This window comes from Caproiciproducens galactitolivorans (assembly GCF_026672255.1).
Classification (GTDB): domain Bacteria; phylum Bacillota; class Clostridia; order Oscillospirales; family Acutalibacteraceae; genus Caproiciproducens; species Caproiciproducens galactitolivorans_A.
Window position 1 is genome coordinate 1 of the sequence record NZ_JAPOHA010000002.1, and the last position, 57,671, is coordinate 57,671.

Consider the following 57,671-nt stretch of genomic DNA (forward strand, 5'->3'; position numbering starts at 1 on the left):
CTCAATTGTACCCTTCATAAATCCGTCGCTGAATCCATCAATAAATTCTCCGCCGTTCCGGATGCTTTCGATCCCTTCCGTTATACCATAGATTCCACCCCCTACTACGGTACCAACTGCAATAAACATCAATTCCGGCCCAACGACGACAACAACCGCTATTGCTATCCCGGTAACCACGGTTCCCACCGCTATTTTGAACCAATTTTCTTGATACCATTCTTTTTTTAGTCCGGCTATGTCTTCCATTCGATCGATAAAACTGTTTGATTCTTTTTCAAGGTGCGTTTCCGTCTTATCATAGATATCTTTTGAAGATGATACAAACAGGCTGATATTTTCTATTTCAGTATACAACGCTTTCATACTTTTTTGAATATCTGCGATGGACCCGTCAATATTTCTTCTCCGCTTTATCTTGGAATCCACGCTGCCAAATACATGATCCATAGAAGATTTTAAATCTTCAAATGTGATGGCTATCGTATGAAACTGCATTGCACAGCCGTCCAGCCCATCCAAATTTACTTTTATTGCACTCAACTAAAATCCTCCTTTCGTTTTGAACTATATTTTTCTTATTTTATCTGGCGCACTTCATTGTTATAATCAATCAAAAGAATATCATAAGTATCGTCTTTTACTTCATATACATTATTTTAATTCTTCTCTACACTCTTTTTTTTAAGAAATACACTGTAGCCATCATAATGTGACAGTCTACAGTGCATTTCAAAAAATTTATTAACTAGCGCCAAAGCATGTAGCACAAGCTTTTTGCCAGACCTCATTCTGATAACTTTTTTATTTATTTCACTTTTTTCTCTATATTAAGGCCTTTTAAAATACTTTATTACAATTATAATCATAAAACAATATTTGTCAAGGAGAAATATAACTTTTGCTGAGGAATGTCATTCTCAAGCTTTCTCCTTTATTGGAGGTTGAAAAAGACCCATTTTTAAAAATATTGGCATAATCAAAAGTGATATAATAGCAAAAACAGGTAAATTTTCAGAAAGGAATGATACTATGAAAAGAATATTGATTGTAGTGGATTACCAAAATGACTTTGTTACGGGCAGCCTGGGCTTTGAAGAAGCGGTTTTGCTGGAGGATCGGATTGCGAAAAAAATAGATTCCTACAGAAAGAATGGCTGGGAAGTTGCCTTTACGTACGATACACATGAAACGAATTACCTGGAGACACAGGAAGGGAAAAAACTTCCCGTACCGCATTGCCTGAAAAATACGGAGGGCTGGAAATTATACGGGAAAATAGCCGCGCTTTGCAGCGAAGGGGATCAATGTTTTGAAAAGCCGACGTTTGGTTCCATGCGGCTTGCGGAATACCTGGCGAAGAATCAATATGACTGCGTTGAGCTTGCCGGCGTCGTTTCCAACATCTGTGTCCTCTCGAACGCCGTGCTGGCAAAAGCGGCTCTGCCGGAAGCAAAAATCGTAGTGGACGCCGCCTGCACAGCCGGCAACGACGCGCATCTGAATCAAGCGGCGCTCGACGTGATGAAAGGATTGCAAATGGAGGTTGTGAACGCATAAGCCCACTTTACAATGAAAAAAACACCCCGTGTAATTACGGGGTGTTTGCAATTTAGCTGCGAAGTTTTAATTTTTCGGCTTCGGCTCTCAGGCTGTTCGCCTGCGCGGAAAGTTCCTCGCTTGCAGCCGCACTCTCTTCCGCTGTTGCAGAGTTTGTCTGAACGACCGCGGAAACCTGTTCGATTCCCTTCGTTATTTCCTCGACTGCGGTTGCCTGAGCGGTGGAAGCCTGCTCTATTTTCCGGATGGTATCCTGAACGCTTGCCATTTGCTCGGCTGCTTTACTCAGCGCCTGTGCCGTGCTGTCGGCGATCTGGGTTCCGTCCGAAACCTTTTGAATGGAATTTTCAATTAACTGGGTTGTCTGCTTTGCCGCATCGGCGGATTTGCTGGCAAGATTGCGGACTTCATCAGCGACAACAGAGAATCCCTTTCCCGCCGCTCCGGCCCTGGCGGCTTCAACAGCGGCGTTCAATGCCAGAATGTTGGTTTGGAATGCGATATTATCGATTACCTTAATGATTTTGCTGATTTCATTGGAAGAGATATTAATGTTGTCCATGGCCTCAAGCATTTGCTGCATCTGCTGATTGCTGTGCTGCACCTGCTTTGTGGTTTCTTCTATGTAAGACGTTGCTTCCGTAACATGTTCGGTATTCTCATTTATCCTTTGAGAAACGTCGGCAATCGTTGCGGACAGCTCCTGAATGGCACTGGCCTGTTCGGTCGCGCCCTGCGCCAGGCTTTGCGCGCCGCCGGAAACCTGATTGGAACCGTTGCTGATTTGTTCTGAGGAAACCAAAACATTTTTATATGCACTATTCAAGGAATCCAGAATGGTATTCACCGCGGCTGCGATGGGAGCATAATCGCCCGCGTAGCCCTTTAAAGCATCGAAGGAAACGTCTCCTTCGGAAATTTTTACAAGCCTTTTCGTTATTTCATTAATCGCGTAACGAAGGCTTTGCAGGGCAAAGCGGAGGGAGTCGGCGAGTTCGCCCAACTCGTTTTTGGACTGAAAGGTAATTTCCGCGTCCAGTTTCCCTTCGGCGAACTGATTGGTCGCTGCAATAAGCTCATCAATTGGTTTGTCGAATTCTTTTACAATGGAATGATAGATTATAATTAAGTTCAGAATTCCCACAATCGATAACAAAATCAAAATCACCGATAATAAGACCCACGCATCGGTGCTGCCTAACATTCCCCAAACGCCCAGGCAGCCGCTTACGGCAATGTATATTCCTACAATTGAAAATCCAAACTGAAGTCTCTTTTTAATTTTCATGTTGGAAAATTTTAATTTGGGCAGTTTTAACCCCTTTAATTTAGTCATTTACTATAACTCCTCCTAGAATAATTACCGAATAGAAATAATTAGAATGAAATAAGAGGTATAACCATGTACCGCCCCTTTCACCTTAATGCACAACAGGAAAATTGGTTAGTTTTTATCCCTATCAGTATATTTTAACAGAGTTCGACAATTTATTCTAATTATAATGAATTATAATCAATTTTTTACAAAAAATCCCAAAATAATTATCCATATTTATACTTTCCCTATAAATTACATTCATACAGATCTGGTGGATAAATATTCAAATCGTTTTCGTAAGGTGAAATTTTACGGCCACCCTGCTGCTTCGTTTTGGTAATATAATGAAAAAAGGTACATAAATGAAAATAATTTTGAAAAAATAATGATTGAAAAGGAAAAGATATTATGCTATTATATCTATCAAATTAGTATATTGTTGCACGAATTTGAATATTTAAAAGTGAAAAGGAGAGCAAAAGATGGAGAATCCCCTCGTTGATATTCTGTATACGCAAAACTGGGACAGCAGCACGAAATTTTCGATTAAGGTAACAAAACCGCTTCATTCGGAGGTAACGCCTTACCAGAGAATCGATTTTTTTGATTCTGAAACGTATGGCCGTTTCTTTACGCTGGACGGTTTGATGATGGTAACGCAGAAGGACGAGTTTGCTTATCATGATATGATTACGCATGTGCCGATGGCGACAAACCCGGACATTAAGCGGGTTCTGATTATCGGCGGCGGCGACGGGGGAACCTCCCGTGAAATATGCCGTTATAAGCATATTGAAAGCGTTGACCTGGTTGAAATTGACGAGCGGGTTATGCAGCTTTGCCAGGAGTATCTGCCGCAGACGGCGGGGCATATTGCGAAGGAACCGCGCCTCCATTTACACTTTGAAGACGGTCTCAATTATGTGAAAAACAAGCCGGATGCTTCCTTCGACTTGATTCTTGTGGATTCCACGGATCCGATCGGTTCCGGCGAGGGACTGTTTACCACGGAATTTTACCGCCAGTGCTTCCGAGTCCTTTCCGACGACGGGATTCTGATTAACCAGCACGAATCTCCGTATTACCAGTTCCATGTAAAGGAAATGCGCAAGGCGCACCGGAAGATCAAGGACGTGTTCCCGATCGTAAGGGTGTACCAGTACAATATTGCTACGTATCCATCCGGGCATTGGCTGTTCGGTTTTGCTTCCAAAAAATACGACCCGGTGCGTGACCATCAGGTGGAGCGCTGGGAGGCGTTTGGCCTGAAAACCATGTATTATAATTCACAAATCCATGAGGGCGCGTTCGCCCTTCCGACCTTTGTAAATGAAATGCTGGCGGGTACGGACCCAAACACGCTTCCGATTTTCCCGCATAAAGACTATGTTGAATAAATAAGAATAATGGGCCGGCGCGAAAACCGGCCCATTCATTTTATCGGAAAAGGAGAGATTCCGTTGCGCCGGGAAGAATTGGATTCGGAGGAAATGCTCCGTTTATTATTGGATTTTTGCGGGGTGAATACCGTAAACGGGGAAGAGGGCTGCGAAAACAACGGAACGCAGTTCCTGTATGAAAGCCTTAAAACAATACCGTATTTTCAGGAAAATCCGGATTGCCTGTTTTTACAGCCTGTCGAGGGCGATCCTTTAAAAAGGAAAAATCTTGTAGCCTTTCTGAAAGCAAATCCCCCTACAAAAAACACAATCATCCTCAGCGGCCACATTGATACGGTCGATACCGAGGTCTGCGGGCCGCTGAAGGATTTGGCGTTTCAGCCTGTGAAATATACGGAGGCGCTTTTAAAAGCAGATATTGATGACGAAATCTGGAAGGAGCTCCAAAGCGGAGAGTATCTCGCAGGCCGGGGCGTGGCGGATATGAAATCCGGGCTGGCGGCGCAGTGGGCGATTCTAAAATACTATGCTATGCACTTGGAAAAGCTGAAGGTGAACCTGCTCTGGATACCGGTCATTGATGAGGAAAACAACGCGAACGGAATTCATCAGGCGGTGGAATACTTCTGCTCGCTCCGCAATGAAAAATATGAATTGCTTTGCTGTATTGACAGTGAACCGACCATTACGCCGGAAAGCAAGGACTGCGGCCGGATCTATCTTGGCACAATCGGCATGGTTACCCCTTTTGCGCTGGCTGTGGGGAAGGAAAGCCATGTAGGCGAATATTTTGAAGGAATCAGCGCGGCGCTGATGGCCTTTCATCTGGGAATCGCAATGGAAAACAATCCGGAATTCACGGAAATTTATAAAGGGAAAAAATATCCCCCTATCTGCTGCCTGAGGACGATGGACTTCCGAAAAAGCTATTCTGTAACGGTTCCGAACCGTTTCGCCATGTATTTCAATTATCTGTTTGTAAGGAAAAGACCGGGGGATATCCTTAACCTGGTCAGCCTTTTCGCATCCTCCTCCGCGGAAAAAGCGCTGGAGCAAGCCGGAAAAGGAAAAAGAAAGGTTAAAATCCTGACTTTTGAAGAGCTTTGCACGGAATACGAACAAAAAACAGGCCGCAGCCACGAGGAATCCTTACAGGAATATATCCGCCGATGCCTGCGGGACATGGATATTCAGGACTGCTGTATGAGCTTCGTAAATGAACTCTGCGATGAAATTCAACTGGAAGGACCGGCGTTCGTCATCGGTTTCCTGCCGCCCTACTGCCCTTCCCGTGTCAATTTGCGAATCAGCGAGAAGGAACGAAAAGTGGAAAGCATTGCGGAAAAACTGATTGATACCCGTAAAAATAAAGGGTTGGATATTCGGCTGTCCGAGGTATACGAAGGAATATCGGATTTAAGCGAACTTGGATTCCAGGGCGACGGCAGGGATATTCACCTTTTGCAAAAGAATCTGGTCGGGCTGAATGTCGGTACGCCGTATCCTCTTGAAAAAATGCAGCAGCTTGATATTCCGGTTATTAATATCGGCCCCGTCGGCAAGGATGCGCACAAAATGGGGGAAAGGCTGTATCTTCCATATTTCAAGGATGTGCTGCCGGGTCTGTTGCTGGATTTTATTGAAGAAATGCAGAGATAAAAAAGCCTGTAAGATAGCAATACGTTATCTTACAGGCTTTCTGTTATTATACAGAAGGATTGGATCTTTCACAAACAACCCGCACCAGTTGGGAGCGGTTGGAAACATTCAGTTTTTCAAAGATATGCGCAACATGTTTTTTCGTCGTATTTTCCGAAATGAAAAGTCTTGCACTGATTTCGCTGTTGTGCATTCCGGCATTCAGCAGCTGGAGAATTTCATATTCCCGCTGTGTCAGCCGGTATTTTGACATCATGTCGTTTTCCGGGGAATTCGATGCTTTATAGCTGATTCCGTTCGGGAAAATCTGGCGGAACCGCCTGCAAAGATGATCGTTTAAAATGCGGAAAATTTCCAGGTCATGGTCTGTAAAGTCGCCGGTTTTTTTGTTCCGCATAAAAGTAACCGAGCCGAAGAGCGTTCCGCTTTCAATAATACTGGAGCCTCCGCAGTAGAAGACATCCATGGGTTTCAGCCATTCGTTGCAGAAAAGTGACCGCTCCCGAAGCTTGTCCGGGAGCAAATCCGTATCACGGTAGACAATCGGCTCATTCTGGGAAAGCGCCCAGACCGCGTAATCCAGCGATTCAAAATGATGATAATAATCGTCCAGATTCGAGTCGGACATACCGATGGCTATGGGATCAAAAAAGATGTGGTTATCCCCCTTGTTATCCCCCAGGTCAAAGAAAGCTTTCTGATAGGTGACAAGATTCCGGATCCTTTCCAGAAAGTCACCCCGCAGAGCGACCAAATTATCGCAGCTGTAAATATTAGCGACAATTGTGTTGATCTGACACCATTCCTCATGGTTCAATTCCACCATGATTTTCGACACTTCCTTTCTTCACCGTGTACATATTTTCCGTATATATAGTATTCTGAATCGAAAACACTGTCAAGTCAAATAGGAAATTAATAACACTTTTTGTTTATTTTGTTTAAAATTAATCCACCATATGGGATATTGCACAATAATAAAAGCATACACTGTCCGTTTTCACGATTCATATCACCCAAACGGGTGATATTGGCAGGAAACGGGTGATTTTTCAGAGGTTATACCGGAGTGTAATTGTGCATTCTGATCAAAAAGCCTTATAATAATGTCACGAAATGAAGGTTATATGACCTAAATATTTTTATGGAGGATATGAAACATGGCGAGAATTAAGGATTTTGTAGACACCACTGATTTTACCAAGCAAGAACTGTTGGACATTATTGAACTGGGGCTTAAATTAAAGAAATGCATTAAGTCCGGTTATTATCCGCCGCTCTTGAAGAATAAAACTCTTGGCATGATTTTTGAACAGTCTTCAACCAGAACAAGAGTTTCCTTTGAAACAGCGATGGAGCAGCTTGGCGGTCACGCACAGTATCTTGCGCCGGGCCAAATCCAGTTGGGCGGTCATGAGACCATTGAAGATACCGCAAGAGTCCTTTCAAGGCTGGTTGACATTTTAATGGCCAGAGTCGAAAGACATAAGACGATTGTGAATCTTGCAAACAATGCAACCGTTCCGGTGATCAACGGCATGTCCGATTACAACCATCCGACACAGGAAATGGGCGACGCGATCACGATGGTCGAGCACCTTCCGGAAGGCAAAAAGCTGGAAGACTGCAAGGTTGTATTTGTCGGCGACGCGACGCAGGTCTGCGCTTCCCTCTGCTTCCTCTGCACGAAGCTTGGCATGAAGTTTGTCCACTTCGGGCCGAAGGGTTTCCAGCTGAGAGAGAACCACATTAAAATTGCAGAAGAGAACTGCAAAGTTTCCGGCGGCAGCTTCGCAATTACCGAAAACGCAAAGGAAGCTTTGAAGGACGCCGACTTTGTTTATACGGATGTCTGGTACGGCCTTTATGAAGCAGAACTTTCCGAGGAAGAGAGACTCAAGGTTTTCATGCCGAAATATCAGGTTAACAAAGAATTGATGTCGCTTGCAAGTCCGCATGCGAAATTCATGCACTGCCTGCCGGCCACAAGAGGAGAAGAGGTTACGGACGAAGTGATCGATTCCGACTGTTCCATCGTATTTGACGAAGCGGAAAACAGACTGACCGCGATGAGAGCGCTGCTTGTCTATTTCCTGAATCCGCAGACGGTCAGCGAGTATAAAGCGCAGGCGGCAAAAGCAGAACTGGAAGAATTCCTTGCAAACAGAATTCTGTAATTTCAGAAGCTTCCCCCTTCCATTGAACTGAAGAAGTTTATTTATTAATTTTATATAGGGGTGAATATCATGGCAAAGAAAAAGTTCAAATTATTTGATGCGATTCTGTCCGTTATCTGCGTCGTTTTCGTCGCGGAAGCAGCGGCACCGGCGGCGGCCATCGGGAATTCACAGTTCTTCTGGTGGATTTTCCTGATAATCACATTCCTGCTCCCTTACGGCATGATTGCTGCGGAACTTGGAACAGCCTATGATGACGAGGGTGGACTTTACGACTGGGTACGCAGGGCGTACGGCAAAAAATGGGGATCAAGGGTCGCCTGGTACTATTGGATTAACTTCCCGCTGTGGATGGCGTCTCTGGCGGTTATGTTCCCCTCTACCATCAATTTGCTTACCGGCTCCGAAATGGGGACGCTGCCAAGCATTCTGATTGAACTGGCATTTATCTGGATCGTCGTTCTGCTCAGCTTTTCCCGCATCAGCGACAGCAAATGGATTTTGAACCTGTCCGCTTTTATTAAGGTCTTTATTGCACTCGTACTGGGAGGCCTCGGGATTTATACCGCGGTGACCCGCGGCGCGGCAAACGAGTACACGGTGCAGTCCATGCTTCCTTCGCTGAATTTGGACAGCCTGTCCTATATTTCCGTTATTCTCTTTAACTTCATGGGATTTGAAGTCATTACCTCCTATGCGTCCGACATGGAAAATCCAAGAAAGCAGATTCCGCAGGCGATCATTGCAGGCGGCATAGCCATTGCGGTTATCTACATTTTCTCCTCGTTCGGTATCGGCGTCGCCATTCCAACAGACCAAATCAGCACTTCCAGCGGTCTGATGGACAGCCTTCAGCTTTTAATCGGCAAAAACGGCGTTTTCATTACCATTATGGGTATCCTTTTTCTGGTAACTTTGTTTGGCAATATGGTTTCCTGGTCCTACGGTGTAAACTATGTGGCCGACTATGCTGCAAAGAACGGCAGTCTGCCCAAGGTGTTTGCGCATGAAAATAAGAAGACGGAGATGCCGACCGGCAGCGCGGTTATGAACGGCGTTGTAGCAAGTGCACTGGTTATTGTCGCTCCGTTCCTTCCCAATCAGGACCTGTTCTGGAGCTTCTTCGGCCTGAACGTAGTGACCCTGTTGCTGTCCTATGTACCGCTCTTCCCGACGTTCCTGAAACTTCGCAAAATTGACCCCGACAGGGAAAGACCGTTTAAAGTTTCCGGCGGCCCCGTTAAGCTTCGCTTAATGGTCATTCTGCCAATGATCTTACTTCTTGTTTCCATCATCTTATCCTGCGTGCCGCTGAACAGTTCAGCCGACGAACTTTCTTCCAAAGGGCCTCTGGCCATCGGTACCCTGATTGCGATTATCATCGGCGAAATTATTTGCCATATGCCTTCCAAAGATCAGAAATCGGAGGAAGCAAAAGAATAAAAAGTAAAACGAATACAGAAAGGGAAAGTAGCTATGAAAGTAATTTATCAAGACAATTCGACACCGAAAAAAGACGGTTACAGAATGCCCGGCGAATTTGAAAACCATACAGGCACATGGATGCTGTGGCCGCAGAGAACAGACAACTGGCGCAACGGCGGTAAGCCGGCGCAGGAGGTTTTCTGCAACGTTGCGAGAGCAATCGCACAGTTTGAGCCTGTTACCATGTGCGTAAACCCGGATCAATATGAAAACGCAAAGGCCATGCTGAATGACGATGAGCAAATCCGTGTAGTGGAAATGACCAGCAATGACGCCTGGATCCGTGACTGCGGCCCGACCTTTGTCGTCAGTGACAAGGGCGACGTCAGAGCGGTCGACTGGGACTTCAACGCATGGGGCGGCCTTTATGACGGTCTGTACTTCCCATGGGATCAGGACGCTCTTGTTGCGTCCAAGGTCTGTGAAATTGAAAGGGTTACCCGCTATAAGCCCGATCATTTTGTCTTAGAGGGCGGTTCCATTCATGTTGACGGCGAAGGCACAGTCATCGTTACGGAATCCTGCCTGCTCAGCCCCGGCAGAAATCCGGAACTGAAGAAAGAGCAGATTGAGGAAAATCTGCGCCAGTACCTGAACGTTGAAAAGGTGGTATGGGTAAAAGAGGGCATCGACCCAGACGAAACCAACGGACATATTGACGATGTTGCCTGCTATGTGCGTCCGGGCGTTGTTGCCTGTATCTGGACGGAAGACAAAGACGATCCGTTCTATCAGATTGCGCACGACGCTTACGATCTGCTGTCCAACACCGTTGACGCGAAGGGCCGCAAGCTGAAAGTCTGCAAGCTCTCCCTTCCGAAGAAACCGGTCCGCATTACCCTTGAAGAGTCCAAGGGCGTTGACGTTGTAGAAGGAACCCTTCCGAGAGAAGAAGGAGACCTTTGCCCGGGTTCTTACATGAATTTCCTGATTGTCAACGGCGGCGTAATCGTACCGCAGTACGGCGATGAAAACGACGCGCTTGCGCTCCAGCAGATTCAGGAGATGTTCCCGGAGCGGAAAGTGGTAGGCGTTTTGACCCGCGAAGTTGTTTTGGGCGGCGGAAATATTCACTGCATCACCCAGCAGCAGCCCAGCGGCAAATAATACACAGAATAAGCCCCCTATATGGCGGCGGGGATGCACAGGACTGCATCCCCGCTTAAATATTTCGCCGCTTTAAGTGTGTGCCCGGGAATAAGAAGGGGGGAAAACCCTGTGGACGGGAAACCTGTAAAAAAGAAGTTCAAAATGTTTGATGCGGTTCTTGCCTCGGTCTGTATTGTCATGACGATTGAAGCTTCCGCTCCGGCTGCGAAAATGGGAAATTCGCAGTTCTTTTGGTGGGGATTTCTCATCCTGACTTTCTTCCTGCCCTACGGATTGATCTCCGCCGAACTGGGTACCGCGTATCAGGGGCAGGGCGGTATTTATGAATGGGTAAGAAAGGCGTACGGCATACGCTGGGGTTCACGAACGGCCTGTTATTACTGGCTGAATTTCCCTGTTTGGGTAAGTTCCATCGTTCTCCTGTTTACGGACGTGCTCATCTCCACTTTTCATCTTCCTATCGGCACGTTTGGAGGACTTGCCATCCAGCTTCTGCTCATATGGCTTGTCGCGTTCCTAAGCTGTTTTCGTATCAGCGACAGCAAGTGGATACTGAACCTGGCGGCGGTCTTCAAAGCAATTATCATGCTGGCGCTGGGATGCCTTGGGTTTTACATGGCGCTTACCAAAGGGGCGGCCAATTCTTTCAGCCCGCAGTCTTTTCTGCCTTCGTTCGATTCGCAGGGGCTTTCCTATGTAATCGTTATTTTATTTGACTTAATGGGGTTTGAAGTCATTACAACTTATACGGAAGATATGCCGAACCCGGAAAAACAACTCCCGCTCGCCATTAAACTCGGCGGGGTGTTGATTGTGTTTTTCTACATATTGGCGGCGTTTGGAATCAGCGTGGCAATCCCGACGGACCAGTTGAGCGCTTCGACCGGTGTGATGGAAAGTTTTCGTATCCTGCTTCATCAAACCGACAGTGTGCTTATCAGTCTGGTCGCGGTCATGTTTCTGTATGCATTGTTTGCAAACTTAATTTCCTGGTCGCTGGGAGTCAACAGCGTAATCAAATCCGCGGCGCAGGATCATTGCCTTCCGGAATTTCTGGCGGTGGAAAGTAAAAAGACCGGGATGCCGCTGGGTGCTTCCGTTATCAACGCCGTTATTTCCAGCGCAATTGTTATTTTGGGTGCCATCGTGCCGAACACGGATGTATTCTGGCAATTTTTCGCAATGAATATGATTATCCTGCTTTTGTCCTATATTATGATCTTCCCTTCGTTCTTAAAATTGCGGAAAATAGATGCCGATCGTCCCCGCCCGTACAGGATCAAGGGCGGAACAATAAAATTGAAGTTCATAGCCTATATGCCGATGAGTCTGATTCTTTTATCCCTGGTTTTCACGGTAATGCCCTTTCACTTGAGCGAGGCGGAATTATCGTCGAAGCTCCCCCTTCTGATCGGCAGCGGCTTGGTAATACTTATCAGCGAATACATATCCTACAGGAGCTTAAAATCTGAAAAAATTCGTACCGGCGGAAAAGGTCGTTCAGCCGATGAGAAAATCATTAGCCTTTCCCCGAAATACGGAGAAAAGTTAGGGAGGAAACACAATGTCACGAATTGTAATTGCCCTGGGCGGCAATGCATTGGGAAATAACGCGGAAGAGCAACAGCGCAAAATTGATGAAGCGGCGCCGTCTTTGATCGGTTTGATCAAGCAGGGGCATGAAATTATCGTGAGTCATGGAAACGGCCCGCAGGTCGGCATGATCAATCTGGCTTTCGACGCGGCTTCGCAGCAGTCGGACAAAATAGCGAAAATGGAATTGCCGGAATGCACGGCAATGAGCCAGGGGTATATCGGGTACCATTTGCAGAAGGGAATCTTAAAGGAACTGAAACGGGTAGGGATGCCCTGGCATGTTGCGACTGTGGTTACGCAGGTGGAAGTGGGCGAACACGATCCCGCTTTTTCAAACCCCACCAAACCGATCGGCGCATTCTACGATGAAGAGACGGTACAGAGCCTGAAAAAAGAGAAACCGGACGCCGTATTTGCGGAGGACGCCGGAAGAGGCTGGAGAAGAATGGTTGCCTCCCCAAAACCGATGGAAATTGTCGAACGGGATTCCATTCTGAACCTGCTGGACCATGAATTTATCGTTATCGCCTGCGGCGGCGGCGGAATCCCCGTTGTTAAGGATGCAAAAGGAAACTATAACGGCGTACCCGCTGTGATTGACAAGGATTTTGCATCCGCAAAACTGGCGGAGACGGTTGGCGCGCAGTATCTGTTTATCCTGACGGCGGTTGATAAAGTTGCCATTAACTTTGGAAAGGCAAATCAGCAGAATCTCGATGAAATGACGGTTGAGCAGGCCGAAAAATACTGTGAAGAAGGCCAGTTCGCGAAAGGAAGCATGCTTCCGAAAGTACAGGCCGCCATTCAGTTTGTAAAATCCGGTGAAAACCGGAGGGCCGTTATCGCTTCGCTCGAGAAAGCACCGATGGCGATGAAAGGCGAAAGCGGAACCCTAATACACGCATAATAACTCAAAAATAAATCCGTTTTAACAGACGGATTTATTTTGCTATTTAATAATTGACGGAGAAAAGCTGAAAAATCATTCTATCCTTAAGAAATCTTTCAATTTAATAGAAATGAAGCATCGATTTTCTAAGAATTCAGCAGATTCTTTATGCGTACAATAAATTGTTAAATGTGTAACAATAAGAAAGTATAAAGAGAAAAGTATAAAGAAGGAAGAAAAGTGGAAAAGGTATCTTTTAAAAACAGACTCGCATTTCGAATCCCACTTCAGGTTGTTGCCTTGGCTGTTTCGATTATTGTCATGATCTGTATCATCCTTGGCGTGTTTTTATCGAATTCAAAACAGCAGTCCGTCCAGAACGAGATCAATTATTTGGCACAGAATAACGCATACCGTGTTACCGCTTATCTGGACAACATGCTGACAACATCCAATTCGCTTTCCTATGCAATCAATAAATACAGGAATTCCGATCCGAAAATAACGGATAAACTGATTCGGGATACGCTGGGGCATTCCGTTGACGACAGCCGCATCTTCGGCACATTTGTCGCTTTTGAACCGAACGCGCTGATTCCGAATACGCCGCAGGGCCTTTCCTATTATTCGTATATTGAAGACGGGAAAAAGAAGCTCGAAGTAATGAATGATTATGATACCTATAACAATGAGGATTATTATACCGCCACCAAGAAAACATTAAAGCCCCATTTAACGGAACCGTACAGTTTTAAATTGGAATCGGGGGAAACCGTATGGCTTGTCACCATAAGCTGTCCGATTCTTGATGACAGCGGCAAATTTATAGGAGTAACCAACACCGATATCTTGTCGAATACCATTAACAGCCTGCATTATAATATGGGGGAATATAAAACCTCCGCAAATTATATTTTAACCGATGACCGGAATTACGTGTCCAATACGGCAGACCGAAAATTAGCGGGCACAAAATATAAGGAGCAGAAGGATGATAATCTGCTTAAGGTTACGCAGGCATTAAATCTGGAAGGAATCGAAAACCACTGGATCAGTACGTTTACCGTTAAAAAATCGGAAGCTTTAGGGGAAGTCACTACCATATTGATTCTGATTATTATTACAGGCATCATCGGCATCATCATCCTCTCGCTGCTGATTACCCTGCTGATTAAAAAATCGCTGCGTCCGGTAGACAGCATCGTAGAGCTTTCCGCCAATATGGGAAACGGAAACCTTCATTCGGATATTACGGTTTCTTCACAGGACGAACTGGGGAAACTCGCGGAGATATCGAAAAAGACTTCCCGGAATTTAAGCGGTTATATTCAGGAAATATCGGATGTATTAAATAAGCTTTCCAACGGGAATCTGAAGATCGACGTAACGCGCGATTATGTCGGCGACTTTGCACCGATCAAACAGGCGATGCTGAAAATAATTGATTTTCTGAATCATACTTTTTCAGAAATTGAGACTGCGGCGTCGCAGGTTTCCGTCGGTGCGGGTGAAATCGCCAACGGTTCCCAGACGCTTGCGGAGGGAGCCACAGAACAGGCAAGCTCTGTCGAAAAATTGTCCGAATCGATGAATTCCATTTCGGAACAGGTGAAGAAAAATGCGGAGCACGCAAATAACGCGAAAACCCTTTCGAATGATACCCAAGAGGAACTGGATGATGGCCAGCAAACCATTGAAAAGATGACGGGCGCAATGGAAGATATCCGGAATTACTCGAACAAGATTACGCAGATCATCAAGACGATTGACGATATCGCGTTCCAAACCAATATCCTTGCGCTGAATGCGGCTGTTGAAGCGGCAAGGGCCGGTGCCGCCGGAAAAGGCTTTGCCGTGGTTGCGGACGAGGTACGGAATCTGGCGGGAAAAAGTGCGGAAGCCGCAAAACAAACCACGCTTTTAATTGAGGGCTCGGTGAAAGCCGTTGAAAACGGAACGGTTACCGCCCTTAAAACCGCGGAGCTGCTGAACAGAATTATTGAGAAATCCCAAAACGTCAATGATGTTGTCACACAGATCGCCTTTGCAACAAATCAGCAGGCCGACGCCATTTCCAATATTGAGTCCAGTATTTCTCAAATCACCTCTGTCGTTCAAATGAATTCGGCCACCGCGGAAGAAAGCTCCGCCGCCGCGGAGGAACTTTCCGCTCAGGCAAAAACGCTTCATGAAAAAGTATCCATGTTTCAATTGAAAAATTAGCAGAAATGAAATCGAAAAACAGCCTTTTCCCGCCCTGTTTCCGGCACAGCGGGATGAGGCTGTTTTTTTACAGAAAGCAGAATTCTGCGAAAAGGAATCAGGAGGAGTTTTTCTAATTGTAGGAATTATGTTGTTTTACCTTACATAATGATATATAATTAATAAAATAATTAATAAAAAATATGAATTTTTATGTTTTATTTTACTATATCCTGATAGCAAATCGCATTTTCCAACGATATAATCCTTTCTAAGTATTTTGAAAATTTAGGAAATTGGAAATATCGGGAATATCGTTATAGTGTATTATAAATTTAAACAAAGATCCTTATTTGTATGATATTCTATGGATTCAATTTGAAAGGAATAGAGAAAATGACAGCAGATCTGAATCTGGCAGGTTGTGAAAAATGGATTAAAACCATTGGCAAAAGAAAAATTCAGTCTTTCCAGGATTCCTTTGCAGATTTATACAATATCAGTTTGGGGATCGTTGATTTAGAAGGAAAATCCGTAACGGTATGGTCGAATTCTTCTTTATTTTGCCATCTCATCATGCAGAAGAACCGGGAAAGATGCAAGTCCGAGCAGCAATGCGTATTGGACAATGTTTTAAATAGTAAAAAAATCTGTATCTTTACCTGTTATCTTGGCATTACCTATTTTGCGTGTCCGATCTTTTTTAACGAAGAGCTGGCAGCCATCTGTTTGGGAGGGGGCGTTTATTTAGGAAAAGAAAAAATATTAATTGATTATAAAATAGCAAAGGACGTGCCGGTATTCAGCGAATCCAAATTAAATGACTGTGTCGGATTATTGGAAAATATCTTCAATCTGCTGAATGTTCACGAAAATATAAATGAGACAAATAAGAATAAAGAAAATGAATTAAGCCAGGAAGTATTGTTCCTGGAAAAGAAACTAAGCCGCAGGGAAATTGAAGTCATAAAATTTATTCGGGACGGACTGACCAATAAAGAAATATCCGCGGAATTGAACATAAGCGATAAAACGGTAAAAACACATATTACCAATATTTTAAGAAAATTAAACATGAAGGATCGAATGCAGATTATTATGTTCTGCAAAAATAATTTAATGAAATAATATGGTGAATGGCATGTCTATACGTAAAAAAATGATGATTTTTGTTTTAATAATTGAAATCGTGCCGATGCTGTTTATTCTGCTGCTTTCCGATCACGTTTTAAATGATCAGGTACAAAAGGCTTCTCAGGGCTATCTGCAGAATGCCTTGAAGATCGGTTACAACCAAATGGTCAACCGGCTGGATGAAATGGAAAAAGCGTCCGTAAAAATGACGGACGCGGAAGAGTTTCAGCAGGCGCTTCAAAAGAGGAAGATTGCTTCCGTAAATGAAATGCTGAATGATGTGAATAAAGTATATGATTACATCGATTTTTATCTGGTTTTCGGCGCGGATAAAGGTTTTATTACAGACAAGCCGCCGATAAAGAATACGAAAATACCGCAATTGGATAAACTGCTTGAAGCAGTTAAAAAGAAGCATTCCGCCGTTACGTCTACGGAATTGATCGACCTGAAGGATTTGTTTTATTCTGATTCAAAAGAGTACGATCAATACAAAGTACTGATCAGCAATGATAGGGATAAAAACGAGTATCTGACAAAATGCCTGGTGTTTTTAAGTGTCTCACCGGTTTACGATAAACAGGACGGCCGATTACTGGGCTATTTAGTATTTGGCGATATCGTAAATAATGACGCGTATTTCCCGAAAACGTATTCTCAAAGCGTTGAAAATTCCTATTTGGCAATCTCTGTGAACGATATTCGTATCACATCGAATATACGAAGCCCGAAAAAACAAAATTTTATCGGAAGCTCCACGCCGCTTGCGATCAGCACTTTAAAAGGTACGACGAATGTATTTTACGGAAAGGTGGTTTATGACGGCGAGGTTCACATTTTTTTAGACAAGCCCATCATAAATTATAACGGAGAAGATATAGGCATGCTGGGCGTGGGGATTCCCGAAGATAAATTTTCCATTATTATGGATACGCAAAGAAATATTATTGTTTTCGTAACATGCCTGTGTTTGATCATCATGATCTTTATCACGAAATATGTATCCGGTCGTATCACGGCGCCGATTCTGAAAGCGACGGAATTAGCAAACCAAATTTCGCGCGGCGACAGCGAAATTGTTATCGACAGCCAATATTTAGAAGATTCAAACAGCGAAACGGCTGTTTTATTGAATGCTTTTCATAAAATGGTCTGTGACCTGAAAAAAAGCGAAGAAGAAAGAAATAACTATTTGGAGAAACTGCAAAGCGAACACTCTGAACTGCTGAAATTATCCGAACAGCTCGCGGAATTAAATCAAAACCTGGAAGGAAAGGTAAGATTAAGAACGCAGAATTTAAGGGAAGCCGTAAATGATTTAAAAAAGACGGGCAAGATAAAATCTCTTTTCATCGCCAATATGAGCCATGAATTAAGAACCCCGCTGTGTGCGATTATCAACAGTGCGGAAGTCATGCAGGAAGAGATGACGGGGCCTTTAAATGACAAACAGCATAAATACATAAACAATATTATAACCAGCGGAAAGCATCTGCTGCAATTAATTAACTCTGTTCTGGACCTTTCAAAAATTGAAGCGGGAAAGATGACGCTGGTTATGGGGGATTACTCCATGTCCGATATCGTAACCGAAAGCTTTAATATGGTTAAAAGCCTTGCTTACCGGAAAAATCAGAATGTAACGATTCAAATGAATCCGTCCGATTTTATCGTTCGGGTGGATGCAAATAAGATCAAGCAAATATTGTGCAATATTCTCTCCAACGCGATCAAATTTACGCCGCAGGGCGGAGATGTTCTGGTTGATGTTCAGAAAAAGGAGGACTCTGTTCAGCTGAGAGTGAAGGATAACGGAATCGGCATTAAGGAAGAAGATCAGAAAAGGATTTTCAACGAGTTTGAGCAGGTGGATAATTCTTATGAAAAGCAGTACGAAGGTACCGGGCTGGGGCTTCCCCTTACAAAGAAATTAGCGGAGCTTCATAACGGGAAGATCCTTTTATTAAGCAAATACGGGGAAGGAACAGAGGTTATCGTTACCATACCGATTACTTAGGCCTTTCCTGGTAAAAACAAAAGTCTTGTTTCGGATAAATTGCGTGTGCGCGTCAAAAATACCTCGGAATACGGCAAGTATTTTATCTTGAAAATCCGTCGATCCAAACAAGGCCAAATACGGATGAAAATGAGGCGGCAGAATGAAGAAAGTATTAATTGCGGATGATAATGAACAAAATCGTGAAATTGCAAAAGACGTCCTGTCAACCTGGGGCTATACCTGTTATACCGCCGTGAACGGACCGGAAGTGTTAAGTTCGGCTTGCCAGTATGATCCGGATGTCATTCTACTGGACGTTATGATGCCGGGAATGAACGGGTTTGAAGTTTGCAGAAAATTAAAAAATAATATCGCCACGCAGAATATCCCCATTATTATGCTGACGGTGCTGACGAAAGTGCAGGACCGGATTCGCGGGTACAGCGCCGGTACCGATATATTTTTATCGAAACCGATCATTTATGAGGAATTAAAAAACCGGGTGGAGTGGGCTGTAAATTCGAAACGAACCTACAGCAAAATGGAAAGGGAAAGTCAGGTAGTCAAAAGCTATCTGAATCTTATGGAATTAAAAGACCGGAAACTATTTGACCACGCCTGCAACGTAAAAAATTATTGTGAAAAAGTCGGGAAAATTTTATTTGTGAAAGACGAAGAAATGATTCGATTGCAGATCGGCGCCTATCTGCATGATATCGGCAAGATTCTGTGCGGCGATCAGGAGGAGCATGTCACGCTCGGTACGGAAATCCTGTCTTCGCTGAATATGCACCAATGGTTAAGCGGATTTATCCGGAATCATCATGAGAAAATGAACGGGGAAGGCTTTCCCGACCATTTAACGGGCAATCAAATGAGCTTGGAACTGCGGATATTAATAACAGTCAACCGGTTTATTGAGCTGTATGAACAAACCGGCAGCAAGGAAACCGGAATTGTACGTTTGAGCGAAGAATGTGAGAAAGGCGATTGGGATGCAGAAATACTGGAAAAAATAAAACAAGTACAAAAAGATGAGGAATTTATTGAAAGAATGAATTTTAATCAATAAATTCCGATCCAAAACACCCTGTAAAGCGGTTCGATCGCTTTACAGGGTGTTTTTTGCTGTTCAATTTGATTCAGAAATAAACCGCTGCGTTTTTTCGAAAATAAATACCTTTGGTCGTAAAAAGGTTGTAGTTTGCGCCTGTTTTTCAGGAAGGTAAGACCATGGTCTGATTGCGCCGGAAAGATCGGTACGAATTACAACTTGGGACTGATGTTAAATCGTCTTGGATTCAATTATATTATAAGTGGTTAAAAAAATAAATAAAAAGAAGGTGATTTTGTTGATAACCAACAAAAATCGATGGAGGGGGTTAAATAGAAATACGTTAGGATCCTTCTAAAGACCAAGTTTCGATTTTTATGAAAAGCATGTCCAAGTGATTGACATCGCTTTAAGATATGGGGAGGCAGATTAATGAATGAAAAAAAACAGAGTCAATTAGGCCATATGGCGGTGCTGGCATCTTTTCTTGCGGTTTTTGTATTGTTCGGTTACCGGTCTTCGTTTTCGATGTTGCTGGGACCGATGAATAAGGACATGGGCTGGAGCGTTTCCTCCTTATCCATGGGTTATTCATTAATGATGATTATTTACGCAATTACAGCTTATTTCAGCGGAATGATTCTTGATAAATGGGGAACCAGACCGTGTTTTGCGGCCGGGGCAGTTTTCACCGCGCTGGGCTTCTGGGTTACCAGCATGGCGACAACGTATCTGTCCTATCTGATTCCATACGCCTTGTTCGCAGGCATCGGTACAGGAATGCTTTGGGTTTCTTCGACCGTCTCCGTAAGAAAATGGTATGTCGGTAAAAACTACGGAACCATGTGGGGAATTGCTTTTGCCGGAGCCCCGTTGGCACAGGTTATTCTAAGCCTTGGCCTGAAGAGCATTCTCACCACCATGGACTGGAGAATTGCCATGAAGGTTCTTGCGGCGGTCGTATTTGTCGCATTGATCATAGCGTCTCTGGTAGCCAAAAAATCGCCCGACCATTACGGCTTGGCTCCGATCGGCAAGGCCGCGGAGAATAAAAATGCCCAACCAGCTGCCGAATACATATGGAGCGTTAAAGAAGCGTTTTCCAAATATCCGATTTGGGGCACGATTATCTGCTTCTGCACCTGTGTTCTTTCCGAATTCCTGGTATGGACGCAGGTCGTTAATTTCTGGGTAAAGGATGTAAAGCTTTCCTTAAGCACCGCAACGTATCTATATATCGTGATCGGAATCTGCGGTATCTTTACCATGCCTTTGCTGGGAATTGCAGCAGATAAGGTTGTAGCCAAGGTCGGCAATGAAACAAAGGGAAGAAAAATTATGCTGATGGTGGCGCCTTCCCTTGGAATTATTGCGATTCTGTTCTTGCTTTTGTCTAAAGTATCCTTAGTTTTCGCTGCAATCGCAGCCGTTATTTTCGCAGGCTACTGGGCGATTGAGCCGGGCGGCTGCGCGGGGTATGCCGGATCGGTCTTCGGGAATAAATCTCTGGGAAAGATCTGGGGGCTTGCAACGCTCATTATCATGGGGATCGGGCCGGCAACCGGCAGCTTTATAGGCGGCTATTTCTTTGACCTTTTCGGCAGTTATACAAATTCCCTGTTGTTCGCACTCGGTTCCTTTATTGTTTCTCTGGTTGCAGCAATGACATTGCCTTTGTCCTGTGCGCATGCAGAAAGCAAAAACGATCAGGCGAGTGCTTGAAAAAAGCTGCTTTAACTTTAAAATAATTTTTTCATGGAAGGAAAGAGGTATGCTAAATGAATTCAAATGGAAGCAAATTTGAAGATGTCTTAAAAAGCCGTGGCATAGACATGGCAAATGCTGTCGACGCTGAGGATTATAAAATCCCCGAAGCAAAACAGAGTTCCCGCAATCTGATGGATATCTATTACACCTTAAAAGTTTCCGCCGATATGGAGGCTCCCTACTGGTACAACCGGATATGGTGGGAAAACGACGGCGATGTTACGGTTGTCAGAAGAGCAAAAGCGATGGCTTCCTGCCTGGCGCACATTACGCCAACCATTCTGCCGGACGAAAAACTTGTTATGAACAAGACCAAAAATGTCCGGGGCGCGTTTCCGTTCCCCTGGGTTTGCGCAAGCTTCTTCAACGCACAGGCAGAGGCTCTGATGAACGAAGTAGACGCTCCGGCGGAAAGTGAAGCGGACTCCGTCAGTGTCGTTGGTTCCGGCGGCGGCAACGTTACGGAAAGTTATGGCAATATCGTATGCCTTGCAAAGAAATTCGGCATGCGGAAAGAAGAAATTCCGGTTCTGGTTAAAACCTCTAAGCCATGGGACGAGATTTCAGTAGAGGAATTAAGTGAAAAATATTCCAAGATGACTCCGAATTACGAACAGGAACAGCGCATCATGGATGCCGTTATCTGCATGTTTGATTCGTTTGCCATTCCGCAGGGCCGTGAGGTAATGAACTATTATATGCCTCTGGAATACGGCTTTGACCGAATCATCGAATTGTGCGACGAGAAAATCGCGGAAGTGATGGGCGAAGCAGGCGACGACGGCGAATTCGGTATGTACAGAGGTTACTACTATGCCGCCATGAAAGAAATTACCAAGGGCTTAAGCGCCTGGTGCGAGAACTATTCCAAGCAGGCGAAATATTTGGCCTCCATTGAAGAAGGCGCAGAGCAGAAAGCAATCTACGGGAAAATTGCGGAAGTGATGGGCAACATTGCGCATAAGAAACCGGCAACCTTCTGGGAAGCGCTTCAGCTGACGCTTTGCTGCCATTTAGGGGTAGTCAATGAGGACCCGCAGTCCGGTCAGTCCATCGGAAGACTCGGTCAGGTATTGCAGCCGTTCTATGAGAAGGATATTGAAGACGGGATTATGGACGACGAGGGCGTCATCGAACTTCTGGAATTGTACAGAATTAAGATTACCTGTATTGAATGCTTCGCGTCTGCGGGCGTATCCGGCGGTGTTCTCTCGGGAAATACATTCAATAACCTTTCCCTCGGCGGACAGAATTACGAAGGCCTTACCGCCGTTACCCCTCTGGAGTATCTGATCATCGAAGCAGGGATGAGAAATAAAACGCCTCAGCCTACATTGAGTGTTCTGTATGATGAAAAGACGCCGGAAGATTTCCTGATGAAGGCGGCTTTCTGCACGAAGCTGGGCCTTGGCTATCCCGCATGGATGAACAACCAGACCGGTATGAACTATATGCTCCGGAATTACGGTCCGGAAGGAATGAACCTTGAAGATTCGAGGGCATGGTGCCTCGGCGGCTGCCTTGAATCCGCACCGGGCTGCTTCCTGCCGCTCCACTACAACGGCAAAGTAACCATGATCCCCGGCGGCGCTTCGCCGACATGCGGCACCGGCGTTCATTTTATCGCCATGCCGAAGATTCTGGAACTTGTTCTTACAAACGGCCTGGATAAGAGAACAGGCAAACAGATTTATCCGGCTCATAACAGGAAGCTGGATTCCTATGAGACAATGGTAGACCAGTGGAAGAAATACATGGAGCTTACCACCGATGTTGTCAATAAGGTCAACAATATCCAGATGGATATTTGGAGAAGGCACAATATGCCGGTTGTGAACTCCCTGCTGAAGCCGGACTGCTTCACAAAGGGCAGAGATCTTGGCATGATGGGCGGAAGATACAACGCAACCATTAACTTTGAGTCCTGCGGCACGATCACATTGATCAATGATCTGGCTTCGATTAAGAAGAATGTCTACGACGACAGGAAGTTCACCATTGAAGAAATGACCGATGCAATGATTCACAACTTCGGATTCAAGACGGCGTATGAAACCGGTATCTTCTCACCGGATTCGAAAATCAGCACGGAAAACAGCCCGAAATACGAAACGATCTTTACGGCCTGCGTCAATGCTCCCAAATACGGCAACGCGGACAAATACGTGGACTCCATTCTTAAGGATTACGAGAATTACATGTATGGCATGGTTCGCGGATTCCGGTCTTATTACGGCAAACCTCTGTATATGTGCCAGATTTCCGTATCCACGCATGGCCCGCAGGGCTTCATAACTCTGGCAACAGCCGACGGAAGACTTGCCGGCACAACCTATTCGGACGGTTCCTTGTCGGCGGCGCCCGGAACCGATAAGAACGGCATTTATGCTATTTTTGAATCCGCAACCGTTTATGATCACTCGATGGAGCAGAATTCCCAGATGAACCTGAAGCTGCATCCGACAGCGGTAAAGGGACTCAACGGCACCAGAAAGCTGCTTGATATTGTCCGTGCGTATATGAGAAAAGGCGGCTTCCATGTTCAGTTTAACGTTGTGGATTCCAATACGCTGAGAGACGCGCAGAAGACCCCGGATAAATACAGAGACCTGATGGTCCGCGTCGCCGGATTCACACAGTACTGGTGCGAAATTGGCAAGCCGATTCAGGATGAAGTTATTTACAGAACCGAATATGAAGACTAATGAAAGTATTGAAGGAGGTATCCGTTATGCGCCATTATGATTGTAAGAATTATATTAATTTAGACTGCGAAAAAGGAATGTGTGCAAGGTGCAAGGCAGTTGTGCCCATCGATGGAAAAGGCAGCGAGGCCTGCCCCGCATTCAAGCCGGTGGAAAGATGCGAAAACTGCAAAAACTTTTCCGAGCCGGATAAATACGGGATTGGAAAATGCACGGGTTTGGAAAAAGAGAACTGGGCGTATTCCACCATGTGTGCCTGTACTTGTACGGGGTATAAAGCAAGATAGGATTTTTTGATATGAGTAAAAAAGGGTTCATTTTCGATATCCAGAGCTTTTCTGTTCATGACGGGCCGGGCTGCAGGACGAGTGTGTTTTTCACAGGCTGTCCCCTGCAGTGTAAATGGTGCGCCAATCCCGAAAGCTGGGAGAATAGAAAACACTTCCTGTTTGCGGAGAAATCGTGCAAATGGGAATCGGGCTGCCGGGCATGCAGAGATGCATGCCCCAACGGCTCGATCAAGTTCGATGAAAACGGCAGGATAAGCATTGCCTACGATATCTGCAATCGCTGCGAAACCTTCGAATGTGTCGGTGTCTGCCCCAATAATGTTTTTAAACAATGCGTGAAAGAATATACGGTTGAGGATATTATAAAAATTCTGAGACGCGACTTCAGCAATTGGGGGCCGGACGGCGGGGTAACCTTTACAGGCGGGGATCCTTTGATACAGCATGAGTTTTTAACCGAAGTCCTGAAACAATGCCGTCACTGGCAGATTCATACCGCCATTGAAACCAGTGCTTATGCCAAACAGGAAGTATTTTTGGAAGTACTAAAGTACATCAATTTTGCTTTCATTGATGTGAAGCACATGGACAGGGAAAAGCATTACGAAGGAACCGGCGTATATAACGATCTGATCCTTTCCAATATTGAAGCGCTTGTGAAGTCCGGTTGGAAAGGAAGGCTGATTTTAAGGCAGCCGACGATTGCCGGTTACAACGACAGCGATGAAAATGCATTGCAGCTCATTGATTTTATGAACCGAAACGGACTATATGAAATCAATCTTTTGAAATTCCATCGGTTGGGCGAAACAAAATGGAATCAGCTTGGAAAAGAGTACGAGTATCATGACCATGGCGATATGACGAAAGAAAAAATGGAGCATCTCCAGGAAATTTATTTGGATCACAACATCGCCTGTTATATCGGCGACAATACTCCTTTCTGAACAACTTGAATCAAGCTGGAGACACATTCTCTCCAGCTTGATTGTATGTAAGAGGATAAAGGGATTTATGAATTGAGAAGGTTTAACAGCAAATTTGATTCTTCGGCAATAAGGGGGAAAGCTTATGGGACAATTGACGGAAGATCTGATGAGACAGCTCAATTGTGAGACGGTATTTATGATTCCGATCCTGGGCGGCATTAAAGTAACGGAATCGGTTGTGGTTACCTGGATTATCATGGCAATTCTGGTTGTCATGTCAATCCTCCTTACCAGAAATTTGAAAATTGAAAACATTGGGGAAAGGCAGCTGATCATCGAAACAGTTGTCGGCGGGCTGCAAAATATGCTGGAAGGAATTATAGGCGAGAAAGGGAAAAAATACGTGCCCTACCTTGCCACGGTCATTCTCTATATTGGATTTGCAAACATCATCGGCCTTTTTGGCTTCAAACCGCCGACAAAGGATTTAAATGTAACCGTGGGTTTGGCGATTATGAGCATCCTTTTAATCGAGTGGGCCGGCATCCGGAAAAAGGGGACGAAAAACTGGCTGAAAAGCTTTGCCGAACCGGTCGCGATTATCGCCCCGATTAATATTCTGGAAGTCTTTATCCGCCCGCTGTCGCTTTGCATGCGCCTTTTCGGCAACGTACTCGGTGCTTTTGTTGTGATGGAGTTATTGAAAATTATTATGCCGCCTGTTTTGCCGGTTCCGTTCAGCTTATATTTTGATATTTTTGACGGACTGATACAGGCCTATGTGTTTGTCTTTTTAACATCGCTTTTTATTAAGGAAGCCATGGATTGAAACAAATGTATTGAAAAGGAGAAATGAAAATGACAAGTTTAATTGCAATCGGAGCCGGATTGGCGGCAATAACCGGAATTGGGGCCGGGATAGGAATCGGCATTGCGACGGGCAAAGCGACGGAAGCGGTTGCCAGACAGCCGGAAGCCGAAGGGAAAATCAGCAAACTGCTGCTGCTGGGCTGCGCGCTGGCGGAAGCGACCGCTATCTACGGCTTTGTAGTGGCGATTCTGGTTATTCTGTTTCTGAAATAAAAGTAATATAAAAGGTTGGTGAGAGCATTGCTGAGACTTGATATCAACTTCTTGTTTACCATTCTCAATTTGCTTATCCTTTATTTTTTAATGAAAAAATTCCTGTTTAATCCAGTGAACAATATTATGAAAAAAAGAAAAGAATTGCTGGAGCAGCAGTTTGCGGAAGCGAATTCAACAAGGGAAAGCGCGATGGAGCTGAAAGGAAAATATGAAGAAGCCGTCTATTCCGCAAAAACTTTGTCCGAGCAAATTGTTCTCGACGCAAAAGCTCGCGCAAAGGATGAATATGACCGCATTATTAAGCAGTCGGATGAAGACGCCCAAAAGATTTTTCAAAAGGCAAAGAAAGACATTGCTATGGAACGCAGCAAAGTACTTTGTAAGATGGAAGGTGAAATTACCGATCTGGCCATTGCTGCTGCGACAAAAATAATCAGCGAAAAAAGTACGGCGGAAAACGATCAAAAGCTATACGATCATTTTTTAGCAGAAGCGGGTGAACGATATGAATCAAACAATAACTGAATATGCGCAGATGCTTGTAAATCTCCTTGTCCCGAAAGAGGTTGTCAGGCAAACCGCAGACATTTTTACCGCCTTGCCGCAAATCGAGGCGGATCTTTCCAACCCCGTGGTACCTGTGGAAAAAAAGCATACGGTTATTGAAAAGGTGTTTCCAAAGGAAATCCGTGATTTCTTAAAGCTCTTATGTGACAACCAGACATTCAGCCATTTTGGAGAAATCTTTGATACATACAAAGATTTGACGAGGGAAAATCGGGATGTTTTCTCGGTCGTTATTACCTATGTAACGGCTCCGGACGACGGACAGTTACAGAAAATCAAAGAATTTCTGGCAAAAAAATATGACACGGACCCCGATCAGATGGAGATTGCGCTGAAAGAAGACCCGGAGCTTCTGGGAGGATTTATTATCCGGGCCGGCAATCAGGAATTTGATTGGAGCATGCGCGGCCGGCTGCGGCAGATGAAGGAGCAGATGGCAAAGGGTACATCCGCTTTAACCAGCTCCGATGAAATTATCAACATCCTGAAAACGGAAATCGAGCAGTCGGAGTTCGAAAAGTCGGACAGAGAAATCGGAATCGTGAAACGGTATGCGGACGGAATCGCCGCGATTGACGGAATCGACCATGCAATGTATGGGGAAATCGTCATTTTTGATACCGGCGTGAAAGGAATGGTACAGGATATCCGGTTCAATGAAATCGGCTGTATCCTGTTTGGCCGCGACGCAGGGATAAAAGAAGGGACGCGGGTTATCCGTACCGGCAGGAATGCGGGCGTTCCCGTAGGTGAAAATTTTCTGGGAAGGGTGATCGACGCTTTGGGCGCCCCCATTGACGGAAAGGGCGCGATTCAGGCGGACGGTTACCGTCCGATTGAAAACAGCGCGCCCGGTATTGTGGACAGGAAATCGGTTCATCAGCCGATGGAAACCGGCATTCTTGCCATTGATTCCATGTTCCCGATCGGGCGCGGACAAAGAGAACTGATTATCGGCGATAGGCAGACGGGCAAAACCACGATCGCGACGGATACGATCCTTAACCAGAAGGGCAAGGATGTCGTTTGCATTTACGTGGCGATCGGGCAAAAAGCATCCACCGTTGCAAAGGTGGAAAATACCCTTCGGAAATATGGCGCAATGGACTATTCCATGATTGTAAGCGCAACAGCCAGCGACCCGGCGTCGCTGCAATATATCGCCCCTTATTCCGGAACGGCGATGGCCGAATACTTCATGTACAAGGGAAAGGACGTGCTGATCGTTTATGACGATTTGTCAAAGCATGCCGTAGCCTACCGGTCGCTGTCCCTTCTCTTAGAACGTTCCCCGGGCCGTGAAGCGTATCCGGGCGACGTTTTCTATCTGCATTCAAGGCTCCTTGAAAGATCGAGCAAACTTACGCCCGAACGGGGCGGAGGTTCCATAACGGCGCTCCCGATTATCGAAACACAGGCGGGCGACGTTTCCGCCTACATCCCGACAAATGTCATTTCCATTACCGACGGCCAGATTTTTCTGGAAAGCGATTTGTTTTTTGCCGGGCAGCGTCCCGCGGTGAACGTCGGCCTGTCCGTTTCGCGTGTCGGCGGCGCGGCGCAGACGAAAGCAATGAAGAAAGCTTCGGGAAGCATCCGAATCGACCTTGCGCAATACCGCGAAATGGAAGTCTTTACCCAGTTCAGCTCCGATCTGGAGGATGAAACGCAGGATCAGCTGCATTACGGAAAAGGGCTGATGGAACTCCTGAAACAGCCGTCGTGCAAACCTTTAAGCATGGCGGAACAGGTGATTCTGCTTTATGTGGCAACCCATAAGGGAATGGTTCACGTCGGCATAAAACAATTTAAGGAGTACCGAAAAGGTTTATTTGAATTCTTTACGGAGAAGCATCCCGAGATCATTCAGGAGCTGGAGGATACAAAGAAGCTTTCCGACGAACTTGCTGCGAAGATTTTGGAAGCGGCAGACGAGTACAAGAGCGGCAGGTGATGATATGTCAAATTTAAGGGAAATACAAAGCAGGATAAACAGTGTTCGGGACACCATGAAGATTACGAACGCCATGTACATGATTGCCTCCTCGAAGCTGCGGAAAGCAAAAAAATCCCTGAAAAATACGGAACCGTATTTTTATACTTTGCAGGATGCGATTGCGAAGGTCATCAAACAAATCCCCGAGGATATCAGCCTGATTTATTTTAACGGCAAACCGAAAGCAGCGGATGAAAAGAAGAAAGGCTATATCGTTATTACCGGGGATAAGGGGCTGGCCGGCGCTTATAATCATAACGTAATGAAAATCGCGGAAGGAGAACTGAAAAAAGAGGGAGACCCGGTTTTCTTTTTGATCGGCCAGGTAGGAAGAAATTATTTTGAAACAAAAGGCATTCCTTATGATACCGCGTTTCAATACACCGTCCAGAATCCGACGATCCGCCGCGCCAGAGTGATATCCGGAAGGATTCTTCAGATGTACAGGGAGCAGAAGCTGGACGAGGTATACATAATTTACACCCGGATGATTCATTCCATGGAATGCAGGGCGGAAATGAAGAAGCTTCTTCCCCTCGAAAAGGCGGACTTTCAGGAGAAAGAGGAAAGCGGCGGCCTTAATCGGCAAACGAATTATCTGCCGACGCCGTATGATGTTTTCAAGAATATCATCCCCAACTATATTACCGGCTTTCTTTACGGAACGTTGGTTCAGGCGTATTCCAGCGAGCAGAACTCCAGAATGCTGGCGATGGAATCCGCAACCAGAAATGCGCGCGATATGCTGAAAAGCCTGTCGGTTACTTATAATAGGGTACGTCAGGCGGCCATTACCCAGGAAATTACCGAAGTAATCAGCGGCGCAAAATTATTGAAAAGGAGGAAATCATGAAGAAAGGCAAAATTGTTCAAATTCTGGGGCCGATCGTCGACGTTGAATTCGCAGACGGCAAACTTCCCGATATAAAAGAAGCATTGGGTGTGAGCCGTGACGGGAAAGACTACGTTTTGGAAGTGGCACAGCATATCGGTGGAAATACCGTGCGCTGTATTACGCTTTCGTCTACGGACGGCCTTTGCAGGGACATGGAAGTAACGGCGACCGGTTCCGGCATCAAGGTCCCGGTCGGACAGCAGACCCTCGGCAGGCTCTTTAATGTAACGGGAGATACGATTGATAAAGAAGCGCCTCTGGAAAATACCGCCCGCTGGGTCATCCATCGGGAACCGCCGCCTTTTGAAAAGCAAAAACCGGTTGTTGAAATACTGGAAACAGGGATTAAGGTAATCGACTTGCTCGCGCCCTATGCCAAGGGCGGAAAAATCGGCCTTTTTGGCGGAGCGGGCGTAGGAAAGACCGTTTTAATACAGGAACTCATCCACAATATTGCTACGGAACACGGCGGATTTTCCATTTTTACCGGCGTGGGGGAGCGCTCGCGGGAAGGCAACGACTTGTGGTCGGAGATGAAAGAATCGGGTGTTCTGGAAAAAACCGCCCTTGTATTCGGCCAGATGAACGAACCCCCCGGGGCGCGCATGCGGGTAGCGGAATCCGGGCTGACCATGGCGGAATATTTCCGGGATGTGGAGCACCGGGACGTTCTGCTGTTTATCGATAATATTTTCCGCTTTGTGCAGGCCGGTTCCGAAGTTTCGGCGCTCCTGGGGCGGATGCCCTCCGCTGTGGGCTATCAGCCGACGCTGGCAACGGAAATGGGGGAACTGCAGGAACGAATCGCATCCACAAAGGACGGCTCGATTACTTCCGTGCAGGCGGTCTATGTGCCTGCGGATGACCTGACGGATCCGGCCCCGGCAACCACGTTTGCCCATCTGGACGCGACGACCGTACTGTCCAGAAAAATTGCCGAGCAGGGGATTTACCCCGCTGTTGACCCTCTGGAGTCTTCCTCGAGAATACTGGAGGCCGACGTAGTAGGAGAAGAACATTACCGGACGGCAATGAAGGTACAGCAGATTTTGCAGAAGTACAAAGAGTTACAGGATATCATCGCCATTCTCGGCATGGAAGAGCTTTCCGATGAAGATAAGCAAATGGTTTTTAGGGCAAGAAAAATACAAAAGTACCTGTCACAGCCGTTCCATGTGGCCGAAGTGTTTACCGGTACGCCCGGCCAGTACGTTCCTTTGGAAAAGACCATTCGGGGTTTTCAGGCAATCATCAACGGCGATATGGACGATTATCCGGAATGGGCGTTTTTCAATGTGGGCTCCATTGAAGAAGTGGCTGAAAAAGCAAAACAGGGCGGGAACTGGAAATGAATGAGGTGAGCGATTGGATACCTTTGCCTTGAAAATCATTGCAATCAACAAAGTATTTTATGAAGGCAATGCCAAACAGTTAATCTTTTCCGCCGTGGATGGATTGGTCGGCATTATGGCCCATCATGAAGATGCAGTTATCGCCGTCAATGTCGGCGAAGTAAAAATTCAAACTGCCGAAGACCGGTGGGTTATCGCCATATCCGGCGCGGGGCATATCCAGATCGATCGGAATCACGTCGTCATGATGGTCGATACCGTGGAATATCCGGAAGAAATTGACGAACAGAGAGCGCTGGAAGCAAAGGAGCGCGCGGAAGAACAGCTGCGCCGGGAGCAAAGTCTTTATGAGTACGCCATATCAAAAGCCTGTTTAATAAGAGCAATTGAACGACTGAAAATCAAAAAGAAATATTCTGCCCGATAGCAAATCCTTTGGGCCTCCAATCGTAAATACGGTTGGAGGTTTTTCCTTTAATAAAAGGGATACTGCGGAATCGGATTGATAATCTTTGTTATTTGAATTATACTAATAGAAGTATTGAAAATTTTACCGGGTTTCAATGGATAGAATAAAGATAAAGTGAGGTCTTGGTATGCCCAAGGACAATCGGATTGCGGTATTAATTGATGCGGATAATGTTTCGGAGAAGTTTATAAAGTTTATTTTGGATGAAGTATCGAACGACGGCGTAGCAACATACAAACGAATATACGGCGATTGGACGAAGCCTGCGCTTAATACATGGAAAAACGTACTGCTGGAATTTTCCATTACGCCGATTCAGCAATATGGTTATACAACCGGAAAAAATGCGACGGATTCCGCTATGATTATCGATGCCATGGATATCTTATATTCCGGAAATGTGGAAGGGTTCTGCATCGTCTCAAGCGACAGCGATTTTACCCGTCTTGCTGTCCGCCTGCGGGAATCCGGTATGAATGTGGTCGGAATGGGGGAAAAGAAGACCCCGCAGCCTTTTATCTCCGCCTGTAATAAATTCCGTTATTTAGAGGTTCTTGCGCAGACTACCGCGCAGGGAGAAGAGACGGAGGCCGGGGAGGAAGAAACCGTAACGGTGGAAACGACTCCGCTGGAGGTCATTAAAAATGCGGTTCAGACTATTGTGCAGGAAATATCCGATGATGACGGAAGAGCCTTTGTAGGAGAAATCGGGAACATGCTTTTGCGCCGCTATCCGGATTTCGACGTCCGCAATTATGGATTTAAGAAGCTCACGCCGCTCCTTCAGTCCTTTAAAATATTTGATATTTATTCAGAAAAAAACAGCGACGGCTATAACCGCCTTGTTTATATAAAGGAGAAAAACGCCCCGCTGCCGCAGAGCAGCAGCAAAAAATTTCATAGATAAAATACATTCCAAAAAGAGGGCAGCGGCCAAGCCGCTGCCCTCTTTTTGGAAAGATTGCCGTGAGGTACGTGTCCCGAAAGAGATAAAAATGGGAAAAACGATAAAAATAGTAAAAAATTAACAAAATATGAAAAAAAGACTGGAAAAATCTATTAATATAGGTTATTATAAATAAATAATGAAAATCTCAATCCGGTTGTAATATTTTTTTTGTAATATTTTATTATGGAGGCATGATGATGGAGGCAATTGGAAAAGAAAAAAATACTTGGTTTATGAATATCCTAAAGAGGATTTGGGATGGCCCCGATTACGCGAACCCGGGCCGTGTTTCCAGCATGCAATTTGCGGGCGGCAAAATGATTGAGTTTAATCAGAATGAGCAGGTTTCCGATTTTAAAATAGAGGTTAAAGCGGATGAACCGGAACCGAAGCCGGAGCCGGAATACTCCGCTCCAAGGCTGGCGGAACCGCCAAAACCCGATTTCCAGCCTATCAAGCCCGATTTCCACAGCCAAAAGGCATTTGATATTCCTGCCGAAAACGACTTCGGTTCCCAAAAACAAATGACGATCATTTCAAAAGGAACGATTATTACCGGCGACTTGAAGTCGGAAGGCGATATCGAGGTCTACGGCACCCTGACAGGCTCTGTCAGTACCGTAGGGAATATCCGAATCAGCGGCAGGCAGGTCGGTGATGTTCAGGGCGCCAATATTACCCTTTCTTCCTGTACCGTAAGAGGCAATATCACTGCTGCGGAGGATGTAAAAATTGACAGTGACTCGGTTGTAATCGGGGATGTAAAAGCGAAGAATTTAGACGTGAACGGAAAATTGCAGGGAAATGTCCACGGAAAGAGCAGCATAACCTGCCAGAACAACGCGGTTATCGTCGGTGATCTGACCGCTGCGTCTATTGTAGTGAATAACGGAGCCAGGCTTCAGGGAAAAATGCAGGTCTTTAACGGCCAGCTTGGTGAAATTAAAATACCGGAAGAAGAGAAGGGCACGCATCTTTCGGAGTAATACTAGAATAAAAAAAGCAGCGATGGGGGTTTCCATCGCTGCTTTAGAATGTAAAGATTTATCAGGATTTGAAAGAAGACAGGGGCGCAGCACCTACTTAGGACACCGCCGCCGGCGGCTCTGGCAGGCAGAAATAAAAAAAAGCGAACGCAATTGCGTTCGCTCTCGTGTTAAGTTGCAGAAAATAGGGATATCAGTCGCTGCTGAAGGGGAGCAGTGCGAGGTGACGCGCACGCTTAATTGCGATGGTCAATTCGCGCTGATGATGTGCACATGTTCCGGTTACTCTGCGGGGAAGAATCTTCGCCCTTTCAGAAATAAAACGGCGGAGCTTTGCGACATCCTTGTAATCAATGGTATCTACCCTGTCAACACAAAAACCGCAAACCTTTTTGCGGGTCTTACGTCCGCCGGGACGGCGGTCCTGTCTGTCATTTCTATCAGCCATGGCAAAAGCCTCCTTTTCTCATCATAATTTGGAGAGGAAATCAGAACGGCAAATCGTCGTCCGATGGAATTTCCTCAAAATCGCCTGTGTCTCCGCTTGCATAAGCGGGAGCAGGCTGCTCAGGGGCGGTGTCTGTCTTCGAATGATAATTGCTGCCCTGCGTTCCAGCACTGTCGCGTTTTGATTCCGCAAAATGGACGTTATCGGCTACAACTTCAAAAGCTTTGCGCTTGTTTCCATCTTTGTCGGTGTAAGTTCGCGTTTGAATGGAACCCTGCACCGCAACCAACTGTCCTTTGTGGAAATATTTACACACAAAATCAGCAGTGCCGCGCCACGCAACAATGTCAATAAAGTCCGCCTGACGATCCGCTCCGGATTTTACATAGGAACGGTCTACCGCTATTGTAAAGCTTGTTACCGAAACATCGTTCGGCGTATGCCGAAGTTCCGGGTCGGCAACAAGTCTGCCCATTAAAACAGCGACATTGAGCATTCAAATCACTCTTCCTTCTTAGCTATCTTTCCTGATGATGAGAGAACGAAGGACACCATCGGTAATCTTGTAGATTCTGTCCAGTTCAGCTGTAAATTCAGGAGCACTTGTGAAGCTGATTAAGGTGTAGTAGCCCTCTTCCTGCTTCTGGATCGGGTATGCAAGTCTGCGCTTGCCCCATTCATCAACAGTGTCGATGGTACCGTTTGCTTCAATCAAATCCTTGAATTTCTGAACCAGCGGAGCGATTGCGTCCTCACCAAGCTTCGTAGAAAGGATAAATACGGTTTCATAGGAATTCTTTACTTCTGACATAATTTGCACCTCCTTTTGGACTTTGGCCCCGAAATAAATCCGGAGCAAGGATGGAAAACCGAAAATTACGGTTTAACAGAATAATTATACCAGTCCAAATGGTTGAAGTCAATAAAAATTTAAAGTGCCCGGCACAGATCCTTCAGGTATGCTTTGAATTCCGGCCCGATTTCCGGGTGTTTCAGCGCAACTTCCACCTGAGCCTGCATGATTCCGAGCTTGTTTCCCATATCGTAGCGTTTTCCGGTATATTCAACCGCAACCATGCCGGAGGAGCGCGCCAGGGTGCGCATTGCGTCGGTCAGCTGAATTTCACCGCCCGCGCCCGGTTCCGTTTTATCCAGAATATCAAAAATATCCGGTGTCAGAATACAGCGGCCGAGGATCGAATACAGGGACATGATTTTATCCGGGGACGGTTTTTCGATCATGTCCGTGCATTTAAAATAATTGTCGTGAAGGTTTTCAACCTTCAGGGAGCTGTATTTCGTAATAGCTTCGGCGGAAACCTGCTTTACGCCTAAAACGCCTTTGCCGAATTCCTCATACGCGCGCATCAGCTGGCTGCATGCAGGGTCGTCTCCGATAATGACGTCGTCGCCGTACAAAACCGCGAACGGCTCGTTCCCGACGAACGACCTTGCGCAGTTCACCGCGTGGCCGAGGCCGCGTGTTTCCTTCTGGCGCACAAAGTAGATATTTGCCTCATGGGAAATATCGACGATTTCCTTTAGAATCCTTTCTTTTTCCGGGCCGCTGCTGGTTAAACGTGCCTCCAGTTCGGGAACACGGTCAAAATGATCTTCAATCAAGCCCTTTCCGCGGTTTGTAATAATCAGAATATCTTTGATGCCGGAATGGACGGCTTCCTCGACAATATATTGAATGGCGGGCTTGTCCACAATCGGAAGCATTTCTTTCGGCATGGATTTTGTTGCGGGCAGAACACGGGTTCCCAATCCCGCAGCGGGAATAACGGCTTTGGTAACTTTCATGAATTAACAACTCCTAATATACTATAATATTTGGGGAAGATACATTACAATCATATAGCAGATCAAAAGGCAGATTGCGAGCGCGGCGTTTACTCCGCCCTGCTCCTGATACTGTATCGCAGTACGGGTAGCATCCGACGAATCCTGCCGGATTTGTTTGACCTTGCCTACGCAGTGCTTCAGATACCATTTATTGCCGTTAAATCCAACAATCAGCATAATGACAATCTGAATTGCGCCGATGATGGTCGGCAGGCAGAATAAAAACACCTGCAGATCCGGCTGCTGAGAAACCAAAGCAAGAACCTGCATCATCTGCGCGTAGGTTATATTTCCGGAATCCAGAGAAATTCCCTGCTTCTGGAACATCGTTTGCAGCAAAGGGGTTGCAAAATGAATGGACACATAGGTAGAAACCAAATACAGAGCGGTCATCACTGCGGTAATGATCGAACCGATTTTGTACTGCTTTCGATACAGCATCCAGCCGCCTGAAAACAGGAACGCGCTGAAATTGAAGCGGTTTTTGCCGAAGCGTTTTAAATTCATAAAGACGGGAAGATAATATGGTGTATTGTTCTGCACCAGCTTGGATATGTCGCCTGCGGGAACATCGTCGATCTGGTCGTTCGGGTTTACGCCGCCCATGGGATCAAATAAAAAGGGAACCGGCTGGCCCTGCTGAAAAGGAGCGCCGTACGGCGGAAAGCCGTTTTGCGGGTTTCCCTGATTTTGCTGGAATCCGGGGATATCCTGCTGATTTATGGTCAGGGACTGCCCGCAGCGGTCACAGAACATTGCGCTCTGCGAATTCATGTTGCCGCAGCGCGGGCATCGCTTTGTTTTGCACTCCGCCCGATTCACAGGTTCCTTTTGGGCTTCCTGCTTTGGCGGCGCCCATGCGGCATTTGTGCCGTGTTTATCGGAGAAGACGCATTTGCCTTCCTTTGCGTAACACTCCCGATGGTAGGGTGCTCCGCATTCAGGGCAGACCACGATGTCGTCGTTACGGGCAAAAGGCTTTCCGCAAACAGGGCAGTTTAAACCTGTATAATCAATCATCGTTTAACCTCCTGTAGAAAGATATAAAGCAACTTATTAATCTATTGTATATAATTTCGGATAAAACTGCAACAATTTATCCATAAATTTTCCTCCAATTCACAATTGACAGCCAAACGAATCGGATATAGTATGCGCATTGCAGGCGCTTCTTCCGTAAATGTCCTTTACATTGTATATAAAATAATTTATAATATTTTAGTTATAGCAATTCAGTAAAAAGGTAAATTTTTTGTAAACACGCGATTCAATAGATAAGATTAGAAGGATGATTTTATGCTTCAGTTTGAAGAAATGAAGCTCGCTTTACAGGAGCTTGAGCCGGATCTTAAAGATTTGGCGGAAGCGCTTGGGCTTCTAAGTATGCGCGAAGAGATTGCAAAGCTGGACGAGAAGGCCGCCCAGCCCGGTTTTTGGGATGATATGGAAACCTCGCAGAAGGTTTTGCAGCGTTCGAGTATGCTGAAAAACAAAATCGCCGCGTATGAACGCCTGAAAAGCGCATACGGGGATACGATGGCGCTGATCGAGCTGGCGGATGAGGAAGGCGACCTTTCCCTGCTGCCGGAAGCGCAGGAGGAAATGAAAAAATTCCAATCGGATCTGGAGTCACAGCGCCTGTCCACGCTCCTTTCCGGTGAATATGACAGTAAGAACGCCATTTTAACCTTCCATGCCGGAGCGGGCGGGACCGAAGCACAGGATTGGGCGGAAATGCTTTACCGCATGTACTGCCGCTGGGGCGAGCGCCACGGCTACAAGGTTGAAACGCTGGATTTCCTCGACGGGGAAGAGGCCGGCCTGAAAAGCGCGAGCGTGCTGATCAGCGGCGAAAATGCTTACGGGTTTTTAAAAAGTGAAGTCGGCGTGCACCGGCTTGTCCGTGTTTCGCCGTTTGATGCGTCCGGCAGACGCCATACCTCCTTTGCTTCGCTGGAAGTCATGCCGGAAATTGACGACGACGTGGATGTCCAGATCAGCCCCGATGATATTAAAATGGATGTTTACCGCGCCAGCGGCGCGGGCGGGCAGAAGGTTAACAAAACGTCGTCTGCCGTCCGCCTGACGCATATCCCGACCGGCATCGTCGTGTCCTGCCAGGTGGAACGGAGCCAGTACCAGAACCGCGACGTTGCCATGCGGATGCTGAAATCCAAACTCATTGAAATCAAAGAGCGTGAAAATCTGGAGCGCATAGAGGACATTAAGGGCGTGCAAAAGGAAATCGCCTGGGGCTCCCAGATTCGTTCCTACGTTTTTATGCCGTATACGCTTGTAAAAGATCACCGTACGGGGTATGAATCCGGAAATATCAATGCGGTGATGGACGGTGATCTGGACGGCTTTATCAATGCTTACTTGAAAGCGCAAAGCCTGAACGCACTCGGAGAAAATTTGGAATAATAAGGGAAATAAGAGAAAAAAGTTACAAATTTGGAATGAAAGGTTTCAAAAGATATACTTTATATCTTAGGGCAGGTAGAATATAATAGGGAATCGAACGAAAGATACTTTTCGTGCAGCAACAGAAAGGTTGTGGTTCCCTTGAAATCGCGTTTGCGAAAACCTATGATATCCTTTATTTGTGTCTTTGTGTGTGCGGCCTTTTTCCTTTTATCCTTGAGCGGTCACCAGCCGGAGCCCCGTCCCATCGCAAAAACTCCGCTGCAGCAGGCGCCCGCTGAATTTTTGCCCGAATCTTCATCCGCTTCCAATAAAATAGTGTACCCGTCCGATAAGAAAATTCCTCTTGCTTTTGAAAAACTGCAAAAGAAATACAATTTGGTTGCCATACCGACTTACGACGGTTCCTATCAGCTTACCCACCCAAAGGTGCTGTATTTTGCAAAAGGCTGGAACGGATATAAATACTGGATGTCCATGACTCCGTATCCATACGGAATTGATGATTATGAAAATCCCTCCATTGTGGTTTCGAATGACGGGAAAACGTGGAACGCCCCCCAGGGGCTGAAAAATCCCGTTTCCGGTTTGCCCCCGGATGTGAAAACAGGCGGACATTATTCGGACCCGCAGCTTGTTATGCGCGGGAACACCATGGAACTTTGGTACCGTTACAATCCGCAGAAGCACGGCAGCCGGTATCCTGACAATGGAGTGAATATCTATTTCAGAAGACAGACCAGGGACGGTATCCACTGGTCCGCCGCGCAAAAGCTCCGGCAAAGCCGCAACGGCGACCTCAGTCTTTGCGTGCTTTATGAAAACGGGCTGTATCGCACCTGGTATGCGTCTTACGGCGGTGATTTGTGCTATACGGAAAGCCGTGACGCGTTAACCTGGTCGACCCCCGTTTGCTGCAAAGTACCCCTTCCGGCCGGGCTGCAAAGCTATCATCAGGATATCATTAAAAACGGCTCGGATTATTATCTGCTGCAAACGGCTGAAAAAGCGTCCAATTATACCTTTCAGCTTTTTCTCTTAAAATCGGAGGATGGCATTCATTTTACAATGATCCAGCCGATCGCTCCGAGCAAGGACGGCGCGCTTTGGAAAAACATTTCTTTTTATCGCAGCACCGTCTTTGTAAAGGATAACAAGATGAATTTTTATATTTCTCTGATTATTCCGAAAAGAAAATGGTATATCACACGAATGGAGATGCCGATGCCGAAATCGCTGCCGGGCGAAAAGACATACGGTATGGATGAAATCCCAATATAAAACGAATGATACAGAAAAAGGGCCGCAATTGCGGCCCTTTTGTTATCGCTGGAATTATTATGAATGTGACTCTGTCTGATCAGGAGCAATGTGGTGGCGGGGGTTTTCGGAAACTAATTTCGCCCCCTGAAACAAAGCGTTGAGCATATCGGTTTCATACTGGACGGAAAGCGTATCCAATTTACTGTAAACGGTTCCTTCGGCAGTTACAACATATTTGGGAGGAAGCCGGTTTAAAGCATAGGAAGCAATGTCCATTCGGCACCTTTCACATTTGCAGCAGTCTAACGCGTCGATTACCTCATCCAGTTTTAATTGTACCAGGGATTCCATCAGGTTCGTCAGTTTAACCTCCATGCATATTACTCCTTCCGGTCACATTAACCTTACCAATTATTAATACTACCATAATTCATAAATTTTGTAAATGCTTTATTCGAAAGCTCATCATGAGGGACGAACTCTTTTAGCTGTCCGGAATATATTTACGGAATCCTGAAATATGTAAAAAGCGGATGCTGCTGTAAAAATAACTGCTTAAAGGCCGCATGTAAGCGTCATAAGTATGTGCCGCTACGAAGACATCCTCATTGGTAATACCGACAATGACAGGGGAATGGTAAAAATGCCCCTCTTCGTCGCCCAGCTGAAGAATATCGCCGACCTCCAGCCCGCTGATATCCGTCGTTTCCGCGTACGGGCCGGTTCCTTTATTGGTGGTTAGAAAATTATATAAATATTGTACGCCGCTCCAGGAAGGAGTCCGGTCGCTGCTGCTTTTATAATACCAGCCGAAGATGGGGGTATAATTCATCACTCTGCATCCGGCGTAAATACACTGTGAAGCGAAATTTGTACAGTCACCGCCCATCTTGTCAAAATTTATAAAAGCCGGATTCCGCTGAAAAGCCCATACTCTTGCATATTCCAGTACGCTTTCCCGGTCATACGGAAGTTCAGCCAGCATTTTCACGCCCCCTGCATTCTGCTTCTTAGTACGATAGTATGAGAAAAAAACGGGGGCAATACCTTTATTTAAAAATTTTTTTAATACGCCTAATTTCTTCTTCGCTGAGATCGGACTTTGAACAGATAGCGGATCAATTGCACGGCCGCCCCGGCGCATAACCCAATCGTCATCCATGTAAACAGGGTGATCAGTCCCACCAGATCTTCCCAGCCGCTTGCGCTGCCCAGAAAAACCAATGCCATTTCGAAAAATCCGACGGCCAGTCCCGCAAGAAATACCCAAAGCACAATCCGCAGGTTCAGCAGGTACAGGGTGGAGCTGACCACCCCAAAAACCAGGGACAAAACGAGGTAGGCGATCATATTTTGCAGGGTGATGGAGCTGCCGAGTACGTAGCCTACTTCAAAAAAGAAAAGAGAAAAACTGACGGCTGTCACTGCAATCCAGATAACCCAGAAATAAATATTCCGGTTTTTCATAGAGAATACGCCCTCTTTTTGAATCGATATGGAATATTATGCCCTTCTGCGTAGGAACTTAGACAAAAAAGAGCGCAGCCAAAAGCTACGCCCCTTGGTAGGAGTCATCCTGCATAAAGGTATCGGCAAAAAGGCGAAGTGCGTCTGCGGTGGATATTTCCGCCGCTCTTTTATTGACGGCTTCTCTTGCATACTGGGGAAGCGATTCGTAATACGCCCTTGCGTTTGCATCCGATTGCAGAAGATCTTTTAAATCCGCCATTTGATCACCTCTTTTATAGTTTTCACGATTCCGATTTTCTTAGACAGGGAATTTTTCCCTCTCTATTTTTCATTTATTGATTTTTTTCCCAAAAAATGCTATAATTTTATGACCAATTTACATGGAGATACGATATGGATTTTAATATCAATCAGCTTTTGAATTCACTGTCTTACACGTTGGATTTTGTAGAAAAGGACTTAATCCAAAACGTTACAAATCACGGCAGGCGTGTTGCCTATATTGCGGCCCGAATAGGCAGAAAAATAAATATGGCGGATACCGATCTTTTCGACTTAATCTCTTATTCGCTTCTGCACGATAATGGTGTAACAAAGTCACTGGTTCAGTCGCAGGAATCAGGGAATTACATAAAGGCGGAATTAAATCGGCTTCACTGTGTGGAAGGGGAGAGAAATATTGCTTATTTCCCCTTTTTTCATAATATTCCGAATGTCATTCTTTACCATCATGAGCATTATGACGGCAGCGGCTTTTTTGGCGTTTCCGGGCAAGATATCCCCGCGTTTTCGCGTATCATCGCTTTAGCCGATTTCATTGCCATTGCTTTTTCCGAAGGAGAAAGCGCGGAAGAAATTCTTTTGTCCGTAAAAGATTCAACCTATTTCGATCTGGAATATTGCAAGGTATTTTATGCGCTGAGCCGCAATGTTGAATTTTGGCTGAACATGAATGATAATTTCGTTTTCGGCGCGTTGAATTCGATCATGCCAAGCGTTCAAAGGGAGTTTTCTTATAAGGATATGCGCATGGTATCCCGTATTTTCAGTAATATCATTGACGCGAAATCCCCTTTTACCGGCTCTCATTCCCGGGGAATCAGTAAAAAGACCGGTATCCTTTGCCAGTATTATGGTTTTGATGAAGAAATTTACTGGAAAATGCGTATCGCGGCGGATTTGCATGATCTCGGAAAGCTAATGGTTCCCAATGATATCTTGGACAAGCCGGGTACGTTGGGCCGGGAAGAAATCATGGTTATTCGATCCCATCCGTTTTATACCCGTAAAACGCTGGAGGGGATGGCCGGATTCGAAGAAATCGCCGAGTGGGCCTCCAACCATCATGAAAAGCTCGACGGCCACGGCTATCCGTTTGGCCTGGACGGAAGCCGGCTGGATTTCAACTCCCGCCTTTTAGGCTGCGTGGATATTTATCAGGCGTTAACGGAAAACAGGCCGTACCGTAAGGCCATGTCCCATGAAAAGGCGATTACTTTAATGCGTACCATGGTAAAGAATAACCTGATTGACGGGTCGATTGTGGAAGATATCAATTCCGTATTTCACGCTCTGCCGGTCAATGTGTGAGAATATAAAAAAGGCTCAAGCGAAAAGCTTGAGCCTTTGGTTCTCTTATGAATCCAAATTTTCAATTTGATCCTGGAGTTCGTCCATGAAAACTTCAATTTGATCCATGCGTTTCTGGTCCTTGTGACGTTCAGCCTTCTGGTAACATACTTTGTATACCATTAATTTACTCTGAAGCATTGCTTTTTGTTTTGCATTCATTCGTTAGAACGCCTCCTTTATTATTTATTATAACTATTATAACATAAAGTTATAAATGCTTAGTGTGACGCGGGAATTAGTGAATATTGTAAAAAAGTACGCCCGAAAAGGCGTACTTCGTTTAACGCATTCTTTAGTTATCTTTGCTTGGAAAAGCATTCACTACAGTAAACAGGGCGGTCATCCCTTGGCTGGAAAGGTACTTTGCAGGGCTTTCCACAGGAAGCGCAGACAGCGTCATACATTTCACGCTGGGGCCTGCCGGCATTTTTGCGGGCATTACGGCATTCTTTACAACGCGTGGGCTCGTTTGTAAATCCTTTTTCAGCGAAGAAGTCCTGTTCGCTTGCAGTAAATACAAATTCACGTCCACAGTCTCTGCATGTCAGGGTCTTGTCTTTGTTAAACAATTGATGTACCTCGTTTTTTAAATATATACCTGACTGTATAGTTAGGCACTTTTATCATTATATATGAAATTCTATTGTTTGTCAAATTTTCCTTGCCTGACAAAACCGATTTCCATCTGAATCTTCTGTTTCGACTAAAAGCTTCTTTAAAATAATTACAGTTTTGTTCATTGTTTTCCAAATCGACTTATTTTATAATATGAATTATTGGTTAACAAATATTTCCTATTTGTATCGGAGGACAAATGAGCCTGATTTGTTTAAAAGATATTCGCAAGGTGTATCATGTGGACAAAGAAAAAATAGTTGCCCTTGGGCGAATCAGCTTCAGCATTGAACAGGGGGAAATATGCTGTGTTCTGGGAACGTCCGGCTCCGGAAAATCAACGCTTTTAAATATCATGGCCGGACTCGAAAAGCCGTCAAAAGGGAGCATCACCATCGACGGGATGAACGTAACCGATTATTCTGAAAAGCAGTGGGCGCTGTTTCGCCAGAAATATATCGGCTTTGTGTTCCAGTCCTACAACCTTTTGCCGACTCTGACGGCGGTTGAGAACGTGGCGGTCCCGCTGATGTTTAAGGGGATTAAAAAGAAAGAACGCACGAAAAGCGCGGTTCACATGCTGAAAATGGTCCGCTTGGGAAACCGCCTGATGCATAAACCAACGCAGATGAGCGGAGGACAGCAGCAGCGCGTAGGGATTGCGCGGGCTTTTGTTGCCCGGCCGCGGATTGTTTTTGCCGACGAGCCGACGGGCAATCTGGACAGCAAGACAAGCAGGGAGGTCATGGAGCTGATGGTTGCAATGGCGAAAAAATACAAGGAAACGCTCATCATTGTTACCCACGACACGGAAATTGCGAAATATGCCGACCGTATTATTACCATTCACGACGGCAGCGTTCAGAATGACGAGAGAAATGAATCCATTCTGAAAAGTCCGGAAAACTTGGAGGAAAAGATTGTATGAAATTGAAAAAAAGACGTTTGCTGTCCCTCTTCCTGACCCTTCTGATGGTTGCCGCATTTTGCATGGGGTATCCGCCTGCGAAAGCGTCAAATACTGCGGACCCGGAAATCTACAGCGATAAACAAACGGTTTTAAAGGGCAGTCCGTTTCAGGCGGTGTTTTATTTTAAACATAATTATTACAGCAGCAGCTATAATATCGTCATTGACGTCAGCAATACAAACGGGGCGATTTCTTTAGGGAAAAAGACTTTTTCCTCAAAAAACGATGAAATTGACAAAGAGAACGGTGAATTGAATACCGATTCAAGTAAAAGCTCGGATGATGACGACAGCTATTATAAATATGACTACAAACTGGTTATCCCCGAAAAATACATGAAACGTGTCGGGGACGGAGCGGGCACCTTAAAATTTACAATCCGCTATTACGACAGCAATGGCACAAAGCTGGGTACATATTTGGTACAGAAGACAATTTTTGATCCGACAGGGGCAAATTCAACCGAGCAAAACGGCCGCCTTCAGTTGCAGTCCTACCGTATGGATCATTCACCCGTAAAAGAGGGCGAAAAATTCAACCTCATTTTTACGGTTAAGAATAACGGGCCTACCGCCTGCAACAACGTGATGGCGGTTCTGGACCCGTCTACTGCCGAGGGAATCAGCATCCAGGGGGTTTCCGATACCCAGTACATAGACTCCGTCGCACCGGGGCAGTCCGCAACCATTACCTATCCGATGACCTGCCTGCCCAAAATAGTTACGGGGAATTATACGGTCAGTCTGATTCTTTCTGCGGATGAACTCAGCAAATCGCTGACTTCCAAGATTTTTATTCCCGTGGTCGGAACAAAAGCCGACAAGGATGCCGTAAGCAATAACAACGAAAGCAAGCCGCTGATTATTATTGAAAGCTACGATTACGGCGGAAAGCCGGTAATGGGCGGAAAAGAATTCAATCTGGTTATGCATTTAAAAAATACGAGTCCTTCCGCGCAGATCGAAAACCTGAAAATTACGGTTTCCTCCGTTGCGGGAACGGATGATAAATCCGTGGCCGGCGCGTTTACGCCTGCAAAATCCTCGAATACCTTTTTCATTCCCAAGGTTGCGCCCAATTCTTCTCTTTCGGAACAGATCGCGCTGATTCCGAAAGCCGACGCCACGCCGAATTCCTACGGCGTTACAGTTGCCTTTACCTACGAAGCCGTACTGGACGGCAAACGGGAGGCAATTGAAGCAAATGAGATTATTTCCATCCCGCTTACACAATCCGATCGTTTTGAAGCGAATGAAGCCGAGCTGCAGGGGCCGATTTCCATGGGCGACGGCGGTCAGCTGAATATCAATTATGTGAATAAAGGGAAAAGCAAGATCTTCAATCTTTCGGTGAAGCTGGAAGGAAACTTTACAACGGAATCGGCAAACACCTATATCGGAAATGTGGAATCCGGCTCGGGGGATACCTTTCAGGCAACTTTGAATCCGAAAGAAGAGGGAACGCTGAGCGGCAAAGCGACCTTCAGTTATGAGGACGCCAACGGAAACGTGAAGAGTCTTATTAAGGCTTTTTCCTGTCAGGTAATCGCCCAGCAGGACAACGGGGAAGGGATGGACTCCGAACCCGGCCCTGTGCCAAATGCTTCGAAAACGCCGCCCCTGTGGATGATCCTCCTGGGAGCGGGCGGTGCGGTCGTTGTCGCCATTGTTGTGTTTGTGATGATCCATAAAAAGAGGAAGGCAAAGAAGCAGAAGCTGCTGGAAGAAAACGATGACTATGACGAAGTGTCGTAAGGTGATGAAATAATGGGAATACGAGATATGCTTTCCATGGCCTTTGGAAACCTGTTTAAGCGTAAGGTAAGGACTTTGCTGACGGTTACCGGCGTTGTCGTCGGCACCTGCGCGATTGTCGTCATGATGTCCCTGGGCATTGGCATTAAGCAGTCCATGGAGGACATGATGAAAAATATGGGTGATTTAACGGTGATTACGATCCGGAATAATTCGCAGTCGCCGGACGCGGTTGCCCTTGATGATAAAATGCTGAAAAAAATGAAAAAAATGGAGCATGTCGTTACATTAACGCCTGTTTTTAATATGGATTCCTCCGCTATCTCCATACAAAGTAAAAAATACAAGTATCAGGGGATGATTTACGGCGTTTATCTGGATACCCTGAAAGATTTCGGATACAAGACGGTGAACGGCGAGCTTCCCGCCGCCGGCGCGGATAAAACGACAGTTTTATTTGGAAAAGACGCGGAATATGATTTTATGGACAGTCATAAGTCAAGCAACAACACGATTTATCCGCAGCCGGACAAAAACGGGAAAATGCCGGAGCCTTATGTTCACCCGATGAAGGATAAATTTCAGGTAACCGTAAACCCGCCGGAAAATTCAACTGCCATTGTTAAACCCGTGAAGCTCAGGTGCATTGGCACTCTTTCCGAAGAAGGAGGGAAAGACCCGTACCCAAGTCATTCCATTTTTATGGATGTGAATTTTGCAAAAGAACTGCAGGAAAAATACAATAAACTGAACAATGTGAAAAAGACCGCAAAAAAAGCAGGATATGAAAGCGCCAGCGTAAAGGTCGATTCGGTTGCAAACGTGCCGAAGGTGGAAGAAACGATTAAGGACCTGGGTTTCACAACTTACAGCATGGAAAGTATACGCAAACCGATGGAAGAGCAAATGCGGACGATTCAGATGATTCTGGGCGGTTTGGGCGGAATTTCGCTTTTCGTCGCGGCTTTAGGCATTACGAACACAATGATTATGTCCATCTATGAAAGAACGCGGGAAATCGGAATTATGAAGGTTCTCGGCTGCATCGTACGGAATATCCGCACCATGTTCCTGATTGAATCGGGCGCAATCGGTTTTATGGGCGGCGTAATCGGGCTGGTGCAAAGCTACGCCATATCGCTTTTCATTAATATGGTGTATGCAACAAACAGTGATCACGGGGGCGGGGGAATGATGATGGATGCCGCCGCGGGCGCAGCGGCGAAAATTTCGATTATTCCGCTGTGGCTCGCGCTCGGAGCATTATTATTTTCGACCATGATTGGTTTGCTTTCCGGCTTTTATCCCGCAAACCGGGCGGTAAAAATCAGCGCACTGACGGCGATTAAACAGGAATAGTCCTTTTTGGAAATAAACTATAGAGTTTTTTTAAAAAAATTAAAATTTTTTATCGTTAAATGTTGACAATAGCCGGCCTTTTCAGTATAATAATACACGTTGTCCATGGCAAATGGCTCGGTAGTTCAGCTGGTTAGCACGCGAGCCTGTCACGCTAGAGGTCGTCGGTTCGATCCCGATCCGAGTCGCCATTTGCTGCTATGGCTCAGTTGGCAGAGCACATCCTTGGTAAGGATGAGGTCATGCGTTCGAATCGCATTAGCAGCTCCAAAAACACCCGCTAATTATTTGGTTAGCGGGTGTTTTTCTGTATCTTGAACGCAAATTATTTGAATTTTTGGGTGGCGGGAAGTTGCGTCTATGCTGTATACGCGGTTGCTTACGTTTTGCCGGCCAAAATGAAAAGGGCTCCTACCCTGATGGTAAGAGCCGCCGCAGAATAGTTATTTAGGGAGTCTACCTCACCTCCAAATCTCATAGCACAAATCTATTTTACAGAGTCAATGAATCGAATTGATGAAGAAATCTTTAAGAAATTAAGAATAAACTCTGGAAAATAGAGCGGCAGAGTTTATTTGGACAAATTCGAGAGGCTCAGAGTGAACCTGAGCTGTTATTTATATGATGTCTTTCTGCAAAATCCTACCGTTTTTCCGCAATTTTTATCTTGACACAGAACACCCAATATGATAATATAGTTAAGTCGTCACGCGAGAGTGGCGGAATTGGCAGACGCGCATGGTTCAGGTCCATGTGAAAGCAATTTCATGGGGGTTCAAGTCCCCCCCCTCGCACCACCGGACGGAGTCTGGACGCAATTTGCGTCTGGACTCTTTTCTTTTTTCCGGGCTTGGATGCCCGCCCTTGAAGTCTGCATCCCAATTGGAAAATACCATAGCGGTGAATAGCCGCAGACAATCGTACTCCTCACTTTTGTGGGGGGCGTTTTGTTTTACGGTACCGAAACAAAGTATGATTTTTATTGAGGTGCTTCAACTGAGACATTTCTTACATTTTGCCTGATTTGATGGGAGCCGCAAGATTGGTTTCGGCATTGTCCGGCAGATTTTGCTTCATTAAGATGCGGTAAAGATTATAAAGGAAATGGAATACGCTCTCGACAAATAGGCATGCGCACAATATACTTAAAATGTGTGTGGATTCCAATTTAATTTACGATAATGGAGTGTTTATATGGAAGACAAGGTAAAAAAAGCGGAAGATTTCTTCCGGCAGGGATACAATTGCAGCCAGGCGGTATTTGCGGCATTCGCGGAGGATCTCGGGCTGGACCTTGAAACCGCGCTGAAGCTTTCCTCCTCCTTTGGCGGCGGGATGGGAAGACTGCGTGAGGTTTGCGGCGCCGTTTCCGGAATGTTTATGGCGGCCGGAATGAAATACGGATACAGCGACCCGAAAGATCAAAACGCCAAGGCGGAACACTACCGGCTGATACAGGAACTTGCTCAAAAATTCAGGGAAGAAAACGGGTCAATTGTCTGCCGGGAACTTCTGGGGCTGCCCGGCGGCGCGGACAAACCGGTGCCGGAAGCAAGAACTCCCGGATATTATAAAAAACGTCCCTGTGTGGAACTTGTAAAATGCGCCGCGAAAATTATGCAGGAGACGATGGAAAAGCGTGCGGAGTGAATAACAGGGAAAACTAAACAGGAAAACGTTGCTTTCCCATTTGACGAATTCGGCATTCCTGTTTAAAATAGAAAAGCGAATGCCGGCGCTTATGAACCGACAACGATGGAATTTCATTTTACAATCATTAAAGGAGCGTATGAATGCAGCTTGAACTTAAAAAGATTAAGAAGTCCTTCGACAGTAAACAGGTACTGAAAGAGGTAACGTTTACTTTTGAAAAGGGAAAAATTTACGGGCTACTCGGGAGAAACGGAGCGGGTAAAACGACGCTGTTTAACTGCCTGAGCGGAGAAATGCAGCCGGATGAAGGCGAGACAGCCCTTATTCAGGACGGGCGGTCCGGGGTTCTTAAGCCGGACGACATCGGCTATGTATTTGCAACCCCCATTTTACCGGAATTTCTGACGGGCTATGAATTTTTAAAATTTTATATGGATATCAATAAAGAGCATATTATCTCGGAGTATACCGTTGATGATTATTTTGATCTGATTCAGATTGGGCCGGATGACCGGCACCGGTTAATCAAAGGCTATTCGCACGGGATGAAAAATAAAATGCAGATGCTTTGCTTTATTATTTCAAAGCCGCCGGTTATTCTGCTGGACGAACCGCTGACTTCGCTGGATGTGGTGGTCGCTCTTGAAATTAAGAAGCTCCTGCGGGAAATGAAACAGGATCATATCATTCTGTTTTCAACCCATATCTTACAGCTTGCCACGGATTTGTGTGATGAGATTGTCATCCTGAACGACGGCAGGCTGGAGCAGGTAGACCATTCGATTATTGGGAATCCGCAGTTTGAGGAGAAGATTATCCATTTGCTGAAAGATGAGAACGAAGCATGATGATTCAAACACAAAGAAATATATTTCATATTATGGCGTCGGAAAATGCCAACTGGTTTATCTATTATTTTAAACGCATCCCTTTTCTTGGGAAAATCCTGCCGGACAGCATTTATGGGAACATTACGCTGAAAAAGAGGGTTGCCGTCCTTGCCGCGATTGCGGGAATTTTCGGAAAAATTTTTGGGAAAGCATTTTTTGCAGGACTGTCGATGGTTGCCCCGGTGTTCTTTATGGAAAAGAGCCCTTCCTTGCGGTACGCCGCATTCCTGCATATTTTTCTGATGATCAGTCTGATCGGTTCCCTCCTTACTTCGTTTGTATTTGAGGCCGATCGGAATCGATATATCTGTATACGGTTAATGCATATGAACCCGAAAACGTACATCGTTTCTACGCTGTTGTTTGATGTTTTGACCGATGTTCTTTATATGCTGCCTGTTTTGCTGCTCGTGTCCGTTCTATTGGGCGGCACGCTCCGGCAGGGACTTCTCCTTACTGCGTTGGTTCCTGGGCTGAATCTCTTCGGCGAAATTTTTCACCTGTATTTTTATTCTAAGCGGAAGGTTATGCTGTGTAAGAAAGCGGCTTTTGAAATAGCGATTGGGGTTTTATGCCTTGCCGCCGCTTACGTTCCGCCAATCTTTCACAGGCCGCTTGCCCTTGGCGGGATTCTGTTCAGCCCCGCGTGTATCCTTGCCGGTTTTGCCTTGCTTGCCGCAGGGGTGATTTATGTTATAAAATTTAATGAGTACCACGAAATTACGGCGCAGACCTTAAAATCCGCCAATTTTATGATTGACAAAAGCCGGATCATTGGGGAAGCAAGATTTTCCGACGTGGCCATGCGGGAAAAAGAATTTACCAGGGAGGAGTTAAACTCCAATCGATACGCGGGCAAGAAGGGATTTGCCTACTTAAATGCGATCTTCTTTGAAAGGCATAAACGCATCTTGGTTCGCCCGATCTTATTTCGCCTATGCATCGTAGCGGTTATCTTTGCGGCGTGTGTGATCGCTTCTTTCTTTTTACCGGATTTTTTGGAACCGCTGTCCAGCCCGGCGAAAATATTGCCTGTATTTGTTTTTTTGATGTATCTCGCATCGATCGGGGAAAGGGTCTGCAAGGCCATGTTTTACAACTGTGACATCAGCCTTCTGCGGTATTCGTTTTACCGTGATAAAAAGGCGGTATTGTCAAACTTCAAAGTCCGTTTGTTCAGGGTTGCCGGATTGAATTTTATTGTTGCTTTCGCGATCTCGGCGGCGGTTGTGGGACTGGCTCTGATTTATCATCTGAATTGGTCAATGGGGGATTCCCTGTTTTTTGTACTTACTATTTTTCTGCTTTCTCTGTTCTTTTCCGTGCATCATTTATTCCTGTACTATGTTTTTCAGCCATACACAACGGAACTGGGCATGAAGAATCCGTTTTACAGTATTATCAATACCGTTGTGTATTTGCTAAGCTATCTTTGTCTGCAAATTAAGAGTGCTCCTTCGTATTTCACCATGCTGGTTCTCATTTCAACGATTCTCTATATCGTTACGGCATTGATTTTGGTTCGTAAATATGCGTGGAAAACATTCCGTGTAAAATGAGAATTGGTAAAAAGAGAAGGGCACCCGTGGGTATCCTTCTCTTTCTGCGATGCAATATTCCTGCGTCTGCTGAAAAGCAGAGCAGGCTATTATAAAATCATGAATGTTGTGGGGGTAAGAAATTGGTTAAAGATTTTCAGTTTTATAAAAAATTATTTTTATCCACCTTTTCCGTCAGTGCTTTTACATTCGGCGGAGGATATGTAATTGTCCCGTTAATGAAAAAGAAATTCGTGGAAGATCTGCACTGGATTGATGAGAATGAAATGCTCGACATTGTAGCCATATCGCAGTCCCTTCCCGGCCCGATGGTGGTGGACGCCTCCGTTCTGATCGGATACCGTCTGGCGGGGATACCGGGGGCTGCCGTTACGCTGCTGTCCACCTTACTGCCGCCGTTTGTGATTCTTTCCGTCATTTCGCTGTTTTATCAGGCCTTTCGAACGAATCCGGTCGTGAATGCCGTATTGAAGGGGATGCAGGCGGGAATTGCCGCGATCATTGCCGACGTGGTTCTTTCCGACGGCCTGAAAATCTGCAAATCCAAAAACACCCTCTCTATTTTGATTATGGCGGCGTCCTTCATTGCGGTGTATTTCTTGAACATCAGCGTTATCTTGGTGATTTTGATCTGCGGGGTGTTCGGCGGGGTCACCACGGTAATCCGCAACCGTAAAGGGGGTAAAAAAGCATGATCTACTGGAAACTTCTCTGGAGTTTTTTACAGGTCGGGCTTTTCAGCTTTGGCGGCGGGTATGGAATTCTGCCTGTTATCCAGCAGCAGGTTGTGAGCGAAAATCATTGGCTGACCTTAAAGGAATTTACCGATGTGGTTACGATTTCGCAGATGACGCCGGGTCCGATTGCGCTGAATGCCGCAACCTTTGTCGGTACAAAGCTGGCCGGCCCGCTGGGCGCCGTTGTTGCAACCCTTGGCTGTTCGCTGCCTACGGCAATCCTTGCTTTGATTATCGGGCATTACTATTATAAATACAGAGATATGTCACTGGTGAAAGGCGTATTTGAAGGCCTCCGCCCGGCAATCGTATCGCTGATTGCGACAGCGGGACTTTCCATTCTGTTTTTAGCGTTCTTTAATACGGAAACCTTTCAAATCCATACGCTGCCGAATATCGACTGGAAAGCGGTTGTTATTTTTGGAGCCTGTCTTTTGATTCAGCGGTGGAAAAAAACCGACCCGATCTATATCATGCTGGGTTCCGGAGCGGTGGGCGTTATTGCATATCTGGTTCTGTAGCTTCCTTTTTCGTTTGTTTGCGGCGGTTATACAAACGAATCGCCGTAACCGCAACGCCGACCATGCAGACGGTGGCGCCTGCGATATAGGAAATGCGCATGCCGAAAATAAACGCGTCATTGCGCCCGGGAACATAACCGGTTACATGTTTTCCGATTTTATAGCTCATTCCCGCGTACAGCGTTGCGGTGGACATCGCGATACCCACGGTAAAGCCGACGTTTCGCACCAGCGCGTTTACACTTCCGCCGATTCCGAGCTTTTCCGGGGGAAGCATGGACATAACGAGGGAATTGTTCGGGGACTGGAACAGTCCGTTTCCGAAGGACATCACGCCGATATATAGGCCCAGTATCCACAGAACGGGATGTTCATTCAGGGTTGCCATCAGGTAAAGACCGGCGCTGGTAAGAAAAAGGCCGATCAGCGTTAAGACTTCGGAGCCGATTTTATCGGAAAGATAGCCGCTGGCGGGCGCGACTAACGCGAGAATCACCGGATAGATCGTCATGTATAATCCTGCTTTTCCCGGCGACATGCTCAGTGCGTTCTGCAAATAAAACGGCAGGATGATATTGGAGCATGAAATTGCCACAAAAGAGGTAAACGCGCAAAAAATACTTACGGTAAACCATTTGTTTTCGAAAATATGAAGATCGAGCAGGGGCGCATCTCCCTTTCGCTCAACGATGTAAAAGGCAATCAGGGAGACAAAGGAAACTGCAAAAAGAAGAAGAATCAGCCAGTGTGTGTATCCGATGGTTTGTCCGTATTCCAAAGCGATGAACAGGGGGGCAATTGCGAACGTAAACAGAAAGCTGCCCCATAAATCCAGCTTTTCGTCGGAGACGGGATCTTCCGGCCCTGAAAATTTCAGGTTTGCAAAATAAGCCAGCAAACCGATCGGCACGTTTACCCAAAACAGATATTCCCAGCTTGCGAAAGAAATGATCAATCCGCCCAGCGCGGGGCCGACCATTGTTCCGAGTGCGACAAAGGTGCCGTTAATTCCAAGCGCCCGTCCGCGTTCCTCGGGAGGGAATGTTCGGGCGATGATTCCCTGACTGTTTGCCATACTTGCCGAAGCACCGACCGCCTGAATCGCACGTGCGATCAGGATAAGGGGTAAAGTATGCATGAGCCCGCAAAGGAACGAGCCGATTGTAAAAACTAAAAGGCCGTAGCGAAAAATTTTTCCCTGCCCTTTTAAGTCGCCCAGCCGGCCGAAAATTAAAATGCAGACGGTAATCACGATTAAGTATGCGCTTACCACCCAGGTGATCGACCCGGTATCAACGTGCAGCGCTTTTGACATGGCGGGCAGCGCCACGTTGACAATGCTGCCGTCCAAAGTATTCATAAAGGTGGATATAACGGTTATCATTAACACAATCCACTTGCTGCGGTCATTCTCTTTTGTTTTTGCGTTCACTGTATTAATCCGTCCTCTTGTTTTCAGTATGGTTCATGCCGGTTCTCCCAAAATCGGTGATCCGGAAATTCCGTCCAGTTTAAAACATGTTTTATCATACAACAAAAAGTTTGCTTTTACAACCGAATTTGCTGTCAAAACCGTTTGGATCATGGCATCCGATCGGCAGTTTTTGCTTCGGAAATAGACAATTTACATAAAAAGCCTGCGGGGTAAAAATTCACCCTGCGGGCTTTGTTTTTAGGATTTATCAGGATTTCACATTCGTATTGAAACGGATTTCTCCGGCGAAGATTCCCTTTTTCTATAGATGATACGCCGATCCCTGTTTCGGACAGACCTCAGATTTATATTTAACAGAGCGCAGAAAATTATACCATGTATACTCCGAAGTTTTGAATCGGTGCGGAAAGATTGGCTGAATCCATAGAAATTCTGGCTTATATTACAGCGGATGAAAAAAGGGTGCTCAGCGGCGACCCAAAGGAACAGCAGGGCCTCGCCGTGCAGATTGCGCAGGCGTTGAGGGCGAATGTCGTACAGTTCGGGAATGGGGATTCTATGATATTGGGCGGAGAACGGTAAGGCGTCTACTTATGCTGTAAACGCTGTTCCAGCAGATTGCAGTTGTCTTGCAGACACTGAATCTGATTTTTTAATTCCTCCATTGCGGTGTTTGAATCAGCCGATTCTTTGGAGGTCGCCAACTGTTCTTTCTGTGCGGCCCAGGTTGATACCAAACTGCCGACAGCAGAAATAAAATTTCCCAAAACGTTCAGCTCGCCGGAATCCAAATCATCGGCAATGGCGACCGTGAACAAAGCAGCGAGCACAATCAGCTCACAGGGGCCCAATGAAGCCAGATTTTCCATAAATCATCACCCGTTTATTTTATGCTGCATTCCCTTTTATCGTACTTGCATTCTCGGTGCCCGACAATAAAAATGGCTGCCGGTTTCAGGATAAACCCTGTTTCGGCAGCCATTTTTATTTTTATAGCTGCTAACGGTGGATTCGTCCATATCGTGGAATCCGTTATGTATTCTCCGAAAATGACTCATTCTGGATACGGATCATGCGGTAGCCGACGCCGATATGCGTTTGAATATAAACAGGTTCGGACGGGTTTTTCTCTATTTTTTTACGGAGAGTTGCCATAAAGACCCGCAGCGAGGGCGTGTCGCACTGGGAAGCATTCACCCAGATTTCGCGCATAATGAAATTGTGCGTCAGTACTTTTCCCACGTTTTTTGCGAGAAGGCAGAGCAGTTTATATTCGATCGGCGTCAGGTGGATTTCCGTGCCGTCTACGAACACACATCCCGCGGCATAGTCGATTTTCAGTCCGCCGTTATTGAAAACGGATAAGTCTTTCGCCGCGTCGCTGTTGTCGTAACGCATTTTGCGGATGGCCACCCGGATGCGGGCCAGCAGTTCATCCACACTGAACGGTTTCGTTAAATAATCGTCGGCGCCGGCGTCCAGAGCGTCAATTTTATCCCGGTCCTCGCTCCTCGCGCTGACGACGATAATCGGGTTATTGGTCCAGGAGCGTACTTTTTTGATGATTTCCACACCGTCGATATCCGGAAGGCCAAGGTCGAGCAATATGACATCCGGCTTTGCGGACACTGCCTGTAAAATGGCGGATTCTCCGGTCTCCGCCGTATGGTAGGCATATCCGTTTGCCTGCATGGTGGTGGTCATTAAATTCCGAACCGCCTTGTCGTCCTCAACGATTAAAATGGATGTTTTATTCATGGTTGGCTACCTCCCGGACATGTAAAGTAAAACCGAAAATACTGCCTTTCGGAACATTGTCCTTTACATAAATTTCGCCGCCGTGTGCGTTTACAATGGATTTGCAAAGAGAAAGTCCAAGGCCAAGCCCTCTGCGGTTGTCTCCGCTTGCGTTATTCGACGTATAAAACATGTCGAACAGCTTCTTTTTGTTTTCATCGTCGATTCCGTTTCCGTTGTCCGCTACTTCAATCACAGCCATGTTCTCTCTGCGGAAAGCGCGGACCTGAATGGAAGAACCCGGTTCGGTGTACTGCACCGCGTTATCCACGATATTGATAATCACCTGTATAATCAGTCTTGCGTCCGCGTAGGCCATTAAAAGATCGTCCGGCACCTCAACGGTAAGGTGATGCTCGCTCGCCTTCCGGGTAATGTGTTTCATGGCTTCCGTGATGATTTCGTCAACGAGCTCCGGCTGCATCTGGATATTCATGGTTCCGTTGTCAATCCGGGTAACGGACAGAAGGTTTTCCACGAGGTTGATCAGCCACATGGAGTCGTCGTATATATCCTGATACAGTTTGTTTCTTCCGGCAGAATCGATTTGGTTTTCGTTTTTCAGCAAAACGCTTGCGTTTCCGGAAATACTTGTCAGCGGGGTACGCAGGTCGTGGGAAATCGCGCGCAGCAAATTTGCACGGAGGCGCTCTTTTTCCGATTCCATGGAGGCCTGCTTCTGGGCTTCGTTCAAATTGTACTTTTCAATGGCAAAGGCAATTTCATTCAGAATCGCAAAAAGAAGGCTGCGTTCGAAAGGTTCAATCTGCTCTCCGCTTTTCAAGGCGATTCCGATTACGGCGAAAACCGTTTCATGGTTGCGTATCGGTAAATAAAAGGCTTTCGCGCCGGGCAGGGTGTCGGTTCCGATTCCGGCCGGTTTTCGGTTTTTATAAACCCAGGAGGCAACTGCATGCTCGTCTGCATCGGTGCAGATGTCCTCCTGTTTATTCTCTTTCGGCGGATAAAAGGTCAGCGGTTCCGTTAACGTGTCCTCGTGAACAAGGTAGAGGGCAAAGGGTTTATCGAGCAGCTTGAGAAGCTGCAGGGAAGCCTTTGAAATAATATCGGGCATGTTTTTTGCCCGCTGCAGCTTCCGGTTCGCTTCCAGAAGGATTTCCGTACGGTGCGCCTGTTTGGCGGTCGCTTTTGCCTGATTCCTTACCTGCATTGTCAAAGTACTGGTAATCAGGGAAGCAACCAGCATTACAAAAAAGGTAATCGGGTATTCCGGACTGTAATAGCTGAAGGTAAAGGTCGGTGCAATAAATAAGAAATTGAACAGAAGAACACCGATTACGGAAGCCAGCACACCGTAAAACCGGCCGTTTGTCTGGCTCGAAATTAACAGAACGCCCAGAATATAAATGGTTATGATATTGGATTCGTTAAAACCGAGTTTGGTAAAGAAGAGTCCGATCAGCGTACAAATCAGTAAGATGCCGAACGTTTTTACAAAGTCCCATATGTTCAGTTCCGGAATCTGCGGTTTTTTGTATTTTGTTTTCGTACGGAAGGGAGGAAGGGTGTCGGGAATAATATAAACGTCCACATTCGGCGCAAGCGTGGCAAGGCGTTCGACAAGGCTGTTTTTTGGTCGGAACAAGTGTGCTTTGTTATTGGAACGCCCGATAACGATTTTCGAAATTCCGCTGGCCTTCGCATATTCTGAAATCTGGTAGGGAATGTCTTCCCCGTATACGGTTGCGATTTTAGCGCCCA

General features: G+C 45.9%; 54 protein-coding genes, 3 tRNA genes and 1 pseudogene (1 of these 58 running past the window's edge). 40 read left to right on the forward strand and 18 right to left on the reverse strand.

Going from position 1 to position 57,671, the window contains the following annotated elements; genetic code table 11:
• Positions 1–543: pseudogene (locus OUY18_RS01620) on the reverse strand (hypothetical protein); the annotation flags it as partial.
• Between the two features lie 489 nt (positions 544–1,032).
• Here OUY18_RS01620 and OUY18_RS01625 point away from each other — a divergent pair.
• Positions 1,033–1,560 carry a cysteine hydrolase family protein gene (locus OUY18_RS01625; RefSeq protein WP_268056967.1) on the forward strand — a complete coding sequence of 176 codons (528 nt, stop codon included), beginning with the start codon at positions 1,033–1,035 and terminating at the stop codon, positions 1,558–1,560.
• A gap of 52 nt (positions 1,561–1,612) precedes the next feature.
• On the opposite strand, the gene OUY18_RS01630 is transcribed toward OUY18_RS01625, so the two are convergent.
• Positions 1,613–2,896 (reverse strand): methyl-accepting chemotaxis protein, encoded by a 1,284-nt coding sequence (locus OUY18_RS01630; protein ID WP_268056968.1) that lies wholly within the window; start codon positions 2,894–2,896, stop codon positions 1,613–1,615.
• A 464-nt stretch (positions 2,897–3,360) separates the two neighbouring features.
• On the opposite strand from OUY18_RS01630, the gene speE reads away from it, so the two are divergent.
• Together speE and OUY18_RS01640 are read left to right on the forward strand one after the other, a co-directional pair.
• Complete coding sequence (gene speE, locus OUY18_RS01635) at positions 3,361–4,275, forward strand: polyamine aminopropyltransferase (protein ID WP_268056969.1); 915 nt, start codon at positions 3,361–3,363, stop codon at positions 4,273–4,275.
• 63 nt (positions 4,276–4,338) lie between these two features.
• Complete coding sequence (locus OUY18_RS01640) at positions 4,339–5,937, forward strand: M20/M25/M40 family metallo-hydrolase (protein WP_268056970.1); 1,599 nt, start codon at positions 4,339–4,341, stop codon at positions 5,935–5,937.
• A gap of 46 nt (positions 5,938–5,983) precedes the next feature.
• On the opposite strand, the gene OUY18_RS01645 is transcribed toward OUY18_RS01640, so the two are convergent.
• Positions 5,984–6,763, reverse strand: coding sequence for a helix-turn-helix transcriptional regulator (locus OUY18_RS01645; protein ID WP_268056971.1), 780 nt, complete (start codon positions 6,761–6,763; stop codon positions 5,984–5,986).
• A 334-nt stretch (positions 6,764–7,097) separates the two neighbouring features.
• Here OUY18_RS01645 and ptcA point away from each other — a divergent pair, with 334 nt between their 5' ends.
• From ptcA to OUY18_RS01755, 22 genes are all read left to right on the forward strand, one after another.
• Positions 7,098–8,114: a putrescine carbamoyltransferase gene (gene ptcA / locus OUY18_RS01650; RefSeq protein ID WP_268056972.1), complete on the forward strand. Its 1,017-nt coding sequence runs from the start codon at positions 7,098–7,100 to the stop codon at positions 8,112–8,114.
• Positions 8,115–8,183: 69 nt separating this feature from the next.
• Positions 8,184–9,557: an APC family permease gene (locus OUY18_RS01655; RefSeq protein ID WP_268056973.1), complete on the forward strand. Its 1,374-nt coding sequence runs from the start codon at positions 8,184–8,186 to the stop codon at positions 9,555–9,557.
• A 33-nt stretch (positions 9,558–9,590) separates the two neighbouring features.
• Positions 9,591–10,706 carry an agmatine deiminase gene (gene aguA, locus OUY18_RS01660; protein ID WP_268056974.1) on the forward strand — a complete coding sequence of 372 codons (1,116 nt, stop codon included), beginning with the start codon at positions 9,591–9,593 and terminating at the stop codon, positions 10,704–10,706.
• Between the two features lie 111 nt (positions 10,707–10,817).
• Positions 10,818–12,320: an APC family permease gene (locus OUY18_RS01665; protein WP_268056975.1), complete on the forward strand. Its 1,503-nt coding sequence runs from the start codon at positions 10,818–10,820 to the stop codon at positions 12,318–12,320.
• Complete coding sequence (gene arcC / locus OUY18_RS01670; protein ID WP_268056976.1) at positions 12,274–13,212, forward strand: carbamate kinase; 939 nt, start codon at positions 12,274–12,276, stop codon at positions 13,210–13,212. The genes OUY18_RS01665 and arcC overlap by 47 nt, the downstream gene beginning before the upstream one ends.
• Before the next feature lie 222 nt (positions 13,213–13,434).
• Positions 13,435–15,417: a methyl-accepting chemotaxis protein gene (locus OUY18_RS01675; RefSeq protein ID WP_268056977.1), complete on the forward strand. Its 1,983-nt coding sequence runs from the start codon at positions 13,435–13,437 to the stop codon at positions 15,415–15,417.
• 375 nt (positions 15,418–15,792) lie between these two features.
• Entirely contained in the window at positions 15,793–16,524 is a 732-nt protein-coding gene (locus OUY18_RS01680; protein ID WP_268056978.1) for a LuxR family transcriptional regulator, read from the forward strand.
• Between the two features lie 13 nt (positions 16,525–16,537).
• Complete coding sequence (locus OUY18_RS01685) at positions 16,538–18,547, forward strand: ATP-binding protein (RefSeq protein ID WP_268056979.1); 2,010 nt, start codon at positions 16,538–16,540, stop codon at positions 18,545–18,547.
• A 142-nt stretch (positions 18,548–18,689) separates the two neighbouring features.
• A complete protein-coding gene (locus OUY18_RS01690; RefSeq protein WP_268056980.1) occupies positions 18,690–19,601 on the forward strand; it encodes a response regulator in 912 nt (303 codons plus the stop codon).
• A 414-nt stretch (positions 19,602–20,015) separates the two neighbouring features.
• Positions 20,016–21,305, forward strand: a complete 1,290-nt coding sequence (locus OUY18_RS01695; protein WP_268056981.1) for an MFS transporter — start codon at positions 20,016–20,018, stop codon at positions 21,303–21,305.
• Between the two features lie 56 nt (positions 21,306–21,361).
• Positions 21,362–24,055, forward strand: coding sequence for a 4-hydroxyphenylacetate decarboxylase large subunit (hpdB, locus tag OUY18_RS01700; protein WP_268056982.1), 2,694 nt, complete (start codon positions 21,362–21,364; stop codon positions 24,053–24,055).
• A 26-nt stretch (positions 24,056–24,081) separates the two neighbouring features.
• Positions 24,082–24,342, forward strand: coding sequence for a 4-hydroxyphenylacetate decarboxylase small subunit (hpdC, locus tag OUY18_RS01705; protein ID WP_268056983.1), 261 nt, complete (start codon positions 24,082–24,084; stop codon positions 24,340–24,342).
• A gap of 11 nt (positions 24,343–24,353) precedes the next feature.
• Positions 24,354–25,292 carry a 4-hydroxyphenylacetate decarboxylase activase gene (gene hpdA, locus OUY18_RS01710; protein WP_268056984.1) on the forward strand — a complete coding sequence of 313 codons (939 nt, stop codon included), beginning with the start codon at positions 24,354–24,356 and terminating at the stop codon, positions 25,290–25,292.
• Between the two features lie 124 nt (positions 25,293–25,416).
• Positions 25,417–26,103, forward strand: coding sequence for a F0F1 ATP synthase subunit A (locus tag OUY18_RS01715; RefSeq protein ID WP_268056985.1), 687 nt, complete (start codon positions 25,417–25,419; stop codon positions 26,101–26,103).
• Between the two features lie 29 nt (positions 26,104–26,132).
• Positions 26,133–26,357: an ATP synthase F0 subunit C gene (gene atpE / locus OUY18_RS01720; protein ID WP_268056986.1), complete on the forward strand. Its 225-nt coding sequence runs from the start codon at positions 26,133–26,135 to the stop codon at positions 26,355–26,357.
• A gap of 18 nt (positions 26,358–26,375) precedes the next feature.
• The gene (gene atpF / locus OUY18_RS01725; RefSeq protein ID WP_268056987.1) at positions 26,376–26,885 is read left to right on the forward strand and encodes a F0F1 ATP synthase subunit B; all 510 of its coding nucleotides are present in this window, start codon (positions 26,376–26,378) and stop codon (positions 26,883–26,885) included.
• A gap of 10 nt (positions 26,886–26,895) precedes the next feature.
• A complete protein-coding gene (atpA, locus tag OUY18_RS01730; RefSeq protein ID WP_419196112.1) occupies positions 26,896–28,881 on the forward strand; it encodes a F0F1 ATP synthase subunit alpha in 1,986 nt (661 codons plus the stop codon).
• Between the two features lie 4 nt (positions 28,882–28,885).
• Positions 28,886–29,776, forward strand: coding sequence for an ATP synthase F1 subunit gamma (atpG, locus tag OUY18_RS01735; protein WP_268056989.1), 891 nt, complete (start codon positions 28,886–28,888; stop codon positions 29,774–29,776).
• Entirely contained in the window at positions 29,773–31,170 is a 1,398-nt protein-coding gene (gene atpD, locus OUY18_RS01740) for a F0F1 ATP synthase subunit beta (protein WP_268056990.1), read from the forward strand. Before atpG ends, atpD begins: the two co-directional genes overlap by 4 nt.
• A gap of 13 nt (positions 31,171–31,183) precedes the next feature.
• Positions 31,184–31,597 (forward strand): ATP synthase F1 subunit epsilon, encoded by a 414-nt coding sequence (gene atpC, locus OUY18_RS01745; protein WP_268056991.1) that lies wholly within the window; start codon positions 31,184–31,186, stop codon positions 31,595–31,597.
• A gap of 169 nt (positions 31,598–31,766) precedes the next feature.
• Positions 31,767–32,546: an NYN domain-containing protein gene (locus OUY18_RS01750; RefSeq protein ID WP_268056992.1), complete on the forward strand. Its 780-nt coding sequence runs from the start codon at positions 31,767–31,769 to the stop codon at positions 32,544–32,546.
• A 239-nt stretch (positions 32,547–32,785) separates the two neighbouring features.
• Positions 32,786–33,574 carry a bactofilin family protein gene (locus tag OUY18_RS01755; RefSeq protein WP_268056993.1) on the forward strand — a complete coding sequence of 263 codons (789 nt, stop codon included), beginning with the start codon at positions 32,786–32,788 and terminating at the stop codon, positions 33,572–33,574.
• Positions 33,575–33,767: 193 nt separating this feature from the next.
• Here the strand turns inward: OUY18_RS01755 and rpsR are convergent, their stop codons facing one another.
• The 5 genes from rpsR to OUY18_RS01780 all read right to left on the reverse strand — a co-directional run bounded on the left by rpsR (position 33,768) and on the right by OUY18_RS01780 (position 36,890).
• Positions 33,768–34,022 carry a 30S ribosomal protein S18 gene (rpsR, locus tag OUY18_RS01760; RefSeq protein ID WP_268056994.1) on the reverse strand — a complete coding sequence of 85 codons (255 nt, stop codon included), beginning with the start codon at positions 34,020–34,022 and terminating at the stop codon, positions 33,768–33,770.
• A 40-nt stretch (positions 34,023–34,062) separates the two neighbouring features.
• Positions 34,063–34,518: a single-stranded DNA-binding protein gene (locus tag OUY18_RS01765; RefSeq protein ID WP_268056995.1), complete on the reverse strand. Its 456-nt coding sequence runs from the start codon at positions 34,516–34,518 to the stop codon at positions 34,063–34,065.
• An 18-nt stretch (positions 34,519–34,536) separates the two neighbouring features.
• A complete protein-coding gene (gene rpsF, locus OUY18_RS01770; protein ID WP_268056996.1) occupies positions 34,537–34,833 on the reverse strand; it encodes a 30S ribosomal protein S6 in 297 nt (98 codons plus the stop codon).
• A 119-nt stretch (positions 34,834–34,952) separates the two neighbouring features.
• Positions 34,953–35,828 carry a UTP--glucose-1-phosphate uridylyltransferase GalU gene (gene galU / locus OUY18_RS01775; RefSeq protein WP_268056997.1) on the reverse strand — a complete coding sequence of 292 codons (876 nt, stop codon included), beginning with the start codon at positions 35,826–35,828 and terminating at the stop codon, positions 34,953–34,955.
• Positions 35,829–35,849: 21 nt separating this feature from the next.
• Positions 35,850–36,890 (reverse strand): RING finger protein, encoded by a 1,041-nt coding sequence (locus OUY18_RS01780; protein WP_268056998.1) that lies wholly within the window; start codon positions 36,888–36,890, stop codon positions 35,850–35,852.
• Positions 36,891–37,166: 276 nt separating this feature from the next.
• Between OUY18_RS01780 and prfB the strand changes: the two genes are divergently transcribed.
• Together prfB and OUY18_RS01790 are read left to right on the forward strand one after the other, a co-directional pair.
• Positions 37,167–38,294, forward strand: coding sequence for a peptide chain release factor 2 (gene prfB / locus OUY18_RS01785; RefSeq protein WP_268056999.1), 1,128 nt, complete (start codon positions 37,167–37,169; stop codon positions 38,292–38,294).
• A 285-nt stretch (positions 38,295–38,579) separates the two neighbouring features.
• A complete protein-coding gene (locus OUY18_RS01790; RefSeq protein WP_268057000.1) occupies positions 38,580–39,575 on the forward strand; it encodes a hypothetical protein in 996 nt (331 codons plus the stop codon).
• 57 nt (positions 39,576–39,632) lie between these two features.
• On the opposite strand, the gene OUY18_RS01795 is transcribed toward OUY18_RS01790, so the two are convergent.
• From OUY18_RS01795 to OUY18_RS01810, 4 genes are all read right to left on the reverse strand, one after another.
• Positions 39,633–39,932, reverse strand: a complete 300-nt coding sequence (locus OUY18_RS01795; RefSeq protein ID WP_268057001.1) for a late competence development ComFB family protein — start codon at positions 39,930–39,932, stop codon at positions 39,633–39,635.
• Between the two features lie 109 nt (positions 39,933–40,041).
• The gene (locus tag OUY18_RS01800; RefSeq protein ID WP_268057002.1) at positions 40,042–40,542 is read right to left on the reverse strand and encodes an amidase domain-containing protein; all 501 of its coding nucleotides are present in this window, start codon (positions 40,540–40,542) and stop codon (positions 40,042–40,044) included.
• 89 nt (positions 40,543–40,631) lie between these two features.
• Entirely contained in the window at positions 40,632–41,024 is a 393-nt protein-coding gene (locus OUY18_RS01805) for a hypothetical protein (protein WP_268057003.1), read from the reverse strand.
• A gap of 85 nt (positions 41,025–41,109) precedes the next feature.
• On the reverse strand, positions 41,110–41,286 hold the full coding sequence (locus OUY18_RS01810; protein WP_268057004.1) for a hypothetical protein: 177 nt from the start codon (positions 41,284–41,286) through the stop codon (positions 41,110–41,112).
• 134 nt (positions 41,287–41,420) lie between these two features.
• Between OUY18_RS01810 and OUY18_RS01815 the strand changes: the two genes are divergently transcribed.
• Positions 41,421–42,617, forward strand: coding sequence for an HD-GYP domain-containing protein (locus OUY18_RS01815; protein ID WP_268057005.1), 1,197 nt, complete (start codon positions 41,421–41,423; stop codon positions 42,615–42,617).
• Positions 42,618–42,662: 45 nt separating this feature from the next.
• Here OUY18_RS01815 and OUY18_RS01820 read toward each other — a convergent pair whose 3' ends face one another.
• Together OUY18_RS01820 and OUY18_RS01825 are read right to left on the reverse strand one after the other, a co-directional pair.
• The gene (locus OUY18_RS01820; protein ID WP_268057006.1) at positions 42,663–42,818 is read right to left on the reverse strand and encodes a hypothetical protein; all 156 of its coding nucleotides are present in this window, start codon (positions 42,816–42,818) and stop codon (positions 42,663–42,665) included.
• A 137-nt stretch (positions 42,819–42,955) separates the two neighbouring features.
• A complete protein-coding gene (locus tag OUY18_RS01825) occupies positions 42,956–43,228 on the reverse strand; it encodes a zinc-ribbon domain containing protein (RefSeq protein ID WP_268057007.1) in 273 nt (90 codons plus the stop codon).
• A gap of 245 nt (positions 43,229–43,473) precedes the next feature.
• Between OUY18_RS01825 and OUY18_RS01830 the strand changes: the two genes are divergently transcribed.
• From OUY18_RS01830 to OUY18_RS01880, 11 genes are all read left to right on the forward strand, one after another.
• Positions 43,474–44,202 (forward strand): ABC transporter ATP-binding protein, encoded by a 729-nt coding sequence (locus tag OUY18_RS01830; RefSeq protein ID WP_268057008.1) that lies wholly within the window; start codon positions 43,474–43,476, stop codon positions 44,200–44,202.
• Positions 44,199–45,998, forward strand: a complete 1,800-nt coding sequence (locus OUY18_RS01835; RefSeq protein ID WP_268057009.1) for a COG1361 S-layer family protein — start codon at positions 44,199–44,201, stop codon at positions 45,996–45,998. Before OUY18_RS01830 ends, OUY18_RS01835 begins: the two co-directional genes overlap by 4 nt.
• A gap of 12 nt (positions 45,999–46,010) precedes the next feature.
• Positions 46,011–47,357 carry an ABC transporter permease gene (locus OUY18_RS01840; RefSeq protein ID WP_268057010.1) on the forward strand — a complete coding sequence of 449 codons (1,347 nt, stop codon included), beginning with the start codon at positions 46,011–46,013 and terminating at the stop codon, positions 47,355–47,357.
• Positions 47,358–47,471: 114 nt separating this feature from the next.
• Positions 47,472–47,548 (forward strand) — tRNA-Asp (locus tag OUY18_RS01845).
• Between the two features lie 3 nt (positions 47,549–47,551).
• A tRNA-Thr gene (locus OUY18_RS01850) sits at positions 47,552–47,627 on the forward strand.
• Between the two features lie 440 nt (positions 47,628–48,067).
• Positions 48,068–48,154, forward strand: a tRNA-Leu gene (locus tag OUY18_RS01855).
• Between the two features lie 397 nt (positions 48,155–48,551).
• Positions 48,552–49,007: a C-GCAxxG-C-C family protein gene (locus OUY18_RS01860; protein ID WP_268057011.1), complete on the forward strand. Its 456-nt coding sequence runs from the start codon at positions 48,552–48,554 to the stop codon at positions 49,005–49,007.
• A 143-nt stretch (positions 49,008–49,150) separates the two neighbouring features.
• Positions 49,151–49,858 carry an ATP-binding cassette domain-containing protein gene (locus tag OUY18_RS01865; protein WP_268057012.1) on the forward strand — a complete coding sequence of 236 codons (708 nt, stop codon included), beginning with the start codon at positions 49,151–49,153 and terminating at the stop codon, positions 49,856–49,858.
• Positions 49,855–51,459 carry a hypothetical protein gene (locus OUY18_RS01870; protein WP_268057013.1) on the forward strand — a complete coding sequence of 535 codons (1,605 nt, stop codon included), beginning with the start codon at positions 49,855–49,857 and terminating at the stop codon, positions 51,457–51,459. The genes OUY18_RS01865 and OUY18_RS01870 overlap by 4 nt, the downstream gene beginning before the upstream one ends.
• Before the next feature lie 122 nt (positions 51,460–51,581).
• Positions 51,582–52,154 carry a chromate transporter gene (locus OUY18_RS01875; protein ID WP_268057014.1) on the forward strand — a complete coding sequence of 191 codons (573 nt, stop codon included), beginning with the start codon at positions 51,582–51,584 and terminating at the stop codon, positions 52,152–52,154.
• Entirely contained in the window at positions 52,151–52,717 is a 567-nt protein-coding gene (locus OUY18_RS01880; RefSeq protein ID WP_268057015.1) for a chromate transporter, read from the forward strand. The genes OUY18_RS01875 and OUY18_RS01880 overlap by 4 nt, the downstream gene beginning before the upstream one ends.
• Here the strand turns inward: OUY18_RS01880 and OUY18_RS01885 are convergent.
• Positions 52,695–54,149 carry an MFS transporter gene (locus tag OUY18_RS01885; protein ID WP_268057016.1) on the reverse strand — a complete coding sequence of 485 codons (1,455 nt, stop codon included), beginning with the start codon at positions 54,147–54,149 and terminating at the stop codon, positions 52,695–52,697. The genes OUY18_RS01880 and OUY18_RS01885 overlap by 23 nt on opposite strands.
• 414 nt (positions 54,150–54,563) lie before the next feature.
• Here OUY18_RS01885 and OUY18_RS01890 point away from each other — a divergent pair, with 414 nt between their 5' ends.
• On the forward strand, positions 54,564–54,734 hold the full coding sequence (locus OUY18_RS01890; protein WP_268057017.1) for a capping complex subunit for YIEGIA: 171 nt from the start codon (positions 54,564–54,566) through the stop codon (positions 54,732–54,734).
• Positions 54,735–54,739: 5 nt separating this feature from the next.
• Here the strand turns inward: OUY18_RS01890 and OUY18_RS01895 are convergent, their stop codons facing one another.
• From OUY18_RS01895 to OUY18_RS01905, 3 genes are all read right to left on the reverse strand, one after another.
• Positions 54,740–55,021: a hypothetical protein gene (locus tag OUY18_RS01895; protein ID WP_268057018.1), complete on the reverse strand. Its 282-nt coding sequence runs from the start codon at positions 55,019–55,021 to the stop codon at positions 54,740–54,742.
• Between the two features lie 163 nt (positions 55,022–55,184).
• Positions 55,185–55,910 carry a response regulator gene (locus tag OUY18_RS01900; protein ID WP_268057019.1) on the reverse strand — a complete coding sequence of 242 codons (726 nt, stop codon included), beginning with the start codon at positions 55,908–55,910 and terminating at the stop codon, positions 55,185–55,187.
• Positions 55,903–57,671 carry the 3' portion of a sensor histidine kinase gene (locus tag OUY18_RS01905; RefSeq protein ID WP_268057020.1) on the reverse strand. 937 nt of this gene lie beyond the right edge of the window, so 1,769 of the gene's 2,706 nt are visible here — the last part of the coding sequence; its start codon lies off the right edge, out of view; the stop codon is at positions 55,903–55,905. The genes OUY18_RS01900 and OUY18_RS01905 overlap by 8 nt, the downstream gene beginning before the upstream one ends.

Bases quoted from the DNA above. Each gene is read 5' to 3' on its own strand.
- OUY18_RS01625 (WP_268056967.1), top strand. From the start codon at position 1,033: ATGAAAAGAATATTGATTGTAGTGGATTACCAAAATGACTTTGTTACG.
- OUY18_RS01630 (WP_268056968.1), bottom strand. From the start codon at position 2,896: ATGACTAAATTAAAGGGGTTAAAACTGCCCAAATTAAAATTTTCCAAC.
- speE (WP_268056969.1), top strand. From the start codon at position 3,361: ATGGAGAATCCCCTCGTTGATATTCTGTATACGCAAAACTGGGACAGC.
- OUY18_RS01645 (WP_268056971.1), bottom strand. From the start codon at position 6,763: ATGGTGGAATTGAACCATGAGGAATGGTGTCAGATCAACACAATTGTC.
- ptcA (WP_268056972.1), top strand. From the start codon at position 7,098: ATGGCGAGAATTAAGGATTTTGTAGACACCACTGATTTTACCAAGCAA.
- OUY18_RS01655 (WP_268056973.1), top strand. From the start codon at position 8,184: ATGGCAAAGAAAAAGTTCAAATTATTTGATGCGATTCTGTCCGTTATC.
- aguA (WP_268056974.1), top strand. From the start codon at position 9,591: ATGAAAGTAATTTATCAAGACAATTCGACACCGAAAAAAGACGGTTAC.
- arcC (WP_268056976.1), top strand. From the start codon at position 12,274: ATGTCACGAATTGTAATTGCCCTGGGCGGCAATGCATTGGGAAATAAC.
- OUY18_RS01680 (WP_268056978.1), top strand. From the start codon at position 15,793: ATGACAGCAGATCTGAATCTGGCAGGTTGTGAAAAATGGATTAAAACC.
- OUY18_RS01685 (WP_268056979.1), top strand. From the start codon at position 16,538: ATGTCTATACGTAAAAAAATGATGATTTTTGTTTTAATAATTGAAATC.
- OUY18_RS01690 (WP_268056980.1), top strand. From the start codon at position 18,690: ATGAAGAAAGTATTAATTGCGGATGATAATGAACAAAATCGTGAAATT.
- OUY18_RS01695 (WP_268056981.1), top strand. From the start codon at position 20,016: ATGAATGAAAAAAAACAGAGTCAATTAGGCCATATGGCGGTGCTGGCA.
- hpdB (WP_268056982.1), top strand. From the start codon at position 21,362: ATGAATTCAAATGGAAGCAAATTTGAAGATGTCTTAAAAAGCCGTGGC.
- hpdC (WP_268056983.1), top strand. From the start codon at position 24,082: ATGCGCCATTATGATTGTAAGAATTATATTAATTTAGACTGCGAAAAA.
- hpdA (WP_268056984.1), top strand. From the start codon at position 24,354: ATGAGTAAAAAAGGGTTCATTTTCGATATCCAGAGCTTTTCTGTTCAT.
- OUY18_RS01715 (WP_268056985.1), top strand. From the start codon at position 25,417: ATGGGACAATTGACGGAAGATCTGATGAGACAGCTCAATTGTGAGACG.
- atpE (WP_268056986.1), top strand. From the start codon at position 26,133: ATGACAAGTTTAATTGCAATCGGAGCCGGATTGGCGGCAATAACCGGA.
- atpA (WP_419196112.1), top strand. From the start codon at position 26,896: ATGCTTGTAAATCTCCTTGTCCCGAAAGAGGTTGTCAGGCAAACCGCA.
- atpG (WP_268056989.1), top strand. From the start codon at position 28,886: ATGTCAAATTTAAGGGAAATACAAAGCAGGATAAACAGTGTTCGGGAC.
- atpD (WP_268056990.1), top strand. From the start codon at position 29,773: ATGAAGAAAGGCAAAATTGTTCAAATTCTGGGGCCGATCGTCGACGTT.
- OUY18_RS01750 (WP_268056992.1), top strand. From the start codon at position 31,767: ATGCCCAAGGACAATCGGATTGCGGTATTAATTGATGCGGATAATGTT.
- OUY18_RS01755 (WP_268056993.1), top strand. From the start codon at position 32,786: ATGGAGGCAATTGGAAAAGAAAAAAATACTTGGTTTATGAATATCCTA.
- rpsR (WP_268056994.1), bottom strand. From the start codon at position 34,022: ATGGCTGATAGAAATGACAGACAGGACCGCCGTCCCGGCGGACGTAAG.
- OUY18_RS01765 (WP_268056995.1), bottom strand. From the start codon at position 34,518: ATGCTCAATGTCGCTGTTTTAATGGGCAGACTTGTTGCCGACCCGGAA.
- rpsF (WP_268056996.1), bottom strand. From the start codon at position 34,833: ATGTCAGAAGTAAAGAATTCCTATGAAACCGTATTTATCCTTTCTACG.
- galU (WP_268056997.1), bottom strand. From the start codon at position 35,828: ATGAAAGTTACCAAAGCCGTTATTCCCGCTGCGGGATTGGGAACCCGT.
- OUY18_RS01780 (WP_268056998.1), bottom strand. From the start codon at position 36,890: ATGATTGATTATACAGGTTTAAACTGCCCTGTTTGCGGAAAGCCTTTT.
- prfB (WP_268056999.1), top strand. From the start codon at position 37,167: ATGCTTCAGTTTGAAGAAATGAAGCTCGCTTTACAGGAGCTTGAGCCG.
- OUY18_RS01795 (WP_268057001.1), bottom strand. From the start codon at position 39,932: ATGGAGGTTAAACTGACGAACCTGATGGAATCCCTGGTACAATTAAAA.
- OUY18_RS01800 (WP_268057002.1), bottom strand. From the start codon at position 40,542: ATGCTGGCTGAACTTCCGTATGACCGGGAAAGCGTACTGGAATATGCA.
- OUY18_RS01805 (WP_268057003.1), bottom strand. From the start codon at position 41,024: ATGAAAAACCGGAATATTTATTTCTGGGTTATCTGGATTGCAGTGACA.
- OUY18_RS01810 (WP_268057004.1), bottom strand. From the start codon at position 41,286: ATGGCGGATTTAAAAGATCTTCTGCAATCGGATGCAAACGCAAGGGCG.
- OUY18_RS01815 (WP_268057005.1), top strand. From the start codon at position 41,421: ATGGATTTTAATATCAATCAGCTTTTGAATTCACTGTCTTACACGTTG.
- OUY18_RS01820 (WP_268057006.1), bottom strand. From the start codon at position 42,818: ATGAATGCAAAACAAAAAGCAATGCTTCAGAGTAAATTAATGGTATAC.
- OUY18_RS01830 (WP_268057008.1), top strand. From the start codon at position 43,474: ATGAGCCTGATTTGTTTAAAAGATATTCGCAAGGTGTATCATGTGGAC.
- OUY18_RS01835 (WP_268057009.1), top strand. From the start codon at position 44,199: ATGAAATTGAAAAAAAGACGTTTGCTGTCCCTCTTCCTGACCCTTCTG.
- OUY18_RS01840 (WP_268057010.1), top strand. From the start codon at position 46,011: ATGGGAATACGAGATATGCTTTCCATGGCCTTTGGAAACCTGTTTAAG.
- OUY18_RS01860 (WP_268057011.1), top strand. From the start codon at position 48,552: ATGGAAGACAAGGTAAAAAAAGCGGAAGATTTCTTCCGGCAGGGATAC.
- OUY18_RS01865 (WP_268057012.1), top strand. From the start codon at position 49,151: ATGCAGCTTGAACTTAAAAAGATTAAGAAGTCCTTCGACAGTAAACAG.
- OUY18_RS01870 (WP_268057013.1), top strand. From the start codon at position 49,855: ATGATGATTCAAACACAAAGAAATATATTTCATATTATGGCGTCGGAA.
- OUY18_RS01880 (WP_268057015.1), top strand. From the start codon at position 52,151: ATGATCTACTGGAAACTTCTCTGGAGTTTTTTACAGGTCGGGCTTTTC.
- OUY18_RS01895 (WP_268057018.1), bottom strand. From the start codon at position 55,021: ATGGAAAATCTGGCTTCATTGGGCCCCTGTGAGCTGATTGTGCTCGCT.
- OUY18_RS01900 (WP_268057019.1), bottom strand. From the start codon at position 55,910: ATGAATAAAACATCCATTTTAATCGTTGAGGACGACAAGGCGGTTCGG.